At 41.5% G+C, this 57,671-nt stretch carries 49 protein-coding genes, 2 tRNA genes and 1 pseudogene (1 of these 52 running past the window's edge); 21 read left to right on the forward strand and 31 right to left on the reverse strand.

Features of this window, described 5'->3' with window-relative positions; all coding sequences use genetic code 11:
- The first annotated feature begins 97 nt into the window (after window positions 1-97).
- The 4 genes from CXF72_RS16380 to CXF72_RS16400 all read left to right on the forward strand — a co-directional run bounded on the left by CXF72_RS16380 (window position 98) and on the right by CXF72_RS16400 (window position 6,088).
- The gene (locus tag CXF72_RS16380; protein ID WP_101040644.1) at window positions 98-736 is read left to right on the forward strand and encodes a paraquat-inducible protein A; all 639 of its coding nucleotides are present in this window, start codon (window positions 98-100) and stop codon (window positions 734-736) included.
- Window positions 736-3,408: an MlaD family protein gene (locus CXF72_RS16385; protein WP_101040646.1), complete on the forward strand. Its 2,673-nt coding sequence runs from the start codon at window positions 736-738 to the stop codon at window positions 3,406-3,408. Before CXF72_RS16380 ends, CXF72_RS16385 begins: the two co-directional genes overlap by 1 nt.
- Window positions 3,409-3,478: 70 nt before the next feature.
- Window positions 3,479-4,924: a 16S rRNA (cytosine(1407)-C(5))-methyltransferase RsmF gene (gene rsmF, locus CXF72_RS16390; protein ID WP_101040648.1), complete on the forward strand. Its 1,446-nt coding sequence runs from the start codon at window positions 3,479-3,481 to the stop codon at window positions 4,922-4,924.
- Window positions 4,925-5,323: 399 nt separating this feature from the next.
- Window positions 5,324-6,088 (forward strand): ElyC/SanA/YdcF family protein, encoded by a 765-nt coding sequence (locus tag CXF72_RS16400; RefSeq protein ID WP_101040650.1) that lies wholly within the window; start codon window positions 5,324-5,326, stop codon window positions 6,086-6,088.
- 60 nt (window positions 6,089-6,148) lie between these two features.
- On the opposite strand, the gene CXF72_RS16405 is transcribed toward CXF72_RS16400, so the two are convergent.
- From CXF72_RS16405 to phoB, 7 genes are all read right to left on the reverse strand, one after another.
- The gene (locus CXF72_RS16405) at window positions 6,149-6,325 is read right to left on the reverse strand and encodes a DUF1737 domain-containing protein (protein ID WP_232785009.1); all 177 of its coding nucleotides are present in this window, start codon (window positions 6,323-6,325) and stop codon (window positions 6,149-6,151) included.
- Window positions 6,326-6,485: 160 nt separating this feature from the next.
- Window positions 6,486-7,940: a tRNA uracil 4-sulfurtransferase ThiI gene (gene thiI / locus CXF72_RS16410; protein WP_101040652.1), complete on the reverse strand. Its 1,455-nt coding sequence runs from the start codon at window positions 7,938-7,940 to the stop codon at window positions 6,486-6,488.
- Between the two features lie 164 nt (window positions 7,941-8,104).
- Window positions 8,105-8,644, reverse strand: coding sequence for a YaeQ family protein (locus tag CXF72_RS16415; RefSeq protein WP_101040653.1), 540 nt, complete (start codon window positions 8,642-8,644; stop codon window positions 8,105-8,107).
- A gap of 68 nt (window positions 8,645-8,712) precedes the next feature.
- The gene (gene leuB, locus CXF72_RS16420) at window positions 8,713-9,819 is read right to left on the reverse strand and encodes a 3-isopropylmalate dehydrogenase (RefSeq protein WP_101040655.1); all 1,107 of its coding nucleotides are present in this window, start codon (window positions 9,817-9,819) and stop codon (window positions 8,713-8,715) included.
- A 124-nt stretch (window positions 9,820-9,943) separates the two neighbouring features.
- Window positions 9,944-10,699: a Nif3-like dinuclear metal center hexameric protein gene (locus tag CXF72_RS16425; protein WP_101040656.1), complete on the reverse strand. Its 756-nt coding sequence runs from the start codon at window positions 10,697-10,699 to the stop codon at window positions 9,944-9,946.
- A gap of 200 nt (window positions 10,700-10,899) precedes the next feature.
- Window positions 10,900-12,222 carry a phosphate regulon sensor histidine kinase PhoR gene (gene phoR, locus CXF72_RS16430; RefSeq protein ID WP_101040658.1) on the reverse strand — a complete coding sequence of 441 codons (1,323 nt, stop codon included), beginning with the start codon at window positions 12,220-12,222 and terminating at the stop codon, window positions 10,900-10,902.
- 152 nt (window positions 12,223-12,374) lie between these two features.
- Window positions 12,375-13,058 carry a phosphate regulon transcriptional regulator PhoB gene (phoB, locus tag CXF72_RS16435; RefSeq protein WP_101040660.1) on the reverse strand — a complete coding sequence of 228 codons (684 nt, stop codon included), beginning with the start codon at window positions 13,056-13,058 and terminating at the stop codon, window positions 12,375-12,377.
- Between the two features lie 267 nt (window positions 13,059-13,325).
- On the opposite strand from phoB, the gene rdgC reads away from it, so the two are divergent.
- The 4 genes from rdgC to CXF72_RS16455 all read left to right on the forward strand — a co-directional run bounded on the left by rdgC (window position 13,326) and on the right by CXF72_RS16455 (window position 16,744).
- Entirely contained in the window at window positions 13,326-14,234 is a 909-nt protein-coding gene (rdgC, locus tag CXF72_RS16440) for a recombination-associated protein RdgC (protein ID WP_101040662.1), read from the forward strand.
- A 206-nt stretch (window positions 14,235-14,440) separates the two neighbouring features.
- Window positions 14,441-15,631: a formate-dependent phosphoribosylglycinamide formyltransferase gene (purT, locus tag CXF72_RS16445; RefSeq protein ID WP_198552634.1), complete on the forward strand. Its 1,191-nt coding sequence runs from the start codon at window positions 14,441-14,443 to the stop codon at window positions 15,629-15,631.
- 200 nt (window positions 15,632-15,831) lie between these two features.
- Entirely contained in the window at window positions 15,832-16,242 is a 411-nt protein-coding gene (locus CXF72_RS16450; RefSeq protein ID WP_101040664.1) for a SulA-like leucine-rich domain-containing protein, read from the forward strand.
- Window positions 16,243-16,543: 301 nt separating this feature from the next.
- Complete coding sequence (locus CXF72_RS16455; RefSeq protein ID WP_101040666.1) at window positions 16,544-16,744, forward strand: YaeP family protein; 201 nt, start codon at window positions 16,544-16,546, stop codon at window positions 16,742-16,744.
- Window positions 16,745-16,969: 225 nt separating this feature from the next.
- Here the strand turns inward: CXF72_RS16455 and CXF72_RS16460 are convergent, their stop codons facing one another.
- Entirely contained in the window at window positions 16,970-17,821 is an 852-nt protein-coding gene (locus CXF72_RS16460; RefSeq protein WP_101040667.1) for a PA4780 family RIO1-like protein kinase, read from the reverse strand.
- 575 nt (window positions 17,822-18,396) lie between these two features.
- On the opposite strand from CXF72_RS16460, the gene xseB reads away from it, so the two are divergent.
- The 3 genes from xseB (at window position 18,397) to dxs (ending at window position 21,564) form a co-directional block, all read left to right on the forward strand.
- Window positions 18,397-18,633, forward strand: coding sequence for an exodeoxyribonuclease VII small subunit (gene xseB / locus CXF72_RS16465; protein ID WP_101040669.1), 237 nt, complete (start codon window positions 18,397-18,399; stop codon window positions 18,631-18,633).
- 94 nt (window positions 18,634-18,727) lie between these two features.
- Complete coding sequence (gene ispA / locus CXF72_RS16470; protein ID WP_101040671.1) at window positions 18,728-19,618, forward strand: (2E,6E)-farnesyl diphosphate synthase; 891 nt, start codon at window positions 18,728-18,730, stop codon at window positions 19,616-19,618.
- Between the two features lie 80 nt (window positions 19,619-19,698).
- Window positions 19,699-21,564: a 1-deoxy-D-xylulose-5-phosphate synthase gene (gene dxs, locus CXF72_RS16475; protein WP_101040673.1), complete on the forward strand. Its 1,866-nt coding sequence runs from the start codon at window positions 19,699-19,701 to the stop codon at window positions 21,562-21,564.
- A gap of 242 nt (window positions 21,565-21,806) precedes the next feature.
- On the opposite strand, the gene CXF72_RS16480 is transcribed toward dxs, so the two are convergent.
- Genes CXF72_RS16480 through CXF72_RS16500 form a run of 5 tightly spaced genes read right to left on the reverse strand, consistent with a single transcriptional unit; the run spans window position 21,807 to window position 28,923 of the window.
- Window positions 21,807-23,015: a type III PLP-dependent enzyme gene (locus tag CXF72_RS16480; protein ID WP_101040675.1), complete on the reverse strand. Its 1,209-nt coding sequence runs from the start codon at window positions 23,013-23,015 to the stop codon at window positions 21,807-21,809.
- Window positions 23,012-24,832 (reverse strand): IucA/IucC family protein, encoded by a 1,821-nt coding sequence (locus tag CXF72_RS16485; protein ID WP_101040677.1) that lies wholly within the window; start codon window positions 24,830-24,832, stop codon window positions 23,012-23,014. The genes CXF72_RS16480 and CXF72_RS16485 overlap by 4 nt, the downstream gene beginning before the upstream one ends.
- On the reverse strand, window positions 24,807-25,964 hold the full coding sequence (locus tag CXF72_RS16490) for an MFS transporter (protein WP_101040679.1): 1,158 nt from the start codon (window positions 25,962-25,964) through the stop codon (window positions 24,807-24,809). Before CXF72_RS16490 ends, CXF72_RS16485 begins: the two co-directional genes overlap by 26 nt.
- Window positions 25,955-27,736 carry an IucA/IucC family protein gene (locus tag CXF72_RS16495; RefSeq protein WP_101040681.1) on the reverse strand — a complete coding sequence of 594 codons (1,782 nt, stop codon included), beginning with the start codon at window positions 27,734-27,736 and terminating at the stop codon, window positions 25,955-25,957. Before CXF72_RS16495 ends, CXF72_RS16490 begins: the two co-directional genes overlap by 10 nt.
- Window positions 27,736-28,923: an ATP-grasp domain-containing protein gene (locus tag CXF72_RS16500; RefSeq protein WP_101040683.1), complete on the reverse strand. Its 1,188-nt coding sequence runs from the start codon at window positions 28,921-28,923 to the stop codon at window positions 27,736-27,738. The genes CXF72_RS16495 and CXF72_RS16500 overlap by 1 nt, the downstream gene beginning before the upstream one ends.
- Window positions 28,924-29,223: 300 nt before the next feature.
- On the opposite strand from CXF72_RS16500, the gene CXF72_RS16505 reads away from it, so the two are divergent.
- The 6 genes from CXF72_RS16505 to CXF72_RS16530 all read left to right on the forward strand — a co-directional run bounded on the left by CXF72_RS16505 (window position 29,224) and on the right by CXF72_RS16530 (window position 35,886).
- Entirely contained in the window at window positions 29,224-30,123 is a 900-nt protein-coding gene (locus CXF72_RS16505; RefSeq protein WP_101040685.1) for a Fe(3+) dicitrate ABC transporter substrate-binding protein, read from the forward strand.
- Window positions 30,120-31,130 (forward strand): FecCD family ABC transporter permease, encoded by a 1,011-nt coding sequence (locus CXF72_RS16510; protein WP_101040687.1) that lies wholly within the window; start codon window positions 30,120-30,122, stop codon window positions 31,128-31,130. The genes CXF72_RS16505 and CXF72_RS16510 overlap by 4 nt, the downstream gene beginning before the upstream one ends.
- The gene (locus CXF72_RS16515) at window positions 31,131-32,105 is read left to right on the forward strand and encodes a FecCD family ABC transporter permease (protein WP_101040689.1); all 975 of its coding nucleotides are present in this window, start codon (window positions 31,131-31,133) and stop codon (window positions 32,103-32,105) included.
- Between the two features lies 1 nt (window position 32,106).
- Complete coding sequence (gene fecE / locus CXF72_RS16520; RefSeq protein ID WP_101040691.1) at window positions 32,107-32,871, forward strand: Fe(3+) dicitrate ABC transporter ATP-binding protein FecE; 765 nt, start codon at window positions 32,107-32,109, stop codon at window positions 32,869-32,871.
- Window positions 32,872-32,951: 80 nt separating this feature from the next.
- Entirely contained in the window at window positions 32,952-33,725 is a 774-nt protein-coding gene (locus CXF72_RS16525; RefSeq protein WP_101040693.1) for an HpcH/HpaI aldolase family protein, read from the forward strand.
- A 40-nt stretch (window positions 33,726-33,765) separates the two neighbouring features.
- Window positions 33,766-35,886 carry a TonB-dependent receptor family protein gene (locus CXF72_RS16530; RefSeq protein ID WP_101040694.1) on the forward strand — a complete coding sequence of 707 codons (2,121 nt, stop codon included), beginning with the start codon at window positions 33,766-33,768 and terminating at the stop codon, window positions 35,884-35,886.
- Window positions 35,887-37,124: 1,238 nt separating this feature from the next.
- On the opposite strand, the gene CXF72_RS16535 is transcribed toward CXF72_RS16530, so the two are convergent.
- The 11 genes and pseudogenes from CXF72_RS16535 to CXF72_RS16585 all read right to left on the reverse strand — a co-directional run bounded on the left by CXF72_RS16535 (window position 37,125) and on the right by CXF72_RS16585 (window position 46,808).
- Window positions 37,125-38,348 (reverse strand): tetratricopeptide repeat protein, encoded by a 1,224-nt coding sequence (locus tag CXF72_RS16535; RefSeq protein WP_157823280.1) that lies wholly within the window; start codon window positions 38,346-38,348, stop codon window positions 37,125-37,127.
- Window positions 38,349-38,376: 28 nt separating this feature from the next.
- On the reverse strand, window positions 38,377-39,021 hold the full coding sequence (locus tag CXF72_RS16540) for an energy transducer TonB (protein ID WP_101040698.1): 645 nt from the start codon (window positions 39,019-39,021) through the stop codon (window positions 38,377-38,379).
- Window positions 39,021-39,425 carry an ExbD/TolR family protein gene (locus CXF72_RS16545; protein ID WP_101040700.1) on the reverse strand — a complete coding sequence of 135 codons (405 nt, stop codon included), beginning with the start codon at window positions 39,423-39,425 and terminating at the stop codon, window positions 39,021-39,023. The genes CXF72_RS16540 and CXF72_RS16545 overlap by 1 nt, the downstream gene beginning before the upstream one ends.
- Window positions 39,422-39,970, reverse strand: coding sequence for a MotA/TolQ/ExbB proton channel family protein (locus tag CXF72_RS16550; RefSeq protein WP_101040702.1), 549 nt, complete (start codon window positions 39,968-39,970; stop codon window positions 39,422-39,424). Before CXF72_RS16550 ends, CXF72_RS16545 begins: the two co-directional genes overlap by 4 nt.
- Window positions 39,954-41,378: a MotA/TolQ/ExbB proton channel family protein gene (locus tag CXF72_RS16555; protein WP_101040704.1), complete on the reverse strand. Its 1,425-nt coding sequence runs from the start codon at window positions 41,376-41,378 to the stop codon at window positions 39,954-39,956. Before CXF72_RS16555 ends, CXF72_RS16550 begins: the two co-directional genes overlap by 17 nt.
- Window positions 41,378-42,112, reverse strand: a complete 735-nt coding sequence (locus CXF72_RS16560; protein ID WP_101040706.1) for a DUF3450 domain-containing protein — start codon at window positions 42,110-42,112, stop codon at window positions 41,378-41,380. Before CXF72_RS16560 ends, CXF72_RS16555 begins: the two co-directional genes overlap by 1 nt.
- Window positions 42,113-43,458: 1,346 nt before the next feature.
- Window positions 43,459-43,927, reverse strand: a pseudogene (locus CXF72_RS16565) (phosphatidylglycerophosphatase A).
- A gap of 16 nt (window positions 43,928-43,943) precedes the next feature.
- Window positions 43,944-44,957 carry a thiamine-phosphate kinase gene (gene thiL / locus CXF72_RS16570; RefSeq protein ID WP_101040708.1) on the reverse strand — a complete coding sequence of 338 codons (1,014 nt, stop codon included), beginning with the start codon at window positions 44,955-44,957 and terminating at the stop codon, window positions 43,944-43,946.
- Complete coding sequence (gene rluF, locus CXF72_RS16575; protein ID WP_232785011.1) at window positions 44,954-45,859, reverse strand: 23S rRNA pseudouridine(2604) synthase RluF; 906 nt, start codon at window positions 45,857-45,859, stop codon at window positions 44,954-44,956. Before rluF ends, thiL begins: the two co-directional genes overlap by 4 nt.
- A 462-nt stretch (window positions 45,860-46,321) precedes the next feature.
- Window positions 46,322-46,407 (reverse strand) — tRNA-Leu (locus tag CXF72_RS16580).
- 315 nt (window positions 46,408-46,722) lie between these two features.
- Window positions 46,723-46,808, reverse strand: a tRNA-Leu gene (locus CXF72_RS16585).
- A gap of 553 nt (window positions 46,809-47,361) precedes the next feature.
- Here CXF72_RS16585 and CXF72_RS16590 point away from each other — a divergent pair.
- The 3 genes from CXF72_RS16590 (at window position 47,362) to CXF72_RS16600 (ending at window position 49,315) form a co-directional block, all read left to right on the forward strand.
- Window positions 47,362-47,700 carry a VF530 family DNA-binding protein gene (locus tag CXF72_RS16590; protein WP_101040710.1) on the forward strand — a complete coding sequence of 113 codons (339 nt, stop codon included), beginning with the start codon at window positions 47,362-47,364 and terminating at the stop codon, window positions 47,698-47,700.
- A gap of 128 nt (window positions 47,701-47,828) precedes the next feature.
- Entirely contained in the window at window positions 47,829-48,170 is a 342-nt protein-coding gene (locus CXF72_RS16595) for a DUF3622 domain-containing protein (protein ID WP_101040712.1), read from the forward strand.
- Between the two features lie 215 nt (window positions 48,171-48,385).
- A complete protein-coding gene (locus CXF72_RS16600) occupies window positions 48,386-49,315 on the forward strand; it encodes a hypothetical protein (protein ID WP_101040714.1) in 930 nt (309 codons plus the stop codon).
- Window positions 49,316-49,528: 213 nt separating this feature from the next.
- Here CXF72_RS16600 and CXF72_RS16605 read toward each other — a convergent pair whose 3' ends face one another.
- The 3 genes from CXF72_RS16605 to CXF72_RS16615 all read right to left on the reverse strand — a co-directional run bounded on the left by CXF72_RS16605 (window position 49,529) and on the right by CXF72_RS16615 (window position 51,518).
- A complete protein-coding gene (locus tag CXF72_RS16605; protein ID WP_101040716.1) occupies window positions 49,529-50,506 on the reverse strand; it encodes a coproporphyrinogen III oxidase in 978 nt (325 codons plus the stop codon).
- A 255-nt stretch (window positions 50,507-50,761) separates the two neighbouring features.
- On the reverse strand, window positions 50,762-50,995 hold the full coding sequence (locus CXF72_RS16610) for a DUF2789 domain-containing protein (protein WP_101040718.1): 234 nt from the start codon (window positions 50,993-50,995) through the stop codon (window positions 50,762-50,764).
- A gap of 115 nt (window positions 50,996-51,110) precedes the next feature.
- Window positions 51,111-51,518, reverse strand: coding sequence for a VOC family protein (locus CXF72_RS16615; RefSeq protein ID WP_101040720.1), 408 nt, complete (start codon window positions 51,516-51,518; stop codon window positions 51,111-51,113).
- A gap of 448 nt (window positions 51,519-51,966) precedes the next feature.
- Between CXF72_RS16615 and CXF72_RS16620 the strand changes: the two genes are divergently transcribed.
- Window positions 51,967-52,194 carry a hypothetical protein gene (locus CXF72_RS16620; protein WP_101040722.1) on the forward strand — a complete coding sequence of 76 codons (228 nt, stop codon included), beginning with the start codon at window positions 51,967-51,969 and terminating at the stop codon, window positions 52,192-52,194.
- Window positions 52,195-52,256: 62 nt separating this feature from the next.
- On the opposite strand, the gene sucD is transcribed toward CXF72_RS16620, so the two are convergent.
- The 4 genes from sucD to CXF72_RS16640 form a co-directional block, all read right to left on the reverse strand.
- Window positions 52,257-53,129, reverse strand: a complete 873-nt coding sequence (sucD, locus tag CXF72_RS16625; protein ID WP_101040724.1) for a succinate--CoA ligase subunit alpha — start codon at window positions 53,127-53,129, stop codon at window positions 52,257-52,259.
- Entirely contained in the window at window positions 53,129-54,295 is a 1,167-nt protein-coding gene (gene sucC / locus CXF72_RS16630) for an ADP-forming succinate--CoA ligase subunit beta (protein ID WP_101040726.1), read from the reverse strand. Before sucC ends, sucD begins: the two co-directional genes overlap by 1 nt.
- Before the next feature lie 132 nt (window positions 54,296-54,427).
- Entirely contained in the window at window positions 54,428-55,603 is a 1,176-nt protein-coding gene (odhB, locus tag CXF72_RS16635; protein ID WP_198552635.1) for a 2-oxoglutarate dehydrogenase complex dihydrolipoyllysine-residue succinyltransferase, read from the reverse strand.
- Window positions 55,604-55,661: 58 nt separating this feature from the next.
- Window positions 55,662-57,671, reverse strand: partial view of a 2-oxoglutarate dehydrogenase E1 component gene (locus CXF72_RS16640; RefSeq protein ID WP_101040730.1) — the 3' portion only. The gene runs 798 nt beyond the window's last position; 2,010 of the gene's 2,808 nt are visible here — the last part of the coding sequence; its start codon lies off the right edge, out of view; its stop codon occupies window positions 55,662-55,664.

A 57,671-nucleotide genomic window follows, 5' to 3' on the forward strand; every position in this document is an offset into this window, starting at 1 on the left:
GCCATAGCGGGAAAAACAGGGATAGAACAAGGACGGCTACTGGATATGAAAATTATCAGTAATTATAACAGTCATGCTTATTGGGAGCCTTATATCAATGACGACTAATAGTGCAATAAATAGTGCAATAGCAGGACAAACAGGGATTAAACAGGGGCTGCAACTTTGTAAAGTTTGCGGAAATCACTCACCCTATAAAACAGAGATGACACACTGCCCTGTCTGTTTAAGTCGCATTTCTGTGCGCACCAAAAACAGTTTGCAAAAAACCTGGGCATTTTTAATAACCGCCGCTATCTTCATTTTCCCCGCCAATTTATACCCTATTACTTATTTATTAAAAAACAATATACGTTACCCCGATACTATTTTTTCCGGGATATTAAGCTTAATTGAAAGTGATATGCTAATGATTGCAATCATCGTTTTTATTGCTTCAATTGTGGTCCCTATTTTCAAAATAATGGCATTAACCTTTATCCTGCTTGCCATACAATACCGATGGCACTTTAGTCATAGAAAACAGCTTTGGATATTTAATACGGTGGATTGGATAGGAAAGTGGTCAATATTAGATCTTTTTGTTATTTCAATCATGGTGGCGGTATTTGATAAAGGACAGTTACTCTCTGTTTATCCGGGAATAGCGGCTTCTTCATTCACTATAGTGGTGTTAACCACCCTCTTTGCTGCAAACAGTTTCGATACGCGTTTAATTTGGGATGCTAAAAAATAATGAACGAACAAGATTCAAAGACAGAGGCTACCATAGTCAAGTCACAAACAATCTCGCCAATCTGGTTCCTCCCTGCGGTCGCTGCACTTTTGGGTGCCTGGTTTTTATTTCAAAATATTACCCATGCTAATGCGACCATTAAAATACACTTTGAACATGCGGAAAGCATCATAGTTGATAAAACTAAACTGCATTATAAAGGGGTGATCATTGGTACTGTCAAAAAAGTGGAGTTGGATGCCACCAGCGGTGTGAATATTATTGCAGAAATTGAATCTCACGCCAAATTCATGCTTCGTAAGAACACCAAATTTTGGTTAGTTTCACCCAAAGCTTCACTTACCTCCATAACCGGGTTAGACACCCTTTTTTCCGGTAGCTATATTAACCTGCAACGGGGTGAGGGTGAGTATACGACTAATTTTATAGCACAAACAGAGCAGCCTATTAGCATTCCTGAAAACGCACGGCTCATTAATCTGCAAAGTGACAATGCGGGATCGATCAATGTCGGGACCCCCTTATTCTACAAGAATATTAAAGTGGGTGAAGTGGCCGCCATCCGTTTAGAACGATCAGCCCAAGCGGTCAATATTAGCGCATTTGTTGATGGTGACTATAGACATCTGGTCAAAAATAACAGTAAATTCTGGAATATTAGCGGGTTAAGCGCCAATATTTCACCAGCAGGTATCGATATCTCACTCAATAGCATCACCTCCTTAATTGCAGGCGGCATTACCTTTTCCTCCCCTGAAGCAGGTCAAGCACTTAAAAATGATGCTCAATTTCAATTATTTAATAACATTGATGCCAGTAAAACGGGGCTCTCTATAGAACTGATTACCGACAACATTAATAACTTACCAAAAGGTGCCGGTATTTTATTTAAAGGATTGGGTATTGGCAGAATAACGGATATTCAATATTCTATAAAGGATCAGCAATTCGTTGTATCAGCGCTTATTAACCCTCAATTTAGTGACTTGGTAACCGACGGATCGCAATTTTGGATTGAGCAGACATCACTCACCTTTGCAAAAATAAAAAATATTGGCAATGTCATTAAAGGGGATTATATCGCTTTTCAACCCGTTGACAAAAGCCAATTAAAAAGCCGTGAAAAATCCACACGTTTCCTCATTCAGCAGGCAGCGCCGCCCAAGTCGTCGGTCCTTTCTCTGGTGATATTAAGCGAAGATGCTACCGGACTGAACCCGGAAGCACCCATTACTTATCAAGGAATCAAAATAGGGAGAATAACGGCTTTAGATTTTTCACAAAAAGCGGGCTTTATCGCGGTTCACATTGATATTGACCATAGTTATCATCATCTTATCAATAAGCACAGTCAATTTTACCTGCTCAATGGGGTGAATTTCAAAGCTTCCTTAAAGGGGCTAGAGATCCAATCTACCCCCATTGAAAATTTAATTTCCGGTGGCATAGGCTTGTATAATAAAAAAGCGGTAAATAAATCCCAAACAGTCACATTGTTAAATCAAGATCAGTTTTTTAGATTATACCCTTCAAAAGCGCAGGTTAAAGTGGGCCTTAATGTTTTCAGCAAGCCTGGCACTGTCAACATTTTAAGCAGAGAATTACCCTCTGTTAGCGAAGGCTCTCCGGTTTATTATAGAAAACTGCCTATTGGCGAAGTGAGTGATTTTTCTATAGATAATTCGGGTTTAATGCAAACCACCCTGAGCATTAAAGGACAATATAAACATCTTATCAATGACCACAGTGTATTTTGGAATATCAGTGGTTTTAGTGCTGATGCCGGTTTTAGCGGCTTAAAAATACAAGCAGAGTCTTTATTAGCCATTGCAGCAGGCGGCATTGCCGTGGGCCCCGGTGATAGGGAGATAGACAATAAATACAGTAATGGTAAATACAAACTTTTTAGCAACCAGCAGCAGGCAACGACCCCCGCAACATTAATCAGGTTAACCTTTAATCAAGCAAAAGATTTACAAACCGGCAGCAAATTACGCCTTAAAGGATTAGTGGTTGGTGAGGTTATCGACTTAACACTCACATCTCAGCAGAAAGTGCAGGCAACGGTCAATCTTAAACCCGAATTTGCCAAACAAGTGGCATGCAAAGGTAGCCGCTTTTGGATGGTGACAAGTAAAGCGAGCTTATCGGGTGTTAAAAATTTATCAACCTTAGTGACGGGTGCTTATGTTAATGTCTCCCCCGGCAAAGGGATCTTTGAAAAAGATTTTAAGGGTGAAGACGCAGAACCACTTCTGCTACCCAATCAATCCGGATTACGCCTTATTTTGGTGGCAGATAATGCCGGCTCTAGTGACATAAGCAGCCCGGTCTACCACCGCCAAATTCAGATAGGGCAAGTAATTTCAAAACGCTTATCCTATAATGCGTCGGGGGTAGAGATTACCATTAACATCTATCCTAAATACGCCCATTTAATTCGTCAAAATTCAATTTTTTGGCCGGCTTCCGGATTTAACCTAGATATCGGCATCACAGGTGCGGCCTTGAAAGCTAACTCTTTAACCTCTTTAATTAAAGGAGGAATAAGTATGAGCACGCCAGATAACCAATCTTTACAACCTGAGAGTGATCCACTGTCTCGTTTTCAGCTGAAAAATGAAATGCAGAAAGAATGGTTAAATTGGAGATTAGCTATCCCCAGACCTTAGATTTAGAAATAAAAAATTCGGCAACATGTTATACCGTGCGCATCCCTCGCGCGCAATTAAAGGAATTATAATGCACAGTAATACCCGACTCCCGCAGGCGTTTATCGATAAGATGACCGACATTTTACCAAAGCAACTAAAAATAGAAGATTTTATAGCGATTTGCCAACGTCCTCTGCGCCGTGCAATTAGAGTCAATACATTAAAAATATCAGTTGAAAAATTTCAAATAAGAGCCAGAGAGCAGGGCTGGATATTAACGGCGATACCCTGGTGCGCTGAAGGCTTTTGGATTGAACTGCAAGAGGAGTTGACCCCACTTGGCAACAGTGCAGAACACCTTGGTGGTTTGTGCTATATCCAGGAAGCGAGTTCAATGTTACCCGTGGCTGCCCTGTTTCATTTTTTCACCCCCTCGACACAGTCAATAGTCCTTGATGCGGCGGCGGCCCCAGGGTCTAAAACCACGCAAATAGCGGCAAAAATGAACAACAGCGGATTGATTATCGGCAATGAATTTTCTTCCAGCAGGATTAAAATGTTACATGCCAATATTCAACGTTGCGGCATTAAAAACGTGGCCTTGACTCATTTTGATGCCCGAGTATTTGGTAAGTGGTTACCGGATACTTTTGACGCCATTTTATTAGATGCCCCCTGTTCAGGGGAAGGGACTGTCCGTAAGGATAAATATGCCATGAATAATTGGAGTCAATCTTCTATTAACGAGATTGCATCCATGCAGCAAGAATTGATCCTCAGTGCTTTTCACGCACTAAAAGAAGACGGGATTTTAATCTATTCTACCTGCACATTGAGCCACGAAGAAAATCAGAATATTTGTTTTTTCTTGAAAAATAAATTTCCCGAGCATATTGAGTTTTTAGATTTAAAAAATCTATTTCCGAATGCCGAAGAAACCCGCACTGCGGAGGGTTTCTTACATATCTGGCCGCAGGTTTATGACAGTGAAGGTTTCTTTGTAGCGGCCATTAAAAAGACCAAAGCGAGCACGGTTGAACCCGCCGTAAAACGTTTGGGTAAATTTCCTTTTATCAGACCGACCAGACAGAAAGAGCAAGCGCTCTATGACTACTTTAGCAGCCAATTTTCCATTACCAATATCGAAGGTATGTTATATCAGCGCGATCAGGAATTCTGGTTGTTTCCAGATCCTATCAAACCCCTGATTAAGGAGTTGCGATTCTCGCGCTTAGGCATCAAGATTGCCGAAGAATTTGGTAATGGTCGCAAATCAGGCTTTAAAAGCACCCATGAATTTGTCACTTGTTTTGGTGATTCGACAGACGCTCACAAAGTAGAACTCAGCGCTGAACAGGCACAACAATTCTACCAGGGGCGTGATATTAGAGATGTTGACGCTAAGGGCCTTAAAGGCGAAGTCCTGTTAAGTTATCGGGAGCAGGTGATTGGATTAGGTAAATCACTTGATAATCGCATTAAAAACAGTTTACCGCGGGAGTTAATTCGCGATAACAATCTGTTCGTAAAGTAATGCGCTAACGATCTGTTTGTAAACTAGGGTTTGTTGACCTTTGGAGTACAAATTTTGTTCCATCTAAAAGTGTTCTGAGCAAGGCATGCCTCGTTCACATAGTTATTCTATGTAAACGACGCATAACGCAGCGCAGGACGCTTTTAGATGAACCCGAAGGGCAGCATTTGTGGATAGGATCGTATACATTATCGCCTACTTATGTAGAATAACGACAGGTTGCAGGCTCTGCCTTGTATAAAGCACCCACAAATTGCTGCAAAAATGCACACGAAAGGTCAACAGACCCTATACAATAAGGCCTATTGCCCGAGATCTGTGCCGGGCGCTTGCTGCTAATATAAATGTCTATTTAGCGACATTATTTCCCCCTACTTTATAAAGAATCGAGTTATCAAAATGTTATTTATTTTAAAAAAATGGCTCGGGGCTTTGCTGATGCCGCTACCGGTAGTATTAATGTTTTTTTTATTCGCACTTATTTTATTGTTTTTTACACAAAAACAGAAACTCGCTAAATTTAATTTATTAGTGAGTTTTATGCTTTTATTTGTACTCAGTTTTATGCCCGTGTCCGAACAACTGGTGCAGTCATTAGAGTCTAAATATCCGCCTGTTATGCAGCCGGCACAGAACTTCAAATATATTTTAGTATTAGGCTCAGGTGGTATTGCCGATCCCAATTTACCCGTAACGGGGCAATTATCCGCAGTAGCATTAAGTCGATTCGCTGAGGCGTTGCGTTTGTATCACGCCAATCCACAGGCAACCCTGATTGTTTCCGGTGGTAATTTTGGGGATCTTAAATCTCACGCATTATTGATGCAGGAACTGGCAATAACAATGAATATCCCTAAAGGTAGCATTATCCGCTTAGATAACACCTTAGATACCGATGACGAAGCTAAAAAAATGTCGAAAATCATCAAAGGACAATCGGCCGTCTTAGTGACCTCTGCGACGCATATGCCACGCTCAATGGGACTTTTTCATCGATATAATGCATTCCCCACACCTGCGCCGGCTAACTATTTAACAAAAAAAAGCTTGGGAGAAACGCCTTATTATCATTATATCCCCTCATCTGACTACCTTGATAAAACCAAAGTGGCTTGGCATGAATATCTCGGAAAATTACAAAATTTAGTCAAAGAGCAACTTTAAAAATCAAAAAAAGATAAGCATTGCTTATCTTTTTTTAATTCACCGACTTAAGAGTGAAATTTATAATAATGGTGCATTTTGCTTAACAACCGCTTGTGCAACCACCATATGCTCGCCATTAAAAGAGATGGCCGGTGATCCATGGAGTTCATAACCCTGTGCTAATAATTTAGTAATACGTTTACAAAAATCAGCATCATCTTTACCTGTGACTAATTTGTATTTTTGTTCTGACATCTTCATTTCCTTTTTTAATAACAGTATTTTTCTAAAAATAAGCATACTGTTATTCATTAAAAAAGGAAATTAAATGAATTGAAAATGTGAACATCCCGCTTAGATAGGCAAAAACAGAGCAGATTACCCACCCTATTTTAAAGACTGGCTAAGCGATTTTTTAAGGCCGATAAACCTTAACATTGTCAAAACCAGCTTCTTTTAAATACAACGCCTGCAACTTGCTCATGACACCTCGAGCGCAATATAAAAGATAGATTTTATCCTGCGGCAGTGTTTCAAACTGGTTAGATAATTTAAAGAAAGGCAAGTGCTCAATGGTAACCCCCTCAATATCAAGCGGAAACTCTTCAGCTTCATCAAGGGATCGAATATCCAAAATGATTTCGTTTTCTGTAAATTCAGAGACCGACTCAACTTCTAATATTTCTTTGTGTACCGCTTTCTCAATATCACGAATATCTATGGTGGGCGCTTGATCAACAACCTGTTCGATCAGTGACAGATCAAATTTTGCTTCCTGCTTCTCAATTTTACTCATCACCGCTTTGACGGTTGGACGCTGCGAAATAACCCCGCAGTATTCAGGAATAGTTTCAGAAATTTCGGCGGTACCAATAACCCGGGCGCAATCGATAATATCCTGCTTATCGGTCGCAATCAGCGGGCGCAGGATAAGCATATCAGTGACTTTATCGATCACCGATAAATTACGCAGTGTTTGACTGGAAACTTGACCCAAAGCTTCTCCGGTAACCAGTGCCTCGATATCTAAACGTTCAGCAACAAGGGTAGCAGCACGCATCATCATACGCTTTAGAACAACCCCCATTTGACCGTTTTCTACTTTTTCTAAGATTTCTGCGACAACAGGTTCAAAGGGGATTGAAATAAATTTGACCCGATGTGATGAGCCAAAACGATTCCACAACTGATAAGCAACCTGTTTAACGCCTATCTCATGTGCAGCGCCGCCAAGATTAAAGAAGCAGTAATGTACGCGTGAGCCGCGCTTAAGTAACTGATAACTTGAAACGCCGGAATCAAAACCACCGGAAATTAAGGATAAAACAGATTCTTGAGTCCCTAAAGGGAAACCGCCTAAACCAGGATGTTTTTTATCAATAAAGAAAAGTTTTTCGTTATTGATTTCTAAATTGACCGTAATATCCTGCCCTTTTAATTTCACGCCCAGCGCATCGGTATGTTGATTTAAGCCGCCACCTACATAACGTTCAGCATCTATTGATGAGAAATCATGTTTGCCGATGCGTTTAATACGCACACAAAAGGTTTTTCCCGCGAGCGAATCACCCACAATAGCAAGGGTTTGCTCATAAACGTCATGTAAATCTGTAAAGCCCGATTCTGTTACTTCTAAAAAGTGTGCAATACCCGGCGTACTGCTTAATAATAGAATCAGATTCGCTTTATTTTCAGCGCTTTCATTTTCGGTGCGAACAATGATCTTATCCCATTCCAAAATGACTTTAACCTGTTCATCATGACGCATTAATACATTACGGATATTACCCTGTAACATTTTGCTGAAACGATTACGAACAGGACGACTTTTCATCATTATTTCGGGAAAAAGTTTTACGATAAATTTCATTGTGTGATCACTGTGCTGATAAATAAGGTGGCGAACTATAGCAAATAGTTTGACAATATTCACTTCTATTGATCAGGAAAAATAATAGGGACAGGCAAAATGTATCCTTACTGACTGCACCCTTCTATTTTCAACAATTTATGGTAGAAAAATAAAAAAGTATTTTATTTTTCCTGTAAAGCGTTACAACTTATTTCACACTCGCCCAGCTCAGCGGCTATATAGAGCGTATCTCCCGCGACAGTGACCGAAAAATCCATGGTACGTTTGACCAGCTTGGCGAGGGCCTTTATCTGTTCAAAGTTAAACTGATAAACCTCGACATTATTAAGTTTTCCAAAATCCGTTAAAGATTGTTTCCACCAGACAGCTGATTTGCTGTTAAAACTATAAACCTTAACGGCTTTGGCTAAACGTGATGCTTTTTTAATACGTTCAAAGGCCGGCTCGCCGAGATCAATCCATAATAAAAGTTGATCATCTAAGCTTTTTGCCCAGATATCAGGATCATCGGCAACCGACAACCCTTTGGTAAAGCTTAAAAATTCTTGCGCATTAAGACAATATGCCATCACCCGTGCCATCATTCGCTCGAGCGTTTCTGATGGGTGCTGGGCAACGGTTAGATTAAGGGTCTCATAACGATCATTATCAAGATCCGAGAGATTGATATTCATTTTAAAAATGGTGGGTTTCAGTGCCATTATTTTTCCAATTTAAAGAAAAAAGCCACGTTTAAACGTGGCTTTTTATTGTTTATTTTGCGCTTCGCTTATGCAACGGGCATTTTAGCCAGCTCAGCACAGACCAGATCACCAAATTCAGCGGTGCTCACCAGATTGGCTTCGCCTTCTTTCGAAAGATCCGATGTTGAATAACCGTTTTCAAAGACAGCCTGCATAGCAGCCCAAAGGTTTTTTGCCTCTTTATCCAACCCAAAACTCATTTCCAGCATCAGTGCAACTGAACCTATCATTGAATATGGGTTTGCGATACCTTTACCTGCGATGTCCGGTGCACTGCCGTGTGAGGGTTCATAATAAGATTTTTCAGGACCTTTACACGCCGATGGCATTAAGCCTAAAGAGCCTAAAATACCGCCTCCCTGGTCACTTAAAATATCACCAAACATATTTTCCATTACCATCACATCAAACATACCGGGGTTTAAACAAAGGTAGGTGGCGGCAGCATCAACCAGAATATGTTTAACTTCAACTTCCGGATAATTTTTGCTTTCTTCTTCAACAATTTCATTCCACAACACGCTTGATTTTAAGACGTTGGATTTGTGAATATTATGCATCACTTTTTTGCGTTTCATTGAAACTTCGAAGCCTACTTTGACTATCTGACGGATCTGATCTTCGTCATATTCAAGAACTTCACGTACAAAACGTTTGCCGTCTGCATTAATACCCATCTCTTTGTCGCCAAAGTACAAACCACCCACTAATTCGCGGATGATCATAATATCAATACCTTCACCGATAACAGAGGCTTTTAATGGCGAAAAATGTGCCAAACCTTTTGGTAAATAGATCGGACGGAAGTTAGCAAAGGTATTGTAACGACGGCGCAGCGGTAATAACGCACCACGTTCAGGTTGTTCATCAATAGGGATTTTTTTAGAATCTTCGTGATTTAAGCCGATTGTCCCTTTTAGAATCGCATCCGCTTTATCACAAGCCGCTTTGGTTTGATCCGGAAAAGCATTGCCCGTTGCAAAATAAGCAGCCGCACCGAATAAAACATCGTTAAGTTCAAAATTAACAGCTGCGTTACGCTGTTCAACCAGTTTTAATACTTTAACCGCTTCCTGCATTACTTCCGGACCGATACCGTCACCTGCCAGTAATGCAATGTTATATGTTGTCATTTTATTTCCCTAAATAATGAATGTCTTATTTTGTAAAGTATCATAAGTAAAAGCCCCCCTAGTTTCAAATCCAGGAGGGCTTTTTTAGTTAAATTTGTTGGATTTTGTTAGATCAACAGGCAGATTAAACCGGATTTTCAATATCTATAAATTTAACATCAAAATCAAACTCGGCTGCTAACCATTCACCTAGGGCTTTTACGCCATAACGTTCCGTTGCATGATGGCCCGCTGCGTAAAAATGAATGCCCATTTCTCTTGCTATATGCACGGTGCGCTCACAAACCTCCCCGGTAATAAAAGCATCGATGCCCTGCTCAGCGGCAATAGTAATATAATCCTGACCGCCCCCGGTGCACCAGGCAATGCTTTTTATGTCTTTTTTACCGCCATCGATATGCAGGGGTTTACGTGCTAACACGGCTTCAATACGTGCGGATAATTGTTCGGGACTTACCGCCTGTTCAAATTTACCCACTCGAGCGACACAGCGCTTGTCCCATGGCTCTAACGGACGACGGTCAGTAATGCCCAATAATGTTGCCAATTGGGCGTTATTACCCAACTCGGGGTGTACATCAAGCGGTAAATGATACGCATAAAGATTAATCCCGTTATCCATCAATGCCTTGATACGCTTATATTTCATGCCGACTAGCGCTTGCGCTTCCCCTTTCCAAAAAAAACCGTGGTGAACCAAAATGGCATCGGCATTCTCAATAACGGCAAGATCGATTAATGCCTGGCAGGCGGTGACGCCGGTAATTATCTTTTTAACTTCCGGCTTACCTTCCACTTGTAAACCATTTGGACAGTAATCTTTAAACTGATGAATTTCTAAAAATTGATCTAATTTATTGGCAAGTTTTTTATTCTGCATAAGGCGCTCCAGTAGATTAAATATTCATTTTTAAAAAAGTATGACGTTATTCATTCTTCATTCTGCACTGTTCGGGAACAATTGATCTAATTTATTGGCAAGTTTTTTATTCTGTATAAGGCGCTCCAATAGATTAAATATTAATTTTTAAAAAAGTATGACGTTGTTCATTCTGCATTGTTCGCGAACGATAGTCTGTTTTATTTTTCAATCAGATAACGGGTTGGAATAATAAAAGAAAACTGACTGCCCGCCCCTATGGTGCTTTGCACCTTTAATTCACAGCCGTAATGACTCAAGGTATGTTTGACAATAGAGAGACCCAAACCGGAACCGCCGGTGTCTCTGGAACGCGAGCCTTCAACCCGATAGAAACGCTCCGTAAGGCGATGAAGATGCTCTTCAGCAATACCTTCCCCGTCATCAACCACCGAAAAATGCCCGCCGGTTTTACAGGAAAGACGCCAGCGCACGTTAACTGAACCATGCTCGGGCGTATAATTAATGGCGTTATAGATTAAATTTGCCATGACACTGCGTAACTGCATCTCGTCACCCAGTAAATGCAAATTCGAATCTATTTCAAATTTAATGGTTAAAGATTTATTTTTGCCTAATTCAAGCGCTTCACTTTCAATCTGTTTAAGCAAAAAAGGAACATTAACCACTGTCTTTAAATCGATACTGCCCGCGCCTTCTATTTTAGACAAAATCATTATCTGCTCTACCAAAGCACACATACGTTTTGTCTGCTGGTCTAAAATAGCCAGCGTTTTTGATTGTTGCGGACTGTCCACCAGCTGCATATCCAATATTTCAATGTAACCTTGTAATACCGTTAACGGGGTGCGTAATTCATGAGACACGTTGGCCACAAAACGACGACGCATTTCATCCATCTCTCGATAACTGGTCACGTCTCGAACGATCAATAAACGTTTATGTTTTGCGTAGGGCATAACACTGAATTCAAGTAATTTATCAGGGTGAATAGGAGAGGGTAACTCTAATAACTCAGAAGCATCATCACGTTTTAAAAATGCCAAAAATTCAGGATCAGGTACTAGGGAGGTAATATGCTCTCCGGAGACCTCTTTACGAGAGAAACCCGAGTTGTCGGTTCGCTTAAAACCTAATTGAAATTGTGCCAAACGATTAGACCAAACAATGCCCCCGCTTTTTGCATAAACTATCACCCCATCGGAAAGTGCTTCTGAGCCTTCACTAAAACGGCGAATGATACTGGCAAGATCATTACGACGTTTGCGATGCCTTTGCTGCATATTATGAAGACCGTTAAATGCATGTTGCCAGTCTAATTTACCCTTGGGCAGAATGATGCTTTTATCAAACCATAACCAGTTATTTAATTTTCGCAGGTAATAATAATGCCACACAATATGAGCAAACAAGGAAACCAGCAATAAATCTTTTAAACAATGAAAAACAACACCAAAAATAATGATTGGGGCATAAAAAACAGACAATGCGATAATTTGATGTTTTGTGGTAAAAGGTTTCAAAGTAATGACTCTATTAATATAATTGTCTGATTTTCAAGTGTTCCCAAAACGCTTCGAAGCGCAAAATCAGCATTGCGAGCCGTGGATAGTTTATGCCCTTAAAGTGATTCCAAATCGCTACGTCATCACTCGACATGAGGGTTGAGGTTACCTTAACTGCGGACTGAAAAGCGATAACCGGCACCGCGTACGGTTTGGATTAAATGGTCATGATCTGCTAAGGCTTTACGCAATCGTCTAATGTGCACGTCTACGGTACGGTCTTCAACATAGACATTGGTGCCCCATACGTTATTAAGCAATTGCTCACGACTGTAAACACGTTCCGGGTGAGTCATAAAAAAATGCAATAAATTAAACTCCGTTGGTCCCATATTCAATGCTTGATCGGCCAGTGAAACACGATGAGAGACCGGATCAAGTTTCAGCTCATTGAAGGATAATTCATCATCGAGAGAGGTTGGATTGACACGTCGCATCACTGTTTTTAATCGTGCCATCAATTCTTTCGGCGAAAAGGGTTTAGTCACATAATCATCGGCGCCATTTTCCAGGCCCCTGACTTTATCTTGCTCTTCGCCCCGAGCAGTCAACATAACGACCGGGATAGAGCGTAAAATATTATCTTGTTTAAGGTGGCTCAGTAATTTTATGCCACTGCCGCCCGGAAACATCCAATCCAGTAAAATCAAATCGGGATAGGGTTCGTGTAATTGATTTAATGCACTTTGATAGGTATCAGCTTCGATGCACTCATAACCATGCTGGTCTAATACAAAACATAACATATCGCGGATTGCGACTTCATCTTCTACAACTAATATACGACTCGCCATTTGCTACTACCTATCTGCTGTGAGTAATGGTTAGAAACCACTTTGATTTAACCATTATTGCTGTACATTATGACAGTTATATTACAATCCTTCATTATTTGTCACAAATTTGCAATAAAAGCATTATCATGCAAAAAAAACACAACACTTACCGATTTCCTTAAAATCATTTACACTTGCACCCAAAATACCGGAAGATGCAGATTCAGCATCTGTAAGTCATTTGGGACTAACTCTCTTTATCTCTCTATCACTAAGGTGCATTACATGTTTTTCAAAAACCTACAAGTTTACCGTTTTACCCGCCCCCTTGAACAAGACGTTGATACATTAGAAAGAAATCTTGAAGAATTTAAATTCAACCCCTGTGGAAGCCAGGATATCTCTAAACTAGGCTGGGTCTTCCCAATGGGGAAATCGGGCTCAATGTATACTCACCTTGCCAACAAGCAAATCCTGATTTGCCTGAAAAAAGAGGAAAAAATGTTACCTGCAGGGGTCATAAAAGATCAACTGAATGAACGCGTTGAGGCGATTGAACTTGAACAGGGCCGAGCCCTGAAGAAAAAAGAAAAAGACAGTTTAAAAGAAGAGATTGTAATGCAGTTGTTACCACGGGCATTTAGTCGGACTTCACAAACCTTTGCCTGGATCGATCCTGAAGCTGACATGTTATATGTTGACGCATCCAGCACCCGCAAGGCTGAGGAGCTTATTTCCTTACTGCGAAAAACATTAGGCAGTTTGCCCGTTGTCCCTATTCAACTTAAAAACCAAGCCGATGTGATCATGACCGATTGGTTAAACGAAGGTAATATCCCCGCTAACTTTGCATTAGAAGATGAGGCCGAATTATGCTCGGCGTTAGAAGGAGGTGGTATTATTCGCTGTAAACAGCAGGACTTATTATCCGATGAAATAAAAAACCATTTATCCGCTGATAAGTTTGTGACTAAACTCGCCCTGTGCTGGGCAGACAGTATCTCCTTTATTATCGGCGAAGAATTTGCGCTTAAACGCATTAAATTTGCCGATGTATTGCAGGAACAAAATGAAGATATCGATAAAGATGATTTTGCTGCTCGCTTCGACGCTGATTTCGCGCTGATGACGGGAGAAATAAAACAGCTAATTCCGGCTGTGCTTGAGGCTTTTGGCGGCGAGCAAAGCCTTTAATTATATCAGATAGGCAAAGAGACAGTCACAACTGAGCATTAGCTTGCAGGTCAATGCCTCTCTCTGCCTCAGCTTAAAATTAAAACCCTTTGATATTTAACCACAAAATATCGAAGGTTTTTTATCCTTAATCCTCAAGAAATGAAAAAATTCTGTTAATATCTTCGGCTACACAATCCCCTAAACTTTTCAAAGAGTCGAATGATATGAGTGTTTCAATTTTTGGCAGTGCAAAAACCAACAGTGCGACAAAAGCCCTTCTTTTAGGATCCGGCGAACTGGGTAAAGAAGTTGCGATTGAACTGCAACGCTTTGGTATTGAAGTCATTGCGGCTGACAGTTACGAAAATGCACCGGCAATGCAAATAGCACATTCATCCTATGTTGTCAGTATGTTAGATGGCGAAAAATTAGCGACAATTATTCGTGCCGAAAAACCTGATTTTATTATTCCGGAAGTAGAAGCAATCGCCACGGAGTCATTACTTGCCTTAGAAGCAGAAGGTTTTAATGTGGTACCCACAGCGCGTGCGGCAAAACTCACCATGGACCGAGAAGGTATTCGCCGCCTTGCGGCCGAAACCTTAAGTATAAAAACCTCACCCTATATATTTGCAGACAGCAAAGAAGAATACTTATCGGCGATCGAGAAAATAGGCACACCTTGTGTGATTAAACCCGTCATGAGCAGTTCAGGTAAGGGCCAAAGTGTTGTAAAAAGCGCTGCCGATGTAGACAACGCATGGGACTACTCTCAAGTTGGCGGGCGCAGCGGTGCAGGTCGGATCATTATCGAAGGCTTTGTGCCCTTTGATTATGAAATCACGCTATTAACTGTGAATGCCGTTGACGGTATTCATTACTGCGCCCCTATTGGTCACCGTCAGGAAGACGGTGATTACCGAGAGTCCTGGCAACCACAAGCAATGTCAACGGTGGCGTTGCAGCGTGCACAGGATATCGCTAAAAAAATAGTCACGGAACTGGGGGGATATGGTTTATTCGGTATGGAGTTTTTTGTCAAAGGCGATCAGGTTTATTTTAGCGAAGTCTCCCCTCGCCCGCATGATACCGGATTAGTTACCTTAGTGTCGCAGGATGCTTCAGAGTTTGCGTTGCACGTGCGTGCCATTTTGGGTTTTCCTATTGGTCGTATTATTCAATATGGGCCCAGCGCATCAAGTGTTATTTTAGGCAATGGTCTATCCGATAATATTAAATTTGCCAATCTGGATAAAGCACTTGGCAGCGTCGCCGGTGCGCAAATTCGATTATTTGCCAAACCTGATATCAATGGTCAGCGACGTTTAGGTGTCGCCATTGCACGTGGTGAAACAGTTGAACAAGCCGTTGATAATGCCAAGACTGTCTCGAATAAGGTTAATATTATTTATTAAATAACGCCGCTGAAATTTGTCTTCAGTATATTTGTCTCCAGTAAAAAAAAGGTAACTTCGGTTACCTTTTTTTATGCTTCCACCCTCACAAAACAGATCCAGCGGTTAAAAAAAGCACAGTTTTAGCATAAAAAACTTGAAAAATGACACAATTACCATTACTGTTGTTTTATACAGTGTTTTTAAATACAGGTGTTTATATGTTATCTAACTACATGCAAGCCAAAAATGAAATCAACTCAGCAGATAATGAATCACAACAATTAAGCCGCAAAAACTACCTCAATGTCAGTTATAATTTAGCGAACTATCATGCATTATTAGCTCATATGAATAATGATCAGGATCAACGTTGGATATTATTTATCGCCCCTCCCGGCAAGCCCAATTTTAGTTTTTTACAACGCTCAGGTATTCATAAAAGTCGCGTATTGACACTTGATGCCCATAAAGTAAAAGATTCACTCACACTGCTTAAAAGCACACTGCAAAGTAACAACTATTCAACCGTTATAACCTGGTTAAGTGAAATTGATAAAACACTGCAGCGTGAATTACAGGATTATTGCAAGGCAAGTAGCACAAACTGCTTTGTTTACTGTAAACAATAAGATCAACTTTCTAACATTTGTTAACCCCAAACTACTTGAAGATGCGGAGTCAGCGTTTCACCCGGATCCTAGAACAAGACGTAACCTGATGAGAAAGGTTATTCCCTTCTCAAGGGTTAAACGCAGTGCTAGCTTTCGGGCTAATCTCTCGAAGGGCACAAGGCGATAAACGCTGAAAGATGTTGTTAGAAGCCTTTCATTTAGCATAACGATATCATCATCTATCGTCTTACTGATTACTGCATCTTCCTGTTATTTGGGGTTATAATACGGATAATTTTATAGAATAGGTCGCCATAATATGTATAACTACTGTGAAAAAACCAAAAAATTAATCAATCTTATCGGCAGCGGCAATGCCGCTTATGTCCCGAAAGCTATTACTTGTGCGATTAACACGCTGGATAAAATTGCTGCGAATAAAAACTTACCGGAAAATGTTAGAGAAGAGGCCGCTTATGCGGCCGCCAACCTGTCACTCAGTGATTACAAAGACGATTAAAAACACAGATTCAGGTGCAAGATAACTTAAGCTAGAAAGCTGAAAGCTAGAAAGCTAGAAAGCTAGAAAGCTCGGAAACTCGAAGCTCGAAAACTTTTTGGGGGTTGGGAAATATTCACTTGAGCAGATATTTATTTAATAAAATGGCGATAATCAGAGGGAATCGCCATTTTTTTCATTTAGAAGTGTCACTGCTATGCTATCAAATGGGCTCTGTAAGAAGTTTTATACTTCAACCTCAAGCATACGTGCTATACGATCTTCTTCCTCCTCACGTGCCGCGCTGATTTCACTTAGAATATTATCAACATCGGTTATTTCATCACTTTCTACAAACTTACCCGTTAGCACAACGTCACTTTTCAACTCGCCAGCTTCATATAAGGCCCAGATTTCTTCCGCATACTTGCTTTCTTTGAGCGTGGGGGCAAATTGAGCATAATAAGTGGTCATATTATTGACATCGCGAAATAACATTCGTTTGGCATTATTATTTCCGGCTGCGTCAACGGCTTGAGGTAAATCGATGATCACAGGTCCCCACTCATCAACTAACACATTAAATTCTGATAAATCACCGTGAATAATGCCAATGTTCAACATGCGGACAACAGAATTCATAATTTCCAAATGATCATCTAATGCCTGCTCTTCCGGCATGCTGACATCATTAAGACGTGGCGCGGCAAACCCCTCTTCGTCAGTGATCAAATCCATTAATAGAACGCCTTCAAAACAGCCGTAGGGTTGCGGTACGCGTACGCCTGCATCGGATAATTTGTATAAAGCCTCTACTTCAGCATTCTGCCAGACTTTTTCCTGTTCCCCGCGTCCAAATTTCGATCCTTTTTCCATTGCACGGGCGCGACGACCATTGCGAACCTTGCGCCCTTCGTTGTATAAAACGGCTTGTTTGAAACTGCGTTTACTTGCCTCCTTGTACACTTTAGCGCAACGCACATGCTCACCACATTGCACCACAAAAACGGTTGCTTCTTTACCACTCATTAATTGGCGTAATACCTTATCAACTAAACCATCGTCAACAAGAGGTTGTATTCTTTTAGGTGTTTTCATATTTTTTTTACATTCTCTTATTGTTAATAATTGATTTCAGTATGATAGCATTTAGCTTGATGTCGTTTGTTTGTTGGAGACCGGTGCCTGTTATAGGCCGTATTGAAAACTAACGTCCAGATCAAAGAGTAGACCTCTCTATTATGCGGGTTGTCCCTGGTTATTATTGACAGACTATTAATAACTTTCCCTAGCCTTTTAATGTTACGCTTTTTGCTTACATTGATTGCTTGAAATTCAACAAAAATCCACCACTTTCCATTTTACGCTGCGCAGCCGTTTAATAAGCCGGCACTGCGGATTTTATCATTTACAGACTAAGCAACTTTTTGCAAGCAATGTAAACTGGCTGTCATTATACTTATACCCGCACATATTGACTAAAAAAATGAACCAAAAATTTCGCCATTATCATTAAGGTCCTGTCTACGAGCAGATAAGTGTAACATCGATAGCAGTACCCTGCAGTTAAAATCAGCGATACCTTCACTGTTTTGAAATTAATTAGCGGCTTGCGTTTGACTTCTCGCCACGTCACGGTAACCTTGAAAAAAATAGTCACTGTTGAGACATAAATGGCCTTAAAAAAACCCGAAAATATGCATTATGAAGAAGCTATCGCTGAACTAGAAAATATTGTCAATCATTTAGAAGCGGGTGATTTAGCTTTAGAAGATGCTTTAAAACAATTTGAACGGGGCATTGCATTAGCACGTAGCAACAACCAAAAACTTCAAAAAGCACAGCAGCAAGTTAACATATTAATGCAGCAAGACGCTCAGGCACCACTTCAAGAATTTAACAATGAGTAAATCATATTGTTAAAAAGTGCATTATTTTTGTAATAATTCACTTTTTTCCTGTTGTTATCCTATTAACTTTCAATTCACACAACTATAAAACCCTATGACACAACTTGCAGAAACTCTGAATCAATATCAGCAACGTGTTGATAAAAAATTAAATCAATATATAAATATCACCCACCCTATCTCCCCTTTATTGAATGAAGCTATGGTGTACGGGGCTTTATTAGGCGGCAAACGCGTTCGACCATTCTTGGTTTACGCCGTTGGTGATATGTTGGGCTGTTCATTGCAGTCCTTAGATCCGCTGGCGGCGGCGATTGAATGTATTCATGCTTACTCATTGATTCATGACGATCTTCCGGCGATGGATGATGATGATCTGCGGCGCGGGCAGATGACTTGCCATAAAAAATTTGATGAAGCAACGGCGATTCTTGCGGGTGATGCATTACAAACCTTAGCCTTTGATATAATATCAATGCCAAACAAGGCAATAACAGCACAAGTACAACTAAAAATGGTAAATTTTTTAGCTAAAGCGGCAGGTGATCATGGTATGTGCGCCGGACAAGCGTTAGACTTAGCTGCTGAAAATCAATCGGTTAATTTAGCAAGCCTAGAAAAAATACACCGAGCAAAAACAGGGGCTTTGATAAAAGCGGCTATTCAATTGGCAGCGATCAGCAAAAGTAATTTACACGCAGATCATTTTCAGCTATTAAATACTTTTGCGGACGCAATCGGTTTGGCATTTCAGGTACAGGATGATATTTTAGACATTATCGGTGATACACAAACTCTGGGGAAACCGCAGGGTTCTGATCTTGCTCTTCATAAATCAACCTACCCGGCACTATTAGGTTTAGAAGAAGCACAAAATAAAGCACAAGCACTTTGCCAGAAGGCACAACTGGCTTTATCACAATTACCTTATAATACAGAATTGCTATCAAAATTTGCACAATACATCATCGCGCGCGATAGATAGACAATATCTACATTCATTAAAATTACCAAGAAAAACATTGAGTAATTTTTTATTATTTTCTCTATAAACGACTGAAGCTTATGCCATTGGATTTAAAAAATTACCCATTGCTTACCAACATTAATTATCCAGAGGATTTGCGGTTATTAAAAAAAGAGCAATTACCGGCTTTTTGTGATGAATTACGTTCATTTCTTCTAAATACTGTCAGTCAAACCAGCGGTCATTTAGCGTCCGGTTTGGGTGTTGTTGAATTAACGGTTGCGCTGCATTATGTTTACCGCACGCCTTTTGATAACCTTATTTTCGATGTTGGCCATCAAGCATACCCGCATAAAATTTTAACAGGTCGGCGCGATAAAATGGGCAGTATCCGCACCCTTAAAGGGTTACACCCCTTTCCATGGCGTGAAGAAAGTGAATATGATGTGTTAAGCGTTGGTCACTCCTCTACATCAATTGGGGCCGCTTTAGGCATGTCAATTGCTGCCGAAAAAGAACAACAAGGCCGCAAAGTAGTCGCCGTTATTGGTGACGGCGCCATTACCGCAGGAATGGCATTTGAAGCCTTAAATCACGCAGGTTCATTGCACAATGATATGCTGGTAGTGTTAAATGATAACGAAATGTCAATTTCTGAAAATGTCGGCGCTTTAAATAACCATTTAGCAAAAATACTCTCCGGTGATATTTATACTCAGCTTCGAGAAGGCAGTAAAAAAGTACTTTCTAACATCCCTCCCGTTAAAGAGCTGGCCAAAAGAACAGAAGAGCACCTTAAAGGGATGATCTCACCTGCGACCATATTCGAAGAGTTTGGTTTTAACTACATAGGACCGATGGACGGCCATAACGTCCTCGATTTAGTGGACACGTTACGTAATATGCGCGCCCATAGCGGTCCGCAATTTTTACATGTGATGACTAAAAAAGGTAAAGGGTATAAACAGGCTGAGCTTGATCCTATTAAATACCACGCGGTGCCAAAATTCACACCGGATCAAGATCTTCCAAAATCGCCACCCAGCTCTGCTACTTTTTCACAGATATTTGGAGATTGGTTAAATGATATGGCCGATCAGGATGATAAACTGACGGCAATTACCCCGGCAATGCGTGAAGGCTCGGGTATGGTGAGCTTTTCAAAACGGCATCCTGACAAGTATTACGATGTGGCTATTGCAGAGCAGCATGCTGTCACATTGTCTGCCGGCATGGCGATTGCCGGATTAAACCCTGTTGTTGCTATTTACTCAACTTTTTTACAACGCGCCTATGACCAACTTATCCATGACGTTGCTATTCAAAATCTAGGGGTGTTATTTGCCATAGACAGAGCCGGTATTGTGGGTGCAGACGGTCCAACGCATCAGGGTGTTTTTGATTTAACCTTTTTACGCTGCATTCCTAATCTGATTGTGATGACGCCGTCCGATGAGCAAGAGTGTCGGAATATGCTTTATACCGGTCATCTGCTCAATCAGCCTGCTGCGGTCAGATATCCACGCGGCACCGGAACCGGGGTCGAGATAGACAAACAGATGAGCAGGTTAACTATTGGTAAAGCTAAGGTGGTAAAAGAAGGAAAAGATCTTGCCATCTTATGTTTTGGAACCTTTTTAAATGAAGCCTATCCCGTCGCAGAAAAACTGAATGCAACTCTGGTTGATATGCGTTTTGTTAAACCCCTCGATAAGGAGCTGCTTAATAATCTCGCGGGCACCCACAAACACTTTGTCACCCTCGAAGAAAATAGTATTGCCGGTGGTGCAGGCTCTGCAGTCAATGAATACTATATGAGTCAGAAAATAAATACCCCCGTTTTAAATCTAGGTATACCCGACAGGTTTATTGAACAGGGAACGCAACAGGAAATATATACACTGCTTGAGCTCGATAGTGCTGGCATAGAGAAGCAAATCGTCAGCTACTATAATATCAAATAAACGACAAGGAGAATAATCCTGCAGGTTAATATGAGCCCTCCTGCCTTGCCAGTTTGGCCGTGAGAATAATAATAACCTGCAACTGAGACTCTGTTAGAGTCAATTTATCTTAACAATGCTGAGCCTTTAAGGTTAAAATTCAGGTCTGTCTTTGAGTAAAAAAGGATCAAATGATCCTTTTAAATTTATAAGATGATGCTCAGTAGCAAAGCTTTATGAGACATTACTCAAAGCCGATAAGCTTAATCGATGAAGTGTATTACCGGTGGCGCATGCATCAAGAAGTTTTGATGTGAGATGTTCCACGCATAAGCTCCCGCCTGACTGAAAACCAAATAATCACCAATAGCCAATGATTCGACATATTGCTGACTCGCTAACACATCCTTGGGGGTACACAACTGCCCGACTAAAGTGACAGCTTGCCGGATAATTTCAGGATAGGCAAAATCACTGTATTGTGATTGCTCAGCTTCCCCCGCACAAACAAAAAAGGGATGATCATGATTTTGTGCCGCCGGGGTTCTAAAATGATGTGTGCCACCGTGTCCGATTGCAAAATACTGGCCATGATTTTTTTTGATATCAAGCACCTGCATCACATAATAACCACAATTTGCGGAGACATAACGGCCACATTCAAAACGAATAGTGGTTTCAGTTAACTTGAAATCTTTAATTAATTCATTTAAATCGGCACAAAATGCCTGCCAATCAAACAGCTGTTCGGGCCGGGCATAGTCAATCCCAATGCCGCCGCCGACATTCAATAAGGGCACATCTAACTGGTATAATTCACACCAATGCTTAAAGGTTTTAAAATACAGCGCCATTAATGCTAAATGCGCAGCACGGTCTAACTGATGAGACATCAAATGGAAATGAAAGCCCTGCAGCACTAGATACTTAGATTGCTTGACTGCCTCTAAGAGCTGCGTTAATTCACTTTCATCAAAACCAAAGGGGGTGGGCTTTCCTCCCATAGTTAGCTTGGTGCTTGGCAGGCCTTGCAGGGAAATATTCATGCGCAGCATGACAGTGCATATTTTACCGCTGGATAAACAAATCTGCTCAATACGATGCAGTTCGGTCAAGCTTTCGACGTGTATGGCTTGTACGCCCAGGTTGACAGCCTGCTCAAGCTCAGTGACTAATTTTCCCGGTCCACCAAAGATTAATGGCACATCGGGCTCGCACGCATTCAACCAAGCGAGCTCACCACCCGAGGCCGCTTCAAATCCATCAACGATAGGCGCTAAGGTTGCCAATACCTGCGCTTCAGGATTCGCTTTAGCGGCATAATAAAGCTCACAATTTTTGGGCAGAGCTTCGACCATGCCCTTTGCATGCTCTGCGAGTGCGGGTAAATCGTAAATATAAGCGCATAAAGGGGTGTTTTTTTGCGCTGCACCTTTTAGGGCGTGAATAGCTGTTTTGATCCTAAAATTCATGATTTCTCCAGAAGCTGTGCAAGCGGATTTTTTAGCGCGCTATAACTTGAAAGACTGTCCGCTTGTTTTAATAAACGCGTCATTAGATTGTTTTTACTCGGAATCGCCTCGCCCTTTAATACAGCTTGTAATTCAGGCTGCTCAGACTCTTTTACTTGCCACTGCTCGATAGCATCTGCCAGGGCGCGCCATAATTTAACTTCTAAGACGGCTTGACCCGCACAAATATGAAAAATAGCTTCACTGACATTGTTAATCAAGGTGCAGTAAGCAATGCGATTCCAGCCCTGCTCACGACTGTAATACACCGAGTTTTTTGCTTTCGCTGATAACTCGCTGAGCTGCTCAGCAGGCCAATGAGACTGCATTAATTTAGTCCCCTCTAAATCCCGCAGCCAGATATGAGCGGGCAAGCCATTTTCGAACCCCACCACTGTATTTTGCAGATGCGGTTCAAAGGCTATCCCTAAATTAAAGAAATAATGGAAAATCCCCGGCAACAGGGCATCCAAATAAGCATCAAACCACAACCCGGAAAATTGAGAATAAGACTCTCCACGGGCCGTTGCCAGGGACTGTAAGTTTTTAACGCACAGACTATCGCCATTTTTATTCCAGGCAAAAAGCGCCCCCGCCATCTGTGGCTGATATTTTTTCTGCAGGTGTTCCGCTATGCCATCGCGATATAAAATACCAAAACATTCAATCACTTCCTGTATATTATTGCGCTCCCCACCCGCGGCGATAGAAGATAAATCAAGGGTCGTCGCAGCGGGCTCAGACATTACCGAAAATTTAGGGCAATGGATAACGGCATGGGCGGCACATTGACTGATTAAACGCGTCAGCAGCACCGCGCTTTGCAGTTCATACCAGGCGTTTTTGCGTACACAGTTGGTCAATCGCACATGGATAGAAAATTTCATAAAGCTATTGGTTTGCGCTACAAACAGCGTCCTCACCGAAGATGTCGGATAGGTATCTGAGCCTAGATACCCGACCTCTGTGATTAAGCCTAACTGCAGCGCTTTATGGACAAGAGGTTGCTTTAAAATAGTCGATACTTCCCAGGGATGACAAGGGTAAAGCAAGGCTTCCATCGGATTTATTTTGTTGATCAGATCAAGCGGCGGCGACTCAGTACAATGCATCTGCTTGAGTAGCTGCGGCGCAACTTTAAACCAATACAAAGGAAACTTAGCCTGTACTTCTGGTGAACAAGCGAGCAACTGATCAAAACTGACACCATCACGACTTTTAGGCGCAGGATGCAGCGCATGCCCCCATAGCAAACTTTGCTCCGACTTAATTAAACTCGAATAAGCGTGCTCTTCAACCTGATTGCTGATGCGTTTAATAAATAAGCGGGTAATATTGATACTGTTTTGAATCTGCTTTAATAACTCCAGATTGATTTCATCGCCCATCACCAGCGCTAAATGCTGCAGGATAAACTCGGCTAAGCCTGACGCGTCAATCGGGTGCCAGGCCAAGCCTTGTCTTTTTAAATAGGGCTGATTAATAAGCCTCACACGCCCGAGCAAACTAACCTGATCCGCTTTTATCACTATCGAAGCCGACGATTCCGGGAAAGTCAGGCGAATCCGGCGATAATCATCAACCACCTGCAGATTAAAAGTAGCGGGTGCATCCGCTTGATTATCATCTAATTCAACTTCTCCCTTAGCTAAGGCATATTCGCGTATATAACAGTTAAGCAGACAGTTAATGGCATTGCCTTCCGCTAAACCTTGCTGCGCTTCATGACGGTATTTTTCTGAGGTAGCGGTATCAGGTTTTAACAATTGGATTGACATGGTCAAAGGGCTCCTTAGTCTGAGCAACTAAAATAAAAATGGCGGCCACACAAGCAATACTCGCGAGGAGGAAGGGCCAATGCAAGGAAAAATACTGACAGATAAAACTCGCCACCAGACCGGCACAAACACCGGCCCATTTTCCCCACGCATCAAAGCGGCCGAAGGACAGACCGGCTTGATCCTGTTGTAAGCGCTGACTGAGCAGCAAATGTAAACCGCTGTAACAAAGCAGCATCCCAAGACCGAATAAAAGGCGATAAAAAACCAGCCCGTCGATACTGTGTAAAGTGAACTGTCCCGCACAAGAAAGGCTTAAAATAAAGAAACCAAGCAGACTCTGCACTCTGGCGCTTAGGGTTAATTTTCCGATCATAAAAGCGAGCAATAAGTAGACCAGATGCGGCAAGCTGTAATAAAAACCGACCACCGTATCGCTGCTTTCTCCCAGGGATTGTACGTAAGGCAGAAAATAAGGAAAAGTGACTACCATCGCAAAACAAAATAGGAACTGTAAAGATAATAGCTGGGTAAACTGCCCCGTAGTCGCTTTGCTCTTTTTTAAGCCAGTAGATTTTTTCACGCTAAGCACATCGCTTTGCAAAAACAAGCTTACTATCAAGGCACAAAAGGGTAATAACGCCAGGTAACGATAGATGTGCAAGGGTTGCGCTATTTCAGTAAATAAACCTAATAAAACAGGACCGGTGACCAAAGCAGAACGCGCGGAAAACTGGGTAAGGTTGAGGCTTTTGGCTAAGGACTTGCCCTGATATTTAGAGCTTAAGTAGGCATTGGAAGCGGCAAGTGTTCCACCACTTATCCCCTGCACCACCAGCCCGAGACAAAAAATCCATAAGTTATCTGCAAACCCGGACAGTAAAAAACCCGCGGTTAATCCGCATTGCGCTCTTAATAATGATTTTTTCTTGCCGTATTTATCTGCAAAACGCCCCCACCAGGGCGCAGTCACTGCGGCACAAAGAGGCGGTACAACAAACATCACACCAATCAGGTATTGCGGGTCGCTATCGATCAGACTAGTGATCATACGCGGCATAAATAGCGGCATGCCCAGTGCAGTAAAAGCGGTTAGGAAGTGACAAAATAAAACAATATAAACTACTGGCATGACACGCTCTTTATTAAAAAATTCCGGTGTAAAAAGTTTGGCGCAGTTTGTCCATAGAATTTATTAATATCGCTGGCACCCGAGACAGACTTACTCAATAAACTGCCTGAACTGAGGAGGTATTTTGCCGGTTGATAGCGAGCTTCAAGCAGAAAATCTCGCGCATATTGGGTGCTGATGCCTTCCGCTTCCAGTAGATCTAACTGCCTTACAAGCATTTTTCTTAACTGCCCGTATAAATCCTGTAGCGGCATTAAGTGATAACTTGCCATCGCCTCAAAAATAGCGGCTATGCCTAACTGTAAGGTGATAGTGGTAAACATCTCAGCGATAGATTGCTCGTTTTCAACCACAATTCGCGGATCAATTAACTGCTCAATCTGCGCATGTGCCGCCTTAGGGTTGGCCGAATTTTCGACAAATCGCGGCGCTAATATACGCGCAGAATCGTTATCTTTCATGACCAAAGTTAATCCCTTGTCAGGAGTAAATGCGAGCACGGCATTTTGCTGATTGGACTCTAAGGCTATTCCATACTTAAGCCATAAACGCAGGTGGACGCTTAATAAAAGCGTTAAATACTCATCTAACCAGACTTGCACATTACCCTGGTAAAAGTTATCAATCAGGTGCGCCAGATACAGACGTTGATCGGGCATTTCACTGGCGAGTGCAGCCACTGGTACCAAGGTCTGATTAAACATGCTGCCGGGATACTGACGGACAATATAAGCCAGTTGCTTAAGCTCACCAAAATGCCCGCCATGCTGCTCATTACAATGTAAATATAAACCTTGTAACTTAGGGTCCTGCTGCGCTAACTGGGTTAATACTTTTTCAAACCAGTGTCCATCGTATAAAGTACTGGCTTTTATCAAACGCATATTTTTCGCGCCTAAGGTCGCCATAATAAGCGGCACCTTGATATGAATATCCGGCATTTTTTCAACGACCACGGTGCGCACAGAAAGCGTCGGCAGCACCTTTAATGCCGATTTAGGCGCCAATAAAACACTGTCATCCATTGGCTTTAAGGTTTTAAACGTCAAAGGATGGACAGGAAACAATTGGTGACTGGCGCTTAACTGCAGCGCTAAACCGACCTCTGGAAAAGTCGGCCAGCAGCCCGGCTGATCTGATGTTAAGGTTACTTTTTGATTGGCAACCGCCACCCAATTTAGCTCAAAAGAGGTAGAGAATTCAGGGGCATAAGCCATCAATGCAGCGGCATCAAATCCAAATTTAGCGCGAGCAGTAGGGTAATAAGGATGATCTAAATACGCAGCGACTTGATCCGAAAAGAGCAGTTTTTGATGCCAATCAGGCATTGCACTCAAGGGCTTGTTCAGCGCGCTGATTCTATTCTGATACGCTTGCCTGCAGAGTTTTCTATGCTCAACGGCGCACTGCGCTTCTTTTATATACTCACTAAAAAGTAACCTTGCTTGAGCCGGTAAATCTTCTGCTATCGTATCTAACCAGCACTTAAAACCGCCCTGGTAAATAAGCCCCTGGCTGGTTTGCTTTAACCAGAAAGCCGAAGTCGCTTGCCAGCTTTGCATATAATGGCTTTCAGCTATCGGAATATACAATACATCGCTGCCTAAATGGCTGACCTTCAACCAAAATTTTGGTGAAGGCTCAGGCCAGTGACGCTCGGTCTGTAATTGTGCCTCGGTAACAACTTGCCCCCGTGAGACTAATTGGCAAACATCTTCTCTTAAGCAAGCATTAATAATACGCTGGCTAATATAGTGGTTATCATCTGCCATTAGTTAATCTCCCATGATAGTTGCTTAGCCACTTCCTTTGCTGCCTTTTCTATGCTTATTTGCGTTTCTCCAATCGCCGTTAGCATGCCTAAATAATCTTTATTAGAATGGCTAACGGTTAAGTGTTGTCCTGGTCTTTTTAGCGCTTTATAAGATATTTTAGTCCCCCCATGCTGCGTATCAAAACCTTCATGACACTCAGCTAAAAAACCATTTAATGCATTGGGGAAGTATTGAATTAGTGCTGATTTTGACTCAGTATCGAGTTTTGCCAAGGACTCACCGGCATGCAGCATGATGATTTTTTCAAACCACTTAAAGGGCAGCAACTCATTAAGTAAAAATTCACGCCCGTCGCCGATACTGCGGTAGTTTATTTCCACGAGCACTGGCCCTGTAGCCGTCACAATAAACTCACTGTGGCAAACACCAAAGTTGATTCCAAATTCGCGCACCTGCTGTAGTGCCTGCTGTCGGTATAAAATACTGTTCGGGCCATTCCAGATTGCACCTGTCTCAACAAAATATGGCAAGGGTGAAAGCATCACATCAAAGCCGCCAACCGCAATCATTGTCTGACCATCAGAGAATGTCTCCAGGGTAAAAAGTGGCCCGTCAAGATAAGACTCAAGTAAAATGGGCAGGTGCTTTTTGGTCACCCTCTTTTGGTAACCTTGTAACTCTTCTGCTGTTTTGCATAAAGCCACATCCATACTTGCCACCCCTTCTCTGGGTTTTGCAATGACCGGGTAGTTAATATTTTCAGGCAAAGATGACGAGGCTAAACAGGTAGCCGACCAAATAGACGGTATTTTTAACGCTTCCAGCCTGACGCGCATTTGGGCTTTATTTTTCGCCTGATAACAGGTTTGCCAGTTTTTCCCGGGGCAGCCGAAATAACTTGCCACCAAGGCGCAGGAAGATTGCAGATGATCACTGTTGGAGAAAATGACTTGCGCTTTAATCCCATGGGTATTTAACAGGTCGATAATCGACAGTGGATTAAAAACATCACACGCAATGATCTGTTTTGGCCCGTTGGCAACGCTGGAAAAAAAGCGCTTATGATCTAAGCTGTGATCCGTTATTAAAATCACCTCAAAACCGAGTTTTAAGGACGCGGGAATAAAACCTGCGCAAACTGCGCTATTTTCTACATGGGTAATGATAACCATTTGTGGTTTCATCGGTGATTCCTTTTGCTGAGAAGTGTAATGGGATATAAGTCTTATCAATATTCATTGGAATATCTATTTCACTAACGCTTGATAACATTTCCAGACAAGCTTATTGGCGATTAATCATCATTTTCGTCGCGGCTAGATCATCAAACGCAATTGATAATAGTTATCAATATCATTTAAGTCAATGGTCATTTTTACTTTCTCCCAACGCACAATAATCAGCATGATGACATCATAAAAATATCTAACGACATCACAGATGATAACGTGTATCATTACCGTTTGAATTATTTGGTACTCTCAATGTCGCTACGATCACCCTTACTGCTTGCCGCTTTACTGCTCCTTCCGCTCAGTTTCCTCAGCCAACACACTCATGCAGCAACTATCGAGCATGATGCAGGCACCTTAACCTTAGATAAAACACCGACACGCATTGTCACTCTCGCTTTTTCTTTTGTTGATGCGCTCGCAGTTGCAGGTGTTTCCCCGGTGGGCATCGCCGATGATGGTGATAAAAATCGTATTATCAAAAGTGTGCGGGATCTTATTGGTGATTGGCAATCCGTCGGTTCGCGTTACCAGCCGAGTCTAGAGGCGATTGCCGCGCTTAAACCGGATCTTATTATCGCCGACAGTGGTCGCCATCACTCTATCTATCAGGACTTATCCCTTATTGCCCCGACTTTGATGCTGCAAAGCCGAGGTATTACTTACCGGGAAAATCTGGCCGTGATGCAAAAAATTTCCAGCGCGGTTGATAAAAGTGCACAATTTAAAATGCGCTTAAAAAAACATCAAAAACGGATGCTTGATTTAAAAAATCAGCTTAACAATAGCGACACCTATCAGTTTGCCATAGTCACGGATAAAGGGATGTGGTTACACAGTCCCAGCTCTTATGCCGGCAGTGTGATTAAAGAATTAGGGTTAAACAGCCCAATGACAAAAAATATCAATGAACCTTATCTGCAAACCAGTTTTGAACAACTATTAAAAACCAATCCCGACTGGTTATTGGTCGGTCAATACACAGAAAATACCGTGCTTGATAAATGGCAAAAAAGTCCACTGTGGAAAATGTTATCGATGGCTAAATCTAAGCAGTTAATTCACGTTTCGGCCAGTGTCTGGTCATTAACCAGTGGTATGTTAGCCGCTGAGCAGATAGCCCAAGAGCTGGCTAGCCACTTAAAAAAATGAAAATTTTATCCTCAGCAGGGCACAGTAAAACCTTAACACCCGCATTATTGCTCAGCACGCTAATGTTGGGATTTATTATTTCCTTGTACGGTCAATCAGAATTTTTATTACAAGCAAATGACCTGTGGCAGATTCTGATTGCGCCTGACAGCCAGGATATTAAGCAGCAAGTCATTTTATTGCTGCGTCTCCCGCGCAGCTTAGTGGCCTGCTTGATTGGTTTTAATCTCGGTGTTGCAGGACTATTAATGCAGGGCTTAACCCGCAATCCTCTCGCCTCTCCGACACTCTTTGCCATTAATTCCGGTGCAGCCTGCTTAATGGCATTAAATAGCATTGGTTTTGCTTTTTTTAGTGCATTACCGAGTGAATTGGCGACATTTTTGGGGGCGTTATTAGGGGGGGTATTAGTCTTTTCACTGGGTGGCGGATTACGCAGTGATAGCAATGCACTGCGGCTTATTCTGGCGGGTATTGCCGTTAATGGCCTGCTTAGCTCACTGACACGTGCGGCGCTCATTATTGCCGATGATACGGCTTACAGTATTTTGCATTGGTTATCCGGCTCGCTTAGCGAGATTGATTGGCACAGCTGGTCACAACTTTGGCCACTCAGTTTAATCGCCTTATTATTGGCATTTTCGACCAGTCGAGGGCTTAATTTAAATGCGCTTGGCGAACAAACAGCCAATAGTTTAGGCATTAATATCACCTGGCTTAGGGTCCGAGTCTGTCTGGCGGTTTTGTTATTAACCTCTATTTCAGTGACCCTGGCAGGCCCCATTGTCTTTGTTGGTTTAATCGCGCCACACCTTGCAAGAGCCCTGTTTAACAATAACCATTTAGTGCTGTTACCGGCCAGTGGTTTATTAGGCGCGGCCTTAGTTTGTTGGGCAGATTTACTTTCCCGCTCTATTATACCGCCAGCAGAAACCCCCGTTGGCATCATTACGGCGCTGATCGGCACACCTTTTTTTATCTTCTTAGTACTAAAAGGAAAGTTATAAATGACCCGCTATACACAATTACTGCTTAGCGGTTTTTTACTGCTGTTTCTTTTAGCCTGTCTCAGCCTGGCAATGGGCGCTGAATCACTCCCCATAAAAACCGTATTACAAACCTTAATTCACGGTGGCGATCAGGATTTTATCGTCAATTATTACCGCCTGCCGCGAATATTAATTGCCATACTGGTCGGTATGGGACTGGCCATCTCCGGGGTATTAACCCAAGGCATCATTCGTAATCCTCTGGCATCACCTGACTTGATGGGGATCAGTGGTGGCGCGGGCTTAGCTGCCTGTACTATGCTATTGATTTGGCCGAATATTGATAATGTCTGGTTACCGCCTATTGCGTTACTCGGCGGCTTTAGCGCAGCACTAGTCATATGGTTACTCAATCGCTGGCATAATCCCAGCCCTGCTCGTCTTGCTTTAGTGGGTATTGCCATTAGCGCTTTTTTATCCAGCTGCATTAATTTTCTCTTAATATTACATCCTGTGGAAGTAAACAGCGCCATGATTTGGCTAACCGGCAGCTTATGGGGCCGGAATTGGGATTATGTATGGCCACTGCTGCCCTGGTTAATAGTCTTAGTGCCCTTCTCATTTTATCTCGCCTGGTCTTTAGATTTATTTGCCCTGGGCGAAGACACCGCCGATGCCTTAGGGGTTGATACAAAAGGTCTGCAAATTGCGGCCTTATTGAGCGCGGTGGCACTCGCCAGCGTCAGTGTAGCCGTATGCGGCACCATAGGTTTTGTGGGCTTATTAGCCCCGCATTTAGCGCGTTTACTGGTTGGCTCCCGGCATAAATTAGTCTTGCCTGTCGCGGCGTTGGTCGGGGCTTTATTAGTGCTTAGCGCTGACACACTGGCGCGCAATCTGGCTCCGCCCCTAGAGCTTCCCGCGGGTGTGCTTACGGCCATCATAGGTGCGCCCTATTTTCTGTTTTTGTTACATAGATATAAAGGTTACTAATGTGTTAAGTATTGAAAATTTAAGCGTCGCCTACTCAGGCAAAACGGTGCTCAGGGATTTAAACGTCAGCATTCCTGAAGGTAAGATAACGGCCTTAATTGGCCCCAATGGTTGTGGTAAATCGACTCTTTTAAAAGCCATTTCCGGCAGCTTAAAAATCGCCACAGGTAAGGTCAGATTAGCCGGCCAGGATTTAACTAAGCTAAGCCATAAAAACAGAGCAAGGTGCTTATCAATTTTACCGCAATCACCAATTACGCCCGAGGGTCTTAGCGTCAGGCAACTGGTCAGTTTTGGCCGTAATCCTTACCTTTCCCAATGGGGAGGATTAAGCGTTGAGGATCTGCAAAAAGTGCAAATGGCACTCGTTGAAACCGGTCTAACGGATTTAGCCGATCGGCCGATAGACTCGCTTTCCGGCGGTCAACGCCAACGTGCTTGGATTGCAATGGTTTTAGCACAGGATACGCAATATATACTGCTCGATGAACCAACCACTTACCTTGATTTAACCCATCAAATAGAGCTCATGGAAATGATGCAGAAAATGAATAAAAACGGCAAAACATTAGTGGTGGTATTACATGACCTTAATCAAGCCTGCCGTTATTGTGATCACTTGATTGTTATGAAAGAGGGACAATTAATTGCCCAGGATGCACCCCATAAAATATTTAATAGTACTCTGCTAAAACAAGTCTTTGCATTAAACGCCGTTATCATTAACGACCCCGTTGCCAATAAACCTATGTGTATCCCTTTATAATCAACATAACCAATAAACAACTTGCAATGCGCTTGATAATGATTATCATTACGCTTACTGATTTATTGTAGAAGCAAGTGATGATTAAAAATAATCCGATTAAAGCAAAGTTAGCCAAACATGAAGAAGTTTTTGGCATTTTAAATTCTGTGCCTTCAGCGGTGATAACCGAAATGTTTGCTTATGCGGGATATGATTTTGTCATTCTCGATACTGAGCACTTATTGCTTTCGCCGGAAACACTTGAACACGCGATTAGGGCTGCTGAAAGCGTCAACTTGTGCGTTTTTGTCAGAGTCCCCACTGCCTGCCCCGTCGCTATCGGCCGCGCCTTAGATGCGGGAGCACAAGGCATTGTTGTATCACGGGTCAGTAGTTTGCAGGAAGCACAAATAGCCGTTGCCGCCAGCCACTATCCCCCTCTGGGCAATCGCGGCATCAGCGGCGGAAAAAACACCGGATTTGGGACCCTCGCCTTGTCTGAATACATCAGTAAAGCCAATCAGGAAATTATGCTGACCTTGATGATTGAAAATCTTGAAGGGATCAATGCTCTCCCCGAAATCCTGCAATTGCCCGGTGTTGACATGATTCTTGAAGGCGCTTTAGATTTGAGTTTAGCGATCGGCCACGGGGTCAATTTTAACCATCCGGAAGTGCAGCAAAGCATTTTGAATATGGCTGAATTATGCCTGCAGACAAAGATCACTTTCTGCGCTATTCCGCGCTTACCTGAGCAACTTTCAACGTGGCGAGAAAGAGGTATTCACGCATTCTTAGCCGGTGAAGATCGTGGACTGCTGTTCAAAGCATTAAAGAACCACCTGCTCGAACTTAAAAGAACTAACCCTTGATAAAACGGAAAATCAACGATGAAAAAAGGAAAATTCAACAATGAACACTAATTCCCCTCGGTTCAAAAGAAAAGCGCTGTCACTCGCTGTGGTAACCGGATTAATCTCTAACTACGCACAAGCGGCTGAACCTGAGCAAATTGAGAAGATGGTTGTCACCGCCAGTGTGCTTGGCAATTCCGAGGTTGCAGAGATTCGAACTTACGAAGGTAACCGCAGCATCATGACCTCAGAAGTGCTAAAAAAGACCTCTGCACGCTCTATTGATACCGCTTTGCAGCAAATTCCCGGCATTAAAATCAGCGATGAAACGGGCACGGGTGTCTTACCCAACGTCTCGGTTCGTGGTTTAGATGGCAGCCGTAGCGGATATTCGCAGTTTTTACTCGATGGCATTCCGATGACTCTGGCACCCTACGGCCATACCGGACAATCATTATTCCCAGCCTCGCTGGAAATGATCGACCGTATTGATGTTGTACGTGGCGGCGCCGCCGTACAATACGGACCCAACAACGTGGGCGGTGTTATCAATCTGGTGTCAAAACCTATTCCAGAGCAATGGAAAACCAGCTTAAATGAGCGCATGACCTTTTTTGGTGATAATACCCTTTACGATACTTACTTAAGTACAGGGGGCCGGGTTAACAAAAACGTTGCGGTTCGTTTCAGTGCGAATTTTTTAAGCGGTGAATCTTTTCGGGATCATTCCGATACAGACGTGCAGAACTGGATGGTACAAACCGACTGGAAGATTAATGATAATCAATCCTTAGAAACCACAGTGCAGTATTATGATGCCGAGACAGAGCTTCCTGGTGCATTAAATACCGAGGCTTATAAAGAAGATAGCACCCAATCATTACGGCCTAATGATGAGTTTGCCGCCGATACCACACGTGTATCCATGAAATATAACCATCTGTTAGGTGACATTGGCATTGCTGATTATGCAGAATTTGACATAATTTCATTTGTTAACCAAAGTAAGCGTAATTTCGCCTGGGATTATTACGATGCAAGCGAAGATACTGATGGTGATGTGAGCGCTAGTTGGGCGGATACGAGACAGGATGCAACAGATCTGCGCTCCTCTCCGCGTGAATTTACAGTGTATGGGATAGAGCCGAGAGCAACGCTGTATATTGATGGTCCCGTAAGCCAAGATTGGATAGTCGGTGTGCGCTACGTGAATGAAGATATTAGCTACCAACTCAAGCAAACAGACAATAATTCAGGTGAAACCGCTTCAATACGTAACTGGCATATGGGTACCAATGCCATGGCTTATTACGCCAGTAATAAGCTTGGATTTTTCAATGACAGTTTAACGGTGACTCCGGGATTACGTTACGAAGATGTGCGCATGACGTTCACTAATCTTGGTGGTGGTTATGAGCAAAACAATAATGTTCGAGAGATATTACCGGGTCTAACCTTAGGCTATGAATTCTCGGATCGATGGTTCAGCTATGCGAATGCACAAAAATCATTAAGAACGCCGCAAATCAGTCAATTATGGCCTGAAGAGCAAAAATTAGACTCTGAGATTTCATGGAACTATGAAACCGGCGTGCGTTTCACTCCCACGCAAAACACTAACTTAAATATAGCCCTGTACCGGATCGACTTTAAAAACAAAATACAGTATGACAGTGATCAGAGTGAGTTTGTAAATATTGGTGAAACGCGCAGTCAAGGTGTTGAAGTTGAAGGTCAATTTTCGCCACAGGCTATTCCGGAGTTAACCCTGCGTGGTGCTTATAACTACTTGGATACTGAACAACTTGATGGCGAATTTTCCGGTAATGAATTACCTAATGCTTCAAAGCATCAAATATCTGCTAGTGCACTTTATGACTACAGAGGTGTTGATCTCGGTCTGATGGCTTATTATTACAGTAAATCATTTTCTGACTTAGGCAATACCACGGAAGAAAATTCAACGGGTACTGTGGGTCAGTTACCGGCTTATACTGTGGTTAACTTTACCGTATCAACTGAGTTATATAATAAAGAGACACAATCGTTAACCGTGGCTTTGGGCGTCAACAATCTGCTGGATAATGAATATTATTTTAGAGGGTTAGATGTTTCTCCAGCCGGACGTGTTGCCGCACCAGGTCGTTCATTCACACTTGATTTAGGTTATGACTTCTAACATCGGTTAAGTTAAATGAAGTTAAGCATCAAACAAACTGACAAATATTTTTGTCAGTTTGTTTGATCTTTCATACTCTCTGTACAACCTTCTGTTCATTTTAGACAATAAAGCCCCCTGCAACGCCCTAGTGCTTTCGGACTTAAATAAGCCTATTCATTTTTATGATGAAGTGTTATTTAAAAGTACTACCACAGAGGGCACCGAGGCGCTGCGGGCTACACAGAGTAAAGACGCCTATAATACCAATCCGCATAAATATCTGACCTATCTTACTTGTTAAAATTAATGCTAGCGTCGTTGTTTTCAATCCCAATAGCCAGCTATTGCTCAATCAAACGTCTTGCTATCATTACTTTTTCCTGCGCAATTTTAGACCATTTACTTATGCGGATTGGTATAATACAAACTTAGGTCCGATAGCACTCATTTTTATGGTGAAGTTTATTTAAAATCAAAGACTTGAACTATAAAAAAATGATGCGAACTTAGGTTCGTTGGCCCTATTTAAAAAATCATCCCTAAACTTTTTTTTAAATATCAAATTTACAATAAACAGGTTAAATCCATAAAATCCGCTGTGCCACTAAGTACAGATAATCCCCTAGAGATGCCCAGAGAAAAGTTTACTTCATTACCCATAAAACTAAGCCAATTTACATTTTTACATATTATCAAAGGGTTATTAGTTTATAAAAGTAGCGATGATTTTTCGGTACAAGTCGAGCAGCACAAATATCAACTTGCTTTGCAATGGTTAGATTACTCATGCAGAAGGATGGCTGAGTCTTGTAGGCAATAAGGAAAGGATATGTGGCGTGGTTTAATAGATTCACAAACTGATGTGAATCTATTAATAGCCCAAACCGAGGTGTATTTGACGCTGCTTTTAAAGAGAAAATGCGGGCAAGGTGTTTAGGAGGGCATAAAGCTGCCGATAGTTTTTATTGATAGCAGAACTGGGCGACACTCAGTAACCAGAGCCCGGCTTAAGGAAAAACACGAGACTACGTCATTCCGGCTGTATTCCAGCTAAAGTCTCAGCAAATTAAAGATAGTTTTCTGTCGAATAAACCATATCTCATCGAGAGATGAGATATGAACACCTCGAAGATGACAATATTCAGCTGTGACAATGTTGAGCGGTAATATTCTTATACCAAATTCAGGTATGCAGCAATCTTTAGGCTATGTAGAGCTATTGTCGAACTAGGCGTTACTGGGCAGCGCTATCAATACTAGACCGCAATTCTTTGGCTTTCTTTTAACTGGTTATCTAATATTTTTAACCAATTGGCAGCACGCTTTTTGGCACTTGGATAAGTCAAGGCTAAACGCGCAATCTGTGTCGCTGCGGCATAGTTTTCCAACTCAAATAACGCTTGAACTTTGGCTAATGCAATCTTGCCCTCAATCTCGGGACTCTCTGATTTTATTTTATCAAGCACGCTTATCATCTCTTTATAACGGCCTAATAGATGCAGCAATTGTGCCTGTATTAATCTATGCTCTGGATTACCGCTTAATGATGCACTTTCCCCCCAATACTGCTGCGCTTTATCGCGCTCTCTGGCTGCCTGCCAAAAAGTCGCAAGCTGTTGGTAAACCCGCGCATGTTTAGCTATCAGACCATCATTAACAGCAGATTCTAATAATAAACCCGCCTCATAAGGGGATCCTAAAACAGCCCTGAAATTTGCTAAATACTGAATTTCGTCACTGCTCACAACAAAACCATTTAAGTAGGCTAATTCGTAAGTGGCGAGCGCTTTTTTATCCTCTTTGAGCAGGCGATAAGTAGACGCCAGCTGCATCCACCAGCGCTTCTCTTCAGGATAGAGCCCTGTCAATTTAGCCAGGGTTTTATTCGCACTTTGGTAATTTTGCAGCTCATAATCAGCGCTGAGCTTTAATATGTGCACATTTTTATTAAACGCAGTCGCTAAGGCAATCGCTTTATTACTGGCCACGATTAAAGGCCGCCAGGATTTTTGCTGGTAGTAAGCCATCGCTAAATGCTCATAGAGAGACTCACTTTCAGCGTAACCAATTAACTCCTTATACAAAGCAATCGCCTGAGACGTTTGTTTTTGATTAAGATAAAGATCAGCAAGCATACGCTGACTTGCCCTTTGCTCTGTTTGTCCCAGTGCATTTTCAGATAGCGCAATGTTAAGTGTCGCTAATGCCTTTTTTTCATTTCCCAGTTCCCAATAAAGGTTACCCATGAAACGATTCACATAAGCTTTGTCAAAAGACGATTTGGTTTTAATATCAACGAGTTTATTCAACGCCTGAGGTAATTCGCCTTTTTCATAAAGTGCAAAGGCAAGGGTCACTTGTTTGCCCACCTTAATACTTAAGCTCGGCTGCGTTAGAGCCCAAGCAGTGCTGGTCAATAAAAGGCTCATTAGCAAAAATGCGCACAGCATTATCCCTTTGTTGTACGTGCCTATTTTCATAAAATAATTCATCGTTTACCGTTCATTGTTAAGCGTCCATCTTAAAATCAAGACGTATTTTTTGCCCCGTTTGTGTTATTGGCTTTCCATCAATCAGCATAGGTTTATATTTCCATTTTTTCAGGGCCTGCCTGGCCGCCTTTTCAAAGAGGTGTTTTGGCGCAGCCTCTAAGACTTCGATATTATTCACCCGCCCCGCTTCATTAATATCAAAAGATAAAAGCACGTAACCTTGCTTCCTTAAACGTAATGCCTTTCTAGGATAACGTGGCTCAGCACGATACAGAGGAATGGCCGTCATGTCGCCAGATTGCGCAATAGCAGGCACAGCCGGCGTCTTTATGCCTGGAAGATAAATCGCCATGGCCGTGACACTACGGGATAAATCAACATTAGGTAAGTCCAACGACGCATTGACATTCGGATTAGGTATAGATGTCTTAAGTGTTTCCGTTGGCACCGCAGTTGTATCCTGCACGGGTTTTGGCGGCTCTGGTTTGCGGCGAATTTTACGGGTAACAGATTCATCTTGATTGATCATGACCAGATCAAAATAAGGCGTCTCTTCATTGTGTTTATGCTCACTGACTTCTTTATTAATCAAACCAGCCATAAAAAGTAACAACCCGAAGCTAATAACGGGCGCGCCTAAACAAGCAAGCAAAAAGCGCATTATTCTTGCTTCTTAGCAGCAACGGCTATTTGGCTAATACCCGCATCTCGAGCGGCGTCCATGACTTTAACGACCACCCCGTGGCGCGTATCTTGATCTGCTTGAATGACTAACCCGACATCACCCTGATCTGCCAGTAAACGCTCTAACCCCGCACGAACGCGTTGTACATCGACTTGTTTTCTGTCGATATAAATTTCACCATTGGCTTTGATTGCAACAAAAATACCCGCTTTGCTTTGCTCCGTTGCCGTAGCGGCTTTAGGACGGTTCACTTCCACCCCGGATTCACGCACAAATGAGGTTGTTACTATAAAGAAAATCAGCATGATAAAGACCACATCTATTAGAGGTGTCATATCAATTTGAGTATCATCTTCTGCTCTAATACGTCTTCTTCTCATCGAATATTCTCTTTACAGTTATTATCGTTAGCCAGTTCTAAAGCCAGATTCAACAGTAATACTTTACGTCTGCTTTCCAGGCGCGAATAAATAAACAAACCCGATAAAGCACAAACCAGTCCAGCCATAGTGGGAATAGTTGCCAATGAGATCCCCGATGCCAGTAAGCGAGGATTTCCCGTACCGTACACGGCAACCACATCAAACACCTGCACCATGCCACTCACGGTGCCCAATAAACCGAGTAACGGAAACATTTTAATTAAGGCATTTAAAAAAGCCATATTCTGTTTTAATTTCATCTCTGCCTGCGCAAGCCAAGTCTGGCGAATTTGTAACGCACACCAGGACTGCTTATCCTCTCTATTGATCCACGCTGCGGTGACGCTTTTGCGATAGCCGGGAAATAAAACCAAAAGATAATAAAGGCGTTCAATTATCAATGCCCAAAGCACCATTAACAAAACAGCGATCCACCAGAGCACCGGGCCACCGCTATCAATAAAAAGCTCAACGAGATGCAGTTGTTCAAATAACCCGATCATGCGTTTCCAATTTATTGACTTGTCTTGTAGCTGCAGCTGGATCTTTACCCGTGCCCTGCATTTGTTGGTAAGCTTCAGCTTCAGCCTGCTGCGCAATCAAACCAGCACTCTGCAACTCGATAATATTTATCAGGCTACCTGCTCTGCTATGCAATAAGCTGTGAATAAGCAATAAGGGTAATGCTGCAACCAGGCCCATCACGGTCGTAATCAAGGCCATTGAAATACCGCCCGCCATCAACTTAGGATCCCCGGTACCAAATAAGGTAATTGATTGAAACGTCCCGATCATGCCGGTGACTGTGCCTAACAGCCCCATCATAGGTGCAATAGCCGCTAATATCTTCAATACGCTTGAACCGCGTTCGAGCCGGGGGACTTCTCTTAATATCGCCTCTTCGAGTTTCAATTCCAGCACTTGCGTGGTTTGATTTCTATTACTTTGATAGATAGCAAAAAGCCTGCCCAATGCATTATTCGGATTAGCTTCAAGCTGTTTGAGTTGTTTTTGTATTTTTATTGATTCTTTGCCCAAGGTTATAAAACGAACCGCCGCAATCAGCAGGCCAAAGAGCAGAATACCAATAATCAAATAGCCTATGCTGCCCCCCTGCTTGATACGCTCGGTCCACGTTGGTGTATGTGACAAAACGGTTAACAAGTCACCTTTGGCAGGATCAAAATAAAAAGGCTTAACTTGTGCACTATCATCGAGCCAATTATCTAAAGTACGCTGCACATTACTCGGCACAGGACGTGACAAAGGTTGTAATAATTCAGACTCTGGATTAATAACCATATACTGCTGATCAGCGATAAGGTTAAAAGCGCCCACCCGGGTAACCTCTTTTTCCGACGCAACACCTGCAGTGTTTAATACTTTAGTGTTAAATGTAGCGACCTTGCTTGATGCCGTCATTTCCTGCTGCATAACAAACCATAACCGCTCCAGCTCAGATATTGAAGGCAAGGCTTTTCGCTCTGCTAAGCTGTCGATAAAATCATCTCGCTGCGGGTATTGCGCTGAGGTAACCGAACCTTTAATCGAGCCTGCAAACTCTCCCGAAATTTGACGCACCACGCCAAACAGTTCACCGAGATTACCTTTGGCAAGATCTAACTCTGCGTCAAGTGTAGTGAGGATTTTCTCGTTGCCCTCAAAAAATGAACCTTTTTCGCTTACCTGAGTTTTGGCTAAATTTAATCGTGCCTGGGCAGACTTCAGTTTGTCCTGCCAATGCGTTAAGTCGCCCATAAAATCGTCTTTACGCAACACATTTTTGGCTCTATTTTGCTGCTGCTCTGCGTTGACTTTTTGCAGTAAATCATCCAACTTATTTGCTTGCGCAGGCGCAGTTAAAGCGCATAAAGTCAATAACGCGCAGCTTAGATTCATCAATAATTTCATTACTTAGCCTCACTTAATAAAGGCAGCCTTAACAGCGCAGGAATATCGGTTTTTTTAGCAATACGTATTGCTTTTTCAATATCAGATGCATAGGCATCATCAATTACGACCCATTCATTGCTTGCCCTATCCCATGCCCAAACATTTTTCCCATCGAGTGAAACAGCGACAAAAACAATCCGTCCGAGATAGAAATAATTGACCGTGCGTTCAACGCCATTAACATTCAAAGGCCCTTGATATTCCCCCATTTTGCTGCCGTATTCCGCTTCAATATGATAAGACTCTAATAAACGACGGAACTTTTCAGCTTCACTGACATCCGCTTTAGTCATCATTGTTTTCAGCTGAGTAAGGCGAGTTTGTCTTTCCTGTGCCAGAAATGGCGAATCGAGCTCAATAAACTGTTCAAGGTTGTCTAACATGCGCACCATCAAAGGAACTAAACCCTGACGAGTATCCTGAACGCTTTTAATTTGAGTTGTTAAAGAGGCTTTTTCTTTATTCTGATCCGTTAATAAACGCTCAAGGTATTGGCTGTATAATTCCAGACTTTGCGCTTCAGCATTTAATGCCTTTACTTGTACAATTAATGCTGAATTTTGATCATCAATGCCATTAATCTTAAGTTGAGCCTGTATATTCTGAGACTGGTCCGAGAGACTGTGCTTTTGTAGTTGCCTCACACTGGTTGCCCAGCTGTAACTGCTACAACTTATCAGGGCTAAAAACATTAAGCTTTTGTTTAAGAAAACCACGCCAATTATTATCCAAAGTTAGATTGAAAAAGAAGAGCCATATGATAACAGTTATCATTCAAAGGTAAAGTTAGTTTACAAATTCCTTTTATTCTTAAGTTAACAATCCAAGTAACAACGGTATAAAAAAAGATTTAAAGTCGTTTTTCTGAGCGGGGATGATCATAAACCGAAACGCAGTTTCGCAGTTCGAGTTACATTCGACAGAGGAAATTTGTCGGCTTTAAAGCGCGGAATCTCATCGCTACGACTGAAGTTGCAGGATCGAACAAATCATACTATTGAGCGGTTTGGGGTGTTATACCAATCCGCATAAATATCTGACCTATCTGACTTGTTAAAATTAACGCTAGCGCCGTTGTTTTCAATCCCAATAGCCAGCTATTGCTCAATCAAACGTCTTGCTATCATTACTTTTTCCTGCGTAATTTTAGACCATTTACTTATGCGGATTAGTATTACATATTTAACTAAGGCGCCATTTTTCTTTTTAACAGCTCCCAATAAGGAATTCCATTGGCAGAAAAAATGTCATCTAAATTATACTTGTTATCTGAGGCCCATATCTAATTTTCAAAAAACAACGGGATAATTTTATTTTCCTGCGGTGCCTGCTCAAACACTTTTTCTCTGGAGTCAATGGAGCCGGCCGGCTTAGCTTTTAAAAAAAAATTCTATAAAATCAGCTAAACAACTGCCTACAAAAAATCTTGATAGATATTTTCACTATCAATCAGATTGGATCGCCAAGGCGACAATGTAAAATCATCATTAAACTGCATTTTTTCCAATCTTCGATATTAAAAACAGTCGTGGTCTTTAATTGGATACCCACCAGCAACATAAGCTTAGTCAAGGCATTAACAACTTCCTCAGTATTTTCACTCGGCCCCCCATGATCAGCAGAGTCAATTGCTTAGGTACTTTCAATTGGTTAAGATAATAACGTGATTTGTCTACATTATAAGAAGGAAAATAAGGTTTATGACTGACCGGAATATCTTGTAATAAGCGAGTAAAAGTTGAACTAGTTCTACCATTTTCATTAACAAATTATTTTAGCATCCCCACTCCATTGATCGCTAGACGAATTGCTTCCCAGACTTTTCTTTGTCTAAAAATATCTTTTTATTAAACGCATAGCGGTGGGTGAGTCAATGAATACCACAGATTTAGACGTGGAAAAGTGAACAAGCATATTGTCAGAAATTGCAGCGCTGATATCAACATCAGAAGACAGTAAGGCAAAACACCCTGCCGAGAGCGGTCATAAAAACAATAAAAGGAGTCGCTTAGAAAAACAAAATTTGCTGGGCATTTTATTAGCCGTAGTAATAAATTAAAAATTGCACAACCATAGCGGCAAAGATGCCCACCACAATGTCATCAATCATAATACCCAAACCGCCCTGCACTTTTTTATCAAGCCAGCAGATAGGATAAGGTTCTACAATGGCAAAAACTCGAAACAGGATGAAGCCAATCAATGCCCACTGCCAACTAAAAGGCACCGTTAACATGGTTATCCATAACCGACACAATCGCGCCATGATCGTGACTGCCCATATCTCCGCTTGTCACCTGACAAATCCAAATACCAAAAACACTACAGATAACAATAACGGCGATATAGAGCTGTAGCGATAAAAACGACATGAAATAATAAAAGGGCACTGCCGCAAGCGTACCAGATGTACCCGGGGCTTTCTTTGCTAAACCGCTTCCAAAACCGACCGCTGCTGAATGCAATGGATTGCTTACGCTTAGATCTTCACCTTTAATCGTTCTGATTTTATTCTTTTATTTTTTATTTTTGCTTAAAATGATCCCATCCGCCGGTCGAATAAGTAACGGCTTGATCTTCTTTAAAAAATGCTATTAATTCAGATTGCTGTGAAGTAGTACGGCCGATCACCGAGAGGCTTGGCATGGGCTGTGTTTGTTGAGCTATTCTCTGCTCTAGCAGCATTAAATTATTTTCACTGATCGTAAATAATAATTCATAATCATCCCCGCCGGTTAATGCGTATTGTACTGCCGTATCATTGCTAAGCTTTCCTATATTAACTTCCTCCTGCATCCTTTTTGACAAGGGTATAGATTCTATCGCAATTTTTGCAGCACAATGAGATGCTTTCAAAATATGGGTAAGATCCTGGGTTAAACCATCGGAGATATCGATACAGCTTGATGCTAAACCGCGTAATAAAATACCGAGATCAACACGCGGCTCGGTAAGCTCTAACGCATCCACAAAGTACTGAGGATCGGTGAGCGTTAACTCATTTAGTTTGACCGCCAAGCCTAAAGCGCCATCTCCTATATTACTTGAAACACAAATCAGATCGCCCAATTGAGCTTTATTACGCTGCAGTGCTAACCCTCTAGGCACAATACCTTTCACAGAAACGGTGATCGATAAAGGACCTTTGGTTGTATCTCCACCCACCAACACAACATCGAATTTATCTGCTAATGCAAAAAAGCCGCGGGTAAATTCAGATAACCAATTGGGATTATTATTCACCCTGGCGCCGTTGGGCAGAGTAATCGCCAGGGAAACCCATTTAGGCAATGCTCCCATCGCAGCGAGATCGCTCAGGTTAACGGCCAGCGCCTTATAACCTAACCGGTATGGGTCAACATCCTCAAAGAAATGCACAGCACAGACTAAACTGTCTGTGCTGACGGCCAGTTGGTGACCCTCTGGAATATCTAAGAGAGCACAATCATCACCTATGCCTAGGTCAACACCGCTATTTTGAACTATAGTGCTGCGTTTAAAATAGCTGTCTATCAAAGCAAATTCACTGAGGTTCATTTACGTTTTAACTTCAAAGTGGCTTTTTCATTGGCAGCCGGAGCTGGAGTGTTTTTGCTGTTTTTATTGATAAATATTTTTTTTGCCGGCTGATGACTATTATTGGCGTTGTTTCTGGCCTTCGATTGCGGGGCTTTTCTAGCGGGTTTTGCAGGGGAGGTCTCAATAGCTGTCTTTGACGAAGAAGAAACCGCTTGGTTTATTTCAGCCAATTCTGTCGTGCTTAAATTACGCCATTGGCCAGGTTTTAAATTGCCTAAGCCTACTTTCATAATGCGAGTGCGTTTTAATTTAAGCACTTCATAACCTAAGTGTTCACACATACGCCGAATCTGGCGATTTAACCCCTGGGTCAGGATGATACGAAAGACAAAACGACTGTCTACTATTACTTTACAAGGTTTGGTAATAGTATCGAGGATAGGGACACCACGCTGCATACGCTCAACAAATCGTTCACTTAAGGGTTTATCGACGGTGACCAAATATTCTTTATCGTGCGCATTTTCAGCACGTAATATTTTATTGACTATATCACCATCACTGGTTAAAAAGATTAAACCTTCAGAGGGTTTATCTAGTCGTCCTATTGGAAAAATGCGTTTTTTATGACCAATGGCATCAATAATATTACCGTGAATATGACGCTCAGTGGTGCAGGTAATGCCGATCGGTTTATTATAGACAATATAGATACGATCCAATTTATCTTGCGCACTGGCATTAATTCGCTTACCGTCGACCAAGACGAGATCACCGGGTTGCACTTTAGTCCCTAATTCAGGTATATCACCATTTATTTTGACACGATTTTGCTCAATCAACTTATCCGCTTCCCGGCGTGAACAAAATCCTGAATCACTGATAAACTTATTGAGCCGTATTTCACTATTTTTATCCACAATATTATCCTGTATTAATCTTTTAAAACCCAAAAAAATGTCCTGGTGCAGCGATTAAAAAGGCGCAGCCCGTCTGAGTAATAAATAAAATGGGTATCGATGACTTGCTGTTATCATTAGACATTAAACCGTGAGCAAATGAAACCGCTCAAAAGTAATGAATTATCCGTTACAACCCCGGTGGCTGCTCTGCTGTTTTTTAGTTGGCGCAGCACTCTTCGGTATACAGCACAGGCATGATTGAACTGCGGAAGTTTCCCCAAAGGTCGTTGGAGAAGACTTATTACGAAGTAGATAACTGCAATGATTGCAAAAACCATCGGATAGGTACTTAACATTTTTCCAGAAAAATCATAAAAAAGTATAAAAGGTGACCAAACAGCCCGGTTATGTTTATTTTACTGCAGATATATTTATTTCAGACATAAAAAAAGCAGCTAAAAGCTGCTTTTTTTATTAATTTGGTGCCCGGAGCGAGACTTGAACTCGCACACCCATAAGGCGAGGGATTTTAAATCCCTTGTGTCTACCGATTCCACCATCCGGGCGTTTACTTAAATTGCACTAAGTAAGTGCGGCGTATTCTATAGAAATTATTAGCAACTACAAGTGCTTAACCCCGTTTAAATTAACAAAACAGTTCAACTGCTTGCAAATCAATCAAAACAGACAGTTTTCTCGCGTCAAGGAGGAATAATTCAAATTATTGAACACTTATAATGAGTTGGGTATGATTTTGATTTTGATTTTGATTTTGAACGATGAAGATCTGATATTAGAAAAAAGCATGCTTTTCTATTAAACGCTTGAAACTTTATTTCAGGCATAAAAAAAGCAGCTAAAAGCTGCTTTTTTTATTAATTTGGTGCCCGGAGCGAGACTTGAACTCGCACACCCATAAGGCGAGGGATTTTAAATCCCTTGTGTCTACCGATTCCACCATCCGGGCGTTTACTTAAATTACACTAAGTAAGTGCGGGGTATTCTATAGCACTTTTTATCCAGTACAAGTTTTTAACCCTGTTTAATCGATAAAAAGGTTCAAGTGCTTGTAAATTAATCTAAACTGCTATATTTTCAGCCTTTAGAAGGTGCAGTGGAGTAATTTAACGGTAGTGCTAATCTACATTAAATAATTTAACAGGCCATTCAGCATAAATTTCAAATAAACGTCGAGATAACGATTCAATCGGCGTCGCGCCCCTCATCAGCGCAACAACTCTCTAAGATAAACGAGACTTTCCAACGGGTCGACTTTAAGACAGATTGGAGTAATAAACGCCAAGTACAAATTTATTTTTGATATTTAAATGATTCAGGATAAGTGGAAAAATGTTAAACTGATCCAAGCACAATGGTTAACGATCAATATTTTCTTAAACCAGATGCTTGAGTAACTAAATACATCTCTGTAAGGCTTAGATTTATCTATGATCAATTTAGTCCGTTTTAGAAAGTATATTTAGTCTTATTTATAATGGTTTTGCATTTCGGATATAAAAATGAATCACAATGACCCTCTAGATGGCGTTAAACTCGAACAGATATTGACTGAACTTGAAGCTAAATTAGGCTGGCGTAAAATGGGAGAATTACTCAATATTCGCTGTTTTATGGACAAGCCTAGCCTTAAATCTAGTTTAAGATTCATGAGAAAGACACCCTGGGCGCGCAGCAAAACAGAAGTTCTTTACCTGAAAGTGTTTTTTAGCGACCACCCTGCCACCACGTTATTAATAAGAAAAAACATTACCCGGCAGAGAGAGGCGTCTGCACAACTTTCTGAAAAATCTGACGCCTTTGCTTGGCCATCATTGAAAGATAAACAGACCGATAATTAATGCTGATGATAATTGAGATTTCATGTTAAAATCTCACCGTACTGTTTATTTTTATTAAATTAATATCTCATATTGATCTCTCCAGATAAACAAAAAACAATTAATTAAGCACTAGGAAAAAAATACAAATGGCACAACAAAATAAATTCGATTACCGTATTACCCAAGAAGGCGACAAATGGAACGCGGAAATCACGCGTCGAGTAACAGCCCGTAGAACAAGTGTATCAAAGCGCGAAAATGGTTTTGAAAATGAAGCGTTAGCAGAAGCATGGGCAAAAGAAGAACTTGTGCAGTTTGTAAAAAATTTACAGGCAGCAACGGTACGTAAGGCAGACAAACGTACTGTACGCAATGAGCTAGCAGCTAAAGCAGAAGCGGAAAAAATAGCAGCCGCAGCCGCATATGAAGAAAAGCGTCTTGCAGCCATGGAAGCACAAGATCAACAAGACAGCGAAGAAGAAGCATAGTTGTCAGTATAGTTGTCAGCCTAATCTAACGGTCATATTCTACCTTGCAGGTTATACTGACATACCTGAATTAGTTGAAGATACAGCATCTTCACGTAGTTTGGGTAGTTACAATTTGCTAACTGCTTCTTAAATCGCATAATACCCTGTTCGTTAAGCAGGCTAGGTTTAATAACACTATGTTTAATAATATTTATTAATAGGTGAACGATCACTTGTATAAACTAATTATTTACACGCTTATTTTATCATTTTACCCGCATTTCATCGGTGCAGAAGAGGACAGCGAGGGTATCTGCTTTAGTAAAAGCGAGCAGCGTAGTTTACTCGATGATAGCTACCACTACCTTAATACTAAATTTTGTCAGCCCGCCCCGTGGTTTGACAATTTTTTCATTGATCAAAAAACAACAAAAAATGTACGCGCAGGCACTATGGTACGTTGGTATAATGATTTTATCTGGCTTGAAGGTAAAGGTTTTTCGTATGTGCCCAATATCACTGCTCGACTCTACCTGCCAAAAGTAAGTAAAAAATTCAAAATTATTTTTGAGTCTGATACAACAGATACAGTCAAAGAACTGTTTCCAGATAACCAATCCCGAGAATCAAAAAACGCATTAGGACTGAGCTATGATGTATCGGTCAAGACGCGCAGCAGTCTTAATATAAAAGCAACCTTACGCCCCGGTTTGGAAGCCAGCTATCGATATATCTACCCTTTTACGCAGCAAACGGTGTGGCGATTTACACAAAAAATTTATCAGGAAAAAATGGTCACGGGTGAAATTACTTATTTTGATATTGACCATTCATTTAATGAAAAATTTTTATTGCGCTGGGCAAACTTCGCAAAATTGGATACTGACGTTGAAGGTATTGAAATGGGGACGGGTTTTACCCTATACCATTATATCTCCCCAACTCAGGCACTAAATTACAGAGCCAGTATCAGCGCTAAAAATAAACCCGAGCATTATATTGATAATACGCATTTAGGGTTAACCTATCGACACAACATTATCCGCAGTTGGTTCTTTTATGAGCTCTCCCCTGAAATAAACTGGCCAAAAAACAGCCTTCAGGAAAAAAGTAAAGATGTCTCTTTTACACTGGGTTTAGAAGTTATGTTTAAAAATATATAATAACAATCACGGTCTTTAGCCCTGCCTCTGTTTATGATCTATCGCATCTGCATCTGCTCACAGAAATATCAATTAACAGCTATGTTACGCTGTTAATTGGAAAAGCTGTTTATTTTAAGTATTGGTTTTAAGGAAAAAAATCGCGAAACAACACAGCCGCAGCCAAGTACACAGGCATTCAATTTATTATAAAATGGTTCTACTAAGTAGCTTCTAATTGATGGGAAACGCTTTATAATGCGCTCGAATTTGTTCTGCTATTTGTACTTTCAGCGATCTAGAAATAAGACAAATATCCTGTTCGGGAAGCAGCCTTAAAAATCGTTTAATTAACTTATCCTGGGGGGCTGGCGTAATATCTACCCAACTTGCTAATAACACCCGGTTGATTCGAGAGGGTAAGGATCCCAGTGTTCCGACATCATTCTGATTATGAATTAACAAACCGGTCGTTGTGCCCTTGTCTAAGGTTAAAACTTGGTAAAAATACAGAGTATGGTAATTTAACTGCGCTATTTTTTGAGCCTCTGTAGGCGGCTCAGCATTAAGTGTTTTTTGTGCTAATATCTCGCCATAACATTGGATAACGGATTCGCCAAAGTCTTTTGCAAAGTGATTGGTGCTCTTGCTATCAGGATTAAAACCCTCAAGATAAAAATGGCTCACCCCGCGAAAACATTGCAAAGCAGGAATATAAAAATATGCATTCCCCAAACGCTCCCCCTGCTGATGATATTTTCCGGTTATCTCTTTTAAGCAGTTATCAAATTTTTCTTTCTCTTTTTGATCGGGTATAGAAGGGTTTAAGTCCGCCATTATTCGCCATGAACCTTGACCATTCTTAAGTTCAGTCCAGCTGATATGCATATGCAGAGAAGGCGCTAAAGGATGGAGCGGATGAATGATAGTCGAAAGTGCGGTCGCGGAAGAAAAGGACTTATCGGGCAAATCATCGTATTGTACTTGAGAAATATTGATTGAAGCACCATTAAAGAGTTTGCCTTTAACGGCTTCAAATCTCAGTCCCCCACCATGCAGACCTTCATCTCTAAGCCACTCAATAGTATTAAATTCTGCTCCGCTGCCAAACGGCTCACTTATCGACTGCAATATTTCCATAAAGTCACTTTGTAACGTTGACAGTATGTGCATTGCTTCTTGTGCTTTTTTTGAGGTGGGTGCAATTTTCATATAATTATTTAATCCGGTAACTTTTTTACTAAAACTAGTGTAATTAATAGGGTCCTTAATAGTTATTGTCTATTAAGGACCCTTTAGATATTATTTTATATTAATCAACCCTTCAGGTACAAGCATCAATAGATCTGAGCAGATGCCATTATAGCTATTCAGTAGGGTTTTTATTTGAGTCGAAGCGTCTTAAATGCCAGCTTTCACTGACTAAATCTAGCGTGCTCATGTAAAAAATAACCGCGCCATTTAATTTTAAGGACGTAACATTAGATTCAAATGATCAACTATTTCGGCCCAATCGGCATCTTCATCTATCGCTTGTTTTAAAAAATCTGCCTGTGCATTATTCCAAAAATCAGCTTCATACAATTTAGCGTCCCCTTTCAAAGGCGCATTTTTTTTTATAAAAAGATTAATGCCCGTCTCAGAACTATCCAAGCCTAATTGATCAAACAAAGCTGATAAAGAATGATTTTGTGTGTCCATTTTAACCTCTCATATGTTGACTTATTTGAAAAACTTTAATAAGTAATAGTGACTTATAACAGTCTAACTACCTAATACTTAACCCAGTAATTTTCTGGTATTGGTATAATCTACTTTAAATTTTATTTCTTATCTCGACAGTATTACCCTCGGGATCATTAATGTAAATAGAGTTACCAAATCCTTGTGCGCCATATCGCCTGGCAAACGGCTCAACAATAAGGCCAAAACTTGATAAATGTCGGCTAATTTCGTCTTCCGGCATGGTTTTTATTTGCAGACAAAAATGATCCAGATTGTTTTCTGTATGAGTGGCAGCGCCGCCACCTAGATGGCCTAATTCACTATCAACGGAGACTAAATCGATTAAAGCATTACCGGCCCGTAACTGAATCAAGCCTATTCCCGGTGAAGTTTCCCTTTCAATACGACAACCTAGAACTTCACAATAAAAAGTTAACATCTCATCCATTTTTGTTGTTCTTAGGACGAGATGATCAATACCGTTAACTTCAATGCCCATTTTACACTCACCACCTTTATGAATCTTTTTAATTTATATAGGGTTACAAACTTAATGCAGACAGAACTTCGCATAGATATTGCTTTAGAAAACTGAATAAGTCTTCTAATATTAGGCTATTAGGATCGCAATGCCATACTTAATTCTATTGCAAGCCTGCCGGAACAGCAATAATCCTGCTGCTAACCTGTGTTACTACTGGCAATTTTCATAAAAATGTTCTGATATTGTCCAGAAAAAAAGGATACTAGCAAGGCCTATGATTGAGTAATGGCGATACCAATTCCACTCATTAAGTGATCTATTTAGGCACCGGAAAAACGTATGAAAGCAAGGCATTGATTGCAGTAACTAGTTGTTCTAATTACAAAATCAATCACAAAGACTAAAGCATCGTTTCATGTCTAGCTAGCAGGTGTTTTAACTCGTATAAAGGAGCAGAAAATTAATGGATTTGGTATTATTGATTGCAAATAAAACAACGAGGTTAGCATTTATTGTCAACCGTGAAAGTAATCAAATATCGGCACGGATTGCTATAATATGTGGTCACCTTTTACTGCGCAGACAAAAGGTAAGCTATTTTTTATATCGATTTAATAATAACAGCTTTAATCCACTGCCATTAACGGGAGTCTCTGATAATAACGACAGAATATATTTATTGTTGAAATAAAAAAGCCCCGTTAAATAACGAGGCCTTTGAGAGTCTTGAGTTAGAAAAATATCAGCGGGTAATTACCAGCCTGTTACTTCACGTAATGCTTGACCAATCTGAGCAAGTGATTTAGTGGTTTTAACACCGGCATCTTCCAGTGCTTTAAACTTATCATCAGCAGTCCCTTTACCACCGGCAATGATTGCACCGGCATGTCCCATACGCTTACCTGCAGGTGCAGTAACACCGGCAATATAAGATACGACAGGTTTAGTTACATTGGCTTTGATAAATGCAGCGGCTTCTTCTTCCGCAGTACCACCAATCTCACCAATCATAACAATAGCTTCAGTTTCAGGATCTTCCTGGAAAAGTTTCAGGATATCAATAAAGCTTGAACCTGGAATAGGATCGCCACCGATACCCACACAAGTAGACTGACCAAAACCTTCATCAGTTGTTTGTTTAACTGCTTCGTAAGTTAATGTCCCAGAACGAGAAACAATACCTACTTTACCTTTTAGATGAATGTGACCAGGCATGATGCCAATCTTACATTCATCAGGTGTGATAACACCCGGGCAGTTAGGACCGATCATAACAACACCAGCTTGATCAAGTTTAACTTTAACGCTAACCAAATCCAGTGTCGGAATACCTTCAGTGATAGTAACAATCAGTTTGATACCCGCATCAATCGCTTCTAATATGGCATCTTTACAAAATGGAGCAGGTACATAGATAACCGATGCTGTTGCACCTGTTTTTTCAACTGCATCGCGTACCGTATTAAAGACAGGAAGACCTAAATGCGTTTGACCACCTTTACCCGGCGAAACACCACCGACCATTTGTGTACCGTATTCAATCGCCTGCTCAGAGTGGAAAGTACCTTGTCCGCCAGTGAAACCCTGACAAATTACTTTAGTGTCTTTATTAATTAAAATGCTCATTATTTGCCACCTACCGCTTTAACCGCTTGCTCAGCAGCATCAGTTAATGATGAAGCTGCGATAATATTAAGACCAGATTCTGCAAGAATCTTACGACCTAAATCAGCATTATTGCCTTCTAAACGAACGATAACGGGCACCGTTACACCGACTTCAGCTACTGCGCCAATAACACCGTCAGCAATTAAATCACAACGTACAATACCGCCAAAGATGTTCACTAAAACAGCTTTAACATTGGAGTCCGAAAGAATAATTTTGAAAGCTTCAGTAACACGTTCTTTGGTTGCACCGCCGCCAACATCCAGGAAGTTAGCCGGATTACCGCCGTGTAAATGCACGATATCCATTGTTCCCATTGCCAGGCCAGCACCGTTTACCATACAGCCGATACTGCCATCAAGAGCAACATAATTAAGCTCCCATTGTGCAGCATGCATTTCACGTTCATCATCTTGCGTTGTATCGTTTATCGCATGTAACTCTTTTTGACGGTACATTGCATTAGAATCGAGAGAAATTTTACCGTCTAAACAGATAAGATCATCTTGCCCGGTCACAACCAGTGGATTGATTTCTAATAACGATAAATCTTTCTCTTCAAAGAGAGTCGCAAGGCCCAGGAAGATTTTTGTAAATTGACCAATCTGTTTACCAGAAAGACCTAATTTAAAGGCAAGTTCACGACCTTGGTACGCTTGTGCACCCACTAATGGATCAATCATTGCAGTATGAATAAGTTCAGGCGTCTCTTCTGCTACTTTCTCAATTTCCACACCACCTTCGGTCGATGCCATGAAAGTAACACGTTGTGAAGCACGGTCAATAACCGCACCTAAGTAAAGCTCATTAGCAATATCGCTACAGCTTTCGACTAATAACTTATTAACCGGTTGACCGTTTGCATCGGTTTGGAAAGTAACTAAGTTCTTACCTAACCATTTATGTGCAAAATCGCGTAAACCGTCTTTAGTGCTAACTAACTCAACACCACCTGCTTTACCACGGCCGCCTGCATGTACCTGACACTTAATAACCCATTTGTCTCCGCCAATTTGAGACGCGGCACTTACTGCTTCCTCAGCGGTATCACATGCGATACCTTGTGGTACAGGTAATCCATATTCTCTGAACAACTGTTTTGCCTGATATTCATGCAAATTCATGATTCTGATCCATTTATTTGGTTTAACTTAATGACCCTATTAATCAGGTCATAACTCGAAGTAATGTAACTTACGTTAGCGCTGTTTATATTAGCTAAATTGCGGGAAATATAAACAGCACTGGACTACCCCTTAAACATCCAATAATAAGCGCGTTGGATCTTCAAGTAATTCTTTGATTGCGACTAAGAAGCTAACTGATTCTTTCCCGTCGATTAAACGGTGATCATAAGAAAGTGCCAGATACATCATAGGTAAAATTTCCACTTTACCGTCAACCGCTACAGGACGATCTTGAATTTTATGCATGCCTAAAATGGCTGCTTGTGGCGGGTTAATAATAGGCGTTGATAATAGAGAACCAAATACCCCGCCGTTCGTGATAGTGAAGTTACCACCAATCATTTCATCAACGGTTAGTTTTCCATCACGGCCTTTAATCGCAAGTACTTTTATGCCCTTTTCGATTTCAGCAAAATTTAAATCATCCACATCACGTAAAACAGGCGTCACTAAACCGCGGGGTGTTGAAACAGCAATACTGATATCAAAGAAATTATGATAAACAATTTCATCACCATCAATAGCGGCATTCACTTCCGGGAATCGTTTCAGTGCTTCTGTCACCGCTTTAATATAAAACGACATAAATCCTAAACGGACACCGTGTTTCTTCTCAAAAACTTCTTGATACTGGCGGCGAAGATCCATAATAGGTTTCATGTTAACTTCATTAAAGGTAGTTAACATAGCAGTAGAATTTTTGGCTTCTAATAAACGCTCAGCAACACGCTTACGCAAACGCGTCATTGGTACGCGTTTATCGCTGCGAGCAGCTACGGCAGCGACAATGTCAACTTTTGGTTCAGTTTGTTCCTGATTTTTTGTGACCCGATGTTTTTCTACATCTTCACGGGTAATAGAACCACCTTTGCCTGTTCCCTTGATATCGGCAGCATTTAAGCCTTTTTCAAGAATTAAACGGCGCACCGATGGGCTTGCATCTGCAGTCTCATCTGAAGCGGGCGTTTCAGTTGTAGTTTCAGTTTTTTGCTCTTTTACCGGCGCTGCTGCACCTTCTTTTAATTGACCTAACAATTGCTTTGAAAGTACTGTTGCACCTTCATTTTCGACGATGCTTTCCAATACACCAGAGGCAGTTGCTGGCACTTCTAACACTACTTTGTCGGTTTCTATTTCAACAAGTACTTCATCACGCTCAACAAAATCACCAGGTTGCTTATGCCAAACGGCAACACTTGCATCAGCAACTGATTCTGGAAGCTCTGGAACCAATATTTCAATCATAATTGACCTTTCCTACAGTAAAATCTTCAACTAAAAAAATTCGGGTTTATTTTAAATATTATTCAACAATGGCCAGGGCGTCATTAATTAATGCTTTTTGCTGCTTAAGATGCAAAGACATATAACCAACAGCCGTTGAAGCCGATGCGTCGCGGCCGGCATAACGTAATCGCGCGGCAACGGGCAATATACTCCTGAAATGATGCTGACTACAATACCAAGCGCCTTGATTTTGAGGTTCTTCCTGACACCAGACAAAATCTGTAACATGTTGATAAGCGCTTAAAATATCATTAACCTCATTAGCAGGGAAAGGATATAGTTGTTCAATACGGATAATTGCGACGTTAGTCAATCCTGCATCACGACGTTTACCTAGCAGGTCGTAATACACTTTACCGCTACACATAATAACAAGATTTACTTTTTCAGGATCATGCTCATCAATCTCAGCAATCGCATTTTGGAATGTTCCATTCGCTAATTCATCTAAACTGGAAACCGCTTCCGGATGACGTAGCAATGATTTAGGTGACATTACAATTAATGGACGACGCATTGAGCGTATCACTTGGCGGCGTAACATATGATAAACCTGTGCAGGTGTAGAGGGTACACACACTTGCATGTTATGTTCCGCACAGAGTTGCAGATAACGCTCCAATCTGGCGGATGAATGCTCAGGTCCTTGACCTTCGTATCCGTGTGGTAATAAAACGGTTAATCCGCACATACGTCCCCACTTCTGCTCTCCAGAAGATAGAAACTGATCAAAGACAACCTGTGCGCCGTTAGCAAAATCCCCAAACTGCGCTTCCCAGATACACAAACCTTTAGGAGCGCCTGTTGAGTAGCCATATTCAAAGGCTAATACCGCAACTTCCGATAACACTGAATCATAAATATCAAAATGACCCTGTTTATCAGAAAGATTTTTAAGTGGAATATAGCGCTTTCCTTCCGTCTGTTCATGCAATACGGAATGACGATGAAAGAAGGTGCCACGACCAGAATCTTGACCGACCAGACGAATATTAAACTCATCGTCAAGCAGCGTTGCATAAGCTAAATTTTCAGCAAATCCCCAATCACATAACTTTTCACCACGTGCCATTAATTGGCGATCATTATAGATTTTTGTAACACGTGAGTGTTGCTTATGGGAATCAGGATAGTGGCTAATTGATTCCCCTAATTCCATTAAACGTTGTTTAGGAAATTTAGATTCATAGGGAGAATCCCAAGTATGCTTCAGGTAAGGAGACCAGTCTACTGTGCGGTGCTGCGTAACTTGCCATTCTTTGACAACACATTCACCGCTGTCTAAGGCATCACGGTAATCTGTCACTAATTGTTTAGCATATTCAGCACTAATAACACCTTCAGCGACCAGCTGTTTTGCATAAATTTCGCGGGGTGTTGCATGTGCTTTAATTTTTTTATACATCAAAGGCTGGGTTGCACTGGGTTCATCGGCTTCGTTATGACCATGACGGCGATAACAAACCAAATCAATAACAACATCGCGTTTAAAGGTATTACGGAAATCAAGTGCGATTTGTGTGACAAAAATAACGGCTTCGGCATCATCGGCATTAACATGAAAAATCGGTGCATGAACCATTTTTGCAATATCGGTGCAAAAACGAGTAGAGCGTGCATCTTCCCGGCTGGATGTTGTAAAGCCAATTTGATTGTTGATCACGATCCGCACTGTACCGCCAACTTTAAAGGCACGTGCTTGTGACATATTAAATGTTTCTTGTACGACACCTTGTCCTGCAATCGCTGCATCACCATGCACAGTAATAGGCAGAACAGTTTCACTATAAGCTTTTAAACGCTCTTGCCGAGCGCGAACAGAGCCCAATACAACAGGGTTAACAATCTCTAAATGCGAAGGGTTAAAACTCAGCGCTAAATGCACATTACCCTTAGGGGTTTTAAAGTCACTGCTAAAACCTTGATGGTATTTTACATCACTTGAACCATCAACAGTGCTGTGTTTGCCTGCAAATTCATCAAAGAGATCCGCGGGTTTTTTACCAAACACATTAACTAACACATT

The sequence above is a fragment of the Psychromonas sp. MB-3u-54 genome (genome assembly GCF_002836415.1).
Taxonomy (GTDB): domain Bacteria; phylum Pseudomonadota; class Gammaproteobacteria; order Enterobacterales; family Psychromonadaceae; genus Psychromonas.

Excerpts from the sequence above, each read along its gene's own strand:
- CXF72_RS16595 (WP_101040712.1), top strand. The coding sequence starts at position 47,829 with ATGGCACAACAAAATAAATTCGATTACCGTATTACCCAAGAAGGCGAC.
- CXF72_RS16380 (WP_101040644.1), top strand. The coding sequence starts at position 98 with ATGACGACTAATAGTGCAATAAATAGTGCAATAGCAGGACAAACAGGG.
- CXF72_RS16500 (WP_101040683.1), bottom strand. The coding sequence starts at position 28,923 with ATGAAACCACAAATGGTTATCATTACCCATGTAGAAAATAGCGCAGTT.
- odhB (WP_198552635.1), bottom strand. The coding sequence starts at position 55,603 with ATGATTGAAATATTGGTTCCAGAGCTTCCAGAATCAGTTGCTGATGCA.
- CXF72_RS16590 (WP_101040710.1), top strand. The coding sequence starts at position 47,362 with ATGAATCACAATGACCCTCTAGATGGCGTTAAACTCGAACAGATATTG.
- CXF72_RS16535 (WP_157823280.1), bottom strand. The coding sequence starts at position 38,348 with ATGAAAATAGGCACGTACAACAAAGGGATAATGCTGTGCGCATTTTTG.
- rsmF (WP_101040648.1), top strand. The coding sequence starts at position 3,479 with ATGCACAGTAATACCCGACTCCCGCAGGCGTTTATCGATAAGATGACC.
- CXF72_RS16480 (WP_101040675.1), bottom strand. The coding sequence starts at position 23,015 with ATGAATTTTAGGATCAAAACAGCTATTCACGCCCTAAAAGGTGCAGCG.
- CXF72_RS16490 (WP_101040679.1), bottom strand. The coding sequence starts at position 25,964 with ATGCCAGTAGTTTATATTGTTTTATTTTGTCACTTCCTAACCGCTTTT.
- CXF72_RS16485 (WP_101040677.1), bottom strand. The coding sequence starts at position 24,832 with ATGTCAATCCAATTGTTAAAACCTGATACCGCTACCTCAGAAAAATAC.
- phoB (WP_101040660.1), bottom strand. The coding sequence starts at position 13,058 with ATGGCGAGTCGTATATTAGTTGTAGAAGATGAAGTCGCAATCCGCGAT.
- CXF72_RS16555 (WP_101040704.1), bottom strand. The coding sequence starts at position 41,378 with ATGAAATTATTGATGAATCTAAGCTGCGCGTTATTGACTTTATGCGCT.
- xseB (WP_101040669.1), top strand. The coding sequence starts at position 18,397 with ATGGCCTTAAAAAAACCCGAAAATATGCATTATGAAGAAGCTATCGCT.
- CXF72_RS16525 (WP_101040693.1), top strand. The coding sequence starts at position 32,952 with ATGATTAAAAATAATCCGATTAAAGCAAAGTTAGCCAAACATGAAGAA.
- thiL (WP_101040708.1), bottom strand. The coding sequence starts at position 44,957 with ATGAACCTCAGTGAATTTGCTTTGATAGACAGCTATTTTAAACGCAGC.
- CXF72_RS16605 (WP_101040716.1), bottom strand. The coding sequence starts at position 50,506 with ATGAAAATTGCACCCACCTCAAAAAAAGCACAAGAAGCAATGCACATA.
- purT (WP_198552634.1), top strand. The coding sequence starts at position 14,441 with ATGAGTGTTTCAATTTTTGGCAGTGCAAAAACCAACAGTGCGACAAAA.
- CXF72_RS16455 (WP_101040666.1), top strand. The coding sequence starts at position 16,544 with ATGTATAACTACTGTGAAAAAACCAAAAAATTAATCAATCTTATCGGC.
- CXF72_RS16400 (WP_101040650.1), top strand. The coding sequence starts at position 5,324 with ATGTTATTTATTTTAAAAAAATGGCTCGGGGCTTTGCTGATGCCGCTA.
- leuB (WP_101040655.1), bottom strand. The coding sequence starts at position 9,819 with ATGACAACATATAACATTGCATTACTGGCAGGTGACGGTATCGGTCCG.
- CXF72_RS16505 (WP_101040685.1), top strand. The coding sequence starts at position 29,224 with ATGTCGCTACGATCACCCTTACTGCTTGCCGCTTTACTGCTCCTTCCG.
- sucC (WP_101040726.1), bottom strand. The coding sequence starts at position 54,295 with ATGAATTTGCATGAATATCAGGCAAAACAGTTGTTCAGAGAATATGGA.
- CXF72_RS16545 (WP_101040700.1), bottom strand. The coding sequence starts at position 39,425 with ATGAGAAGAAGACGTATTAGAGCAGAAGATGATACTCAAATTGATATG.
- CXF72_RS16615 (WP_101040720.1), bottom strand. The coding sequence starts at position 51,518 with ATGGGCATTGAAGTTAACGGTATTGATCATCTCGTCCTAAGAACAACA.
- CXF72_RS16460 (WP_101040667.1), bottom strand. The coding sequence starts at position 17,821 with ATGAAAACACCTAAAAGAATACAACCTCTTGTTGACGATGGTTTAGTT.
- CXF72_RS16515 (WP_101040689.1), top strand. The coding sequence starts at position 31,131 with ATGACCCGCTATACACAATTACTGCTTAGCGGTTTTTTACTGCTGTTT.
- CXF72_RS16510 (WP_101040687.1), top strand. The coding sequence starts at position 30,120 with ATGAAAATTTTATCCTCAGCAGGGCACAGTAAAACCTTAACACCCGCA.
- CXF72_RS16495 (WP_101040681.1), bottom strand. The coding sequence starts at position 27,736 with ATGGCAGATGATAACCACTATATTAGCCAGCGTATTATTAATGCTTGC.
- ispA (WP_101040671.1), top strand. The coding sequence starts at position 18,728 with ATGACACAACTTGCAGAAACTCTGAATCAATATCAGCAACGTGTTGAT.
- CXF72_RS16530 (WP_101040694.1), top strand. The coding sequence starts at position 33,766 with ATGAACACTAATTCCCCTCGGTTCAAAAGAAAAGCGCTGTCACTCGCT.
- sucD (WP_101040724.1), bottom strand. The coding sequence starts at position 53,129 with ATGAGCATTTTAATTAATAAAGACACTAAAGTAATTTGTCAGGGTTTC.
- dxs (WP_101040673.1), top strand. The coding sequence starts at position 19,699 with ATGCCATTGGATTTAAAAAATTACCCATTGCTTACCAACATTAATTAT.
- CXF72_RS16385 (WP_101040646.1), top strand. The coding sequence starts at position 736 with ATGAACGAACAAGATTCAAAGACAGAGGCTACCATAGTCAAGTCACAA.
- CXF72_RS16450 (WP_101040664.1), top strand. The coding sequence starts at position 15,832 with ATGTTATCTAACTACATGCAAGCCAAAAATGAAATCAACTCAGCAGAT.
- CXF72_RS16415 (WP_101040653.1), bottom strand. The coding sequence starts at position 8,644 with ATGGCACTGAAACCCACCATTTTTAAAATGAATATCAATCTCTCGGAT.
- CXF72_RS16425 (WP_101040656.1), bottom strand. The coding sequence starts at position 10,699 with ATGCAGAATAAAAAACTTGCCAATAAATTAGATCAATTTTTAGAAATT.
- CXF72_RS16620 (WP_101040722.1), top strand. The coding sequence starts at position 51,967 with ATGGATTTGGTATTATTGATTGCAAATAAAACAACGAGGTTAGCATTT.
- rdgC (WP_101040662.1), top strand. The coding sequence starts at position 13,326 with ATGTTTTTCAAAAACCTACAAGTTTACCGTTTTACCCGCCCCCTTGAA.
- CXF72_RS16405 (WP_232785009.1), bottom strand. The coding sequence starts at position 6,325 with ATGTCAGAACAAAAATACAAATTAGTCACAGGTAAAGATGATGCTGAT.
- CXF72_RS16560 (WP_101040706.1), bottom strand. The coding sequence starts at position 42,112 with ATGTTTTTAGCCCTGATAAGTTGTAGCAGTTACAGCTGGGCAACCAGT.
- thiI (WP_101040652.1), bottom strand. The coding sequence starts at position 7,940 with ATGAAATTTATCGTAAAACTTTTTCCCGAAATAATGATGAAAAGTCGT.
- CXF72_RS16550 (WP_101040702.1), bottom strand. The coding sequence starts at position 39,970 with ATGATCGGGTTATTTGAACAACTGCATCTCGTTGAGCTTTTTATTGAT.
- CXF72_RS16540 (WP_101040698.1), bottom strand. The coding sequence starts at position 39,021 with ATGCGCTTTTTGCTTGCTTGTTTAGGCGCGCCCGTTATTAGCTTCGGG.
- CXF72_RS16610 (WP_101040718.1), bottom strand. The coding sequence starts at position 50,995 with ATGGACACACAAAATCATTCTTTATCAGCTTTGTTTGATCAATTAGGC.